46 protein-coding genes and 2 pseudogenes (1 of these 48 cut by a window edge) are annotated in these 56,947 nt (G+C 74.2%); 28 read left to right on the forward strand and 20 right to left on the reverse strand.

Annotated features, from left to right (window positions below; genetic code table 11):
• Positions 1-157: 157 nt before the first annotated feature.
• Positions 158-514 (reverse strand): iron-sulfur cluster assembly accessory protein, encoded by a 357-nt coding sequence (locus tag ACIA79_RS00005; protein ID WP_399425467.1) that lies wholly within the window; start codon positions 512-514, stop codon positions 158-160.
• Positions 515-807: 293 nt separating this feature from the next.
• On the opposite strand from ACIA79_RS00005, the gene nadA reads away from it, so the two are divergent.
• On the forward strand, positions 808-1,986 hold the full coding sequence (gene nadA / locus ACIA79_RS00010; RefSeq protein ID WP_399425470.1) for a quinolinate synthase NadA: 1,179 nt from the start codon (positions 808-810) through the stop codon (positions 1,984-1,986).
• Between the two features lie 125 nt (positions 1,987-2,111).
• Here nadA and ACIA79_RS00015 read toward each other — a convergent pair whose 3' ends face one another.
• The 5 genes from ACIA79_RS00015 to ACIA79_RS00035 form a co-directional block, all read right to left on the reverse strand.
• On the reverse strand, positions 2,112-5,219 hold the full coding sequence (locus ACIA79_RS00015) for an efflux RND transporter permease subunit (protein ID WP_399425472.1): 3,108 nt from the start codon (positions 5,217-5,219) through the stop codon (positions 2,112-2,114).
• A 130-nt stretch (positions 5,220-5,349) separates the two neighbouring features.
• Positions 5,350-6,027 carry a response regulator gene (locus ACIA79_RS00020; protein ID WP_399425474.1) on the reverse strand — a complete coding sequence of 226 codons (678 nt, stop codon included), beginning with the start codon at positions 6,025-6,027 and terminating at the stop codon, positions 5,350-5,352.
• Positions 6,024-7,325 carry a sensor histidine kinase gene (locus tag ACIA79_RS00025; protein WP_399425476.1) on the reverse strand — a complete coding sequence of 434 codons (1,302 nt, stop codon included), beginning with the start codon at positions 7,323-7,325 and terminating at the stop codon, positions 6,024-6,026. Before ACIA79_RS00025 ends, ACIA79_RS00020 begins: the two co-directional genes overlap by 4 nt.
• A gap of 69 nt (positions 7,326-7,394) precedes the next feature.
• The gene (locus ACIA79_RS00030; protein ID WP_399425477.1) at positions 7,395-7,673 is read right to left on the reverse strand and encodes a hypothetical protein; all 279 of its coding nucleotides are present in this window, start codon (positions 7,671-7,673) and stop codon (positions 7,395-7,397) included.
• A gap of 12 nt (positions 7,674-7,685) precedes the next feature.
• Entirely contained in the window at positions 7,686-8,477 is a 792-nt protein-coding gene (locus ACIA79_RS00035) for a PspA/IM30 family protein (RefSeq protein WP_399425478.1), read from the reverse strand.
• Between the two features lie 243 nt (positions 8,478-8,720).
• Here ACIA79_RS00035 and ACIA79_RS00040 point away from each other — a divergent pair, with 243 nt between their 5' ends.
• The 4 genes and pseudogenes from ACIA79_RS00040 to ACIA79_RS00055 all read left to right on the forward strand — a co-directional run bounded on the left by ACIA79_RS00040 (position 8,721) and on the right by ACIA79_RS00055 (position 13,101).
• Positions 8,721-9,317: a DUF3043 domain-containing protein gene (locus tag ACIA79_RS00040; protein ID WP_078887550.1), complete on the forward strand. Its 597-nt coding sequence runs from the start codon at positions 8,721-8,723 to the stop codon at positions 9,315-9,317.
• 59 nt (positions 9,318-9,376) lie between these two features.
• On the forward strand, positions 9,377-10,111 hold the full coding sequence (locus tag ACIA79_RS00045; RefSeq protein WP_399426246.1) for a class I SAM-dependent methyltransferase: 735 nt from the start codon (positions 9,377-9,379) through the stop codon (positions 10,109-10,111).
• Between the two features lie 47 nt (positions 10,112-10,158).
• Positions 10,159-11,977 (forward strand): annotated as a pseudogene (locus ACIA79_RS00050) (ABC transporter ATP-binding protein).
• Between the two features lie 50 nt (positions 11,978-12,027).
• Entirely contained in the window at positions 12,028-13,101 is a 1,074-nt protein-coding gene (locus ACIA79_RS00055; RefSeq protein ID WP_399425481.1) for a S1C family serine protease, read from the forward strand.
• A 93-nt stretch (positions 13,102-13,194) separates the two neighbouring features.
• Here ACIA79_RS00055 and ACIA79_RS00060 read toward each other — a convergent pair whose 3' ends face one another.
• Together ACIA79_RS00060 and ACIA79_RS00065 are read right to left on the reverse strand one after the other, a co-directional pair.
• Positions 13,195-14,181: an NAD-dependent epimerase/dehydratase family protein gene (locus ACIA79_RS00060; protein ID WP_399425482.1), complete on the reverse strand. Its 987-nt coding sequence runs from the start codon at positions 14,179-14,181 to the stop codon at positions 13,195-13,197.
• A 168-nt stretch (positions 14,182-14,349) separates the two neighbouring features.
• Positions 14,350-14,562 (reverse strand): hypothetical protein, encoded by a 213-nt coding sequence (locus ACIA79_RS00065; protein WP_399425484.1) that lies wholly within the window; start codon positions 14,560-14,562, stop codon positions 14,350-14,352.
• Positions 14,563-14,652: 90 nt separating this feature from the next.
• Here ACIA79_RS00065 and ACIA79_RS00070 point away from each other — a divergent pair, with 90 nt between their 5' ends.
• The 3 genes from ACIA79_RS00070 (at position 14,653) to ACIA79_RS00080 (ending at position 18,083) form a co-directional block, all read left to right on the forward strand.
• Positions 14,653-15,852, forward strand: coding sequence for a bifunctional adenosylcobinamide kinase/adenosylcobinamide-phosphate guanylyltransferase (locus ACIA79_RS00070; protein ID WP_399425486.1), 1,200 nt, complete (start codon positions 14,653-14,655; stop codon positions 15,850-15,852).
• Positions 15,853-15,935: 83 nt separating this feature from the next.
• Positions 15,936-17,036, forward strand: a complete 1,101-nt coding sequence (gene cobT / locus ACIA79_RS00075; protein WP_399426247.1) for a nicotinate-nucleotide--dimethylbenzimidazole phosphoribosyltransferase — start codon at positions 15,936-15,938, stop codon at positions 17,034-17,036.
• A 339-nt stretch (positions 17,037-17,375) separates the two neighbouring features.
• A complete protein-coding gene (locus tag ACIA79_RS00080; protein ID WP_399425488.1) occupies positions 17,376-18,083 on the forward strand; it encodes a hypothetical protein in 708 nt (235 codons plus the stop codon).
• On the opposite strand, the gene ACIA79_RS00085 is transcribed toward ACIA79_RS00080, so the two are convergent.
• Positions 17,998-18,774, reverse strand: a complete 777-nt coding sequence (locus ACIA79_RS00085; protein WP_399425490.1) for a hypothetical protein — start codon at positions 18,772-18,774, stop codon at positions 17,998-18,000. The two genes, ACIA79_RS00080 and ACIA79_RS00085, sit on opposite strands and share 86 nt — an antisense overlap.
• A 37-nt stretch (positions 18,775-18,811) precedes the next feature.
• On the opposite strand from ACIA79_RS00085, the gene ACIA79_RS00090 reads away from it, so the two are divergent.
• Positions 18,812-19,618 (forward strand): adenosylcobinamide-GDP ribazoletransferase, encoded by an 807-nt coding sequence (locus ACIA79_RS00090; RefSeq protein ID WP_399426248.1) that lies wholly within the window; start codon positions 18,812-18,814, stop codon positions 19,616-19,618.
• 37 nt (positions 19,619-19,655) lie between these two features.
• On the opposite strand, the gene ACIA79_RS00095 is transcribed toward ACIA79_RS00090, so the two are convergent.
• From ACIA79_RS00095 to ACIA79_RS00115, 5 genes are read right to left on the reverse strand one after another with little or no spacing between them, the layout of a single operon-like run.
• Entirely contained in the window at positions 19,656-20,447 is a 792-nt protein-coding gene (locus ACIA79_RS00095) for an endo alpha-1,4 polygalactosaminidase (protein ID WP_399425492.1), read from the reverse strand.
• Entirely contained in the window at positions 20,444-21,052 is a 609-nt protein-coding gene (locus ACIA79_RS00100) for a spherulation-specific family 4 protein (protein ID WP_399425493.1), read from the reverse strand. Before ACIA79_RS00100 ends, ACIA79_RS00095 begins: the two co-directional genes overlap by 4 nt.
• A gap of 42 nt (positions 21,053-21,094) precedes the next feature.
• The gene (locus ACIA79_RS00105; RefSeq protein WP_399425495.1) at positions 21,095-22,552 is read right to left on the reverse strand and encodes a hypothetical protein; all 1,458 of its coding nucleotides are present in this window, start codon (positions 22,550-22,552) and stop codon (positions 21,095-21,097) included.
• Entirely contained in the window at positions 22,553-24,091 is a 1,539-nt protein-coding gene (gene pelF / locus ACIA79_RS00110) for a GT4 family glycosyltransferase PelF (RefSeq protein ID WP_399425496.1), read from the reverse strand.
• A gap of 24 nt (positions 24,092-24,115) precedes the next feature.
• Positions 24,116-26,164: a hypothetical protein gene (locus ACIA79_RS00115; protein WP_399425498.1), complete on the reverse strand. Its 2,049-nt coding sequence runs from the start codon at positions 26,162-26,164 to the stop codon at positions 24,116-24,118.
• Between the two features lie 328 nt (positions 26,165-26,492).
• On the opposite strand from ACIA79_RS00115, the gene ACIA79_RS00120 reads away from it, so the two are divergent.
• The 6 genes from ACIA79_RS00120 to ACIA79_RS00145 all read left to right on the forward strand — a co-directional run bounded on the left by ACIA79_RS00120 (position 26,493) and on the right by ACIA79_RS00145 (position 36,423).
• Positions 26,493-28,028, forward strand: a complete 1,536-nt coding sequence (locus tag ACIA79_RS00120; RefSeq protein WP_399425500.1) for a leucyl aminopeptidase — start codon at positions 26,493-26,495, stop codon at positions 28,026-28,028.
• A gap of 313 nt (positions 28,029-28,341) precedes the next feature.
• Positions 28,342-29,730: a dihydrolipoyl dehydrogenase gene (gene lpdA, locus ACIA79_RS00125; protein WP_399425502.1), complete on the forward strand. Its 1,389-nt coding sequence runs from the start codon at positions 28,342-28,344 to the stop codon at positions 29,728-29,730.
• Between the two features lie 86 nt (positions 29,731-29,816).
• The gene (gene sucB / locus ACIA79_RS00130; RefSeq protein ID WP_399425504.1) at positions 29,817-31,664 is read left to right on the forward strand and encodes a 2-oxoglutarate dehydrogenase, E2 component, dihydrolipoamide succinyltransferase; all 1,848 of its coding nucleotides are present in this window, start codon (positions 29,817-29,819) and stop codon (positions 31,662-31,664) included.
• Between the two features lie 157 nt (positions 31,665-31,821).
• Positions 31,822-32,445 (forward strand): GntR family transcriptional regulator, encoded by a 624-nt coding sequence (locus ACIA79_RS00135; RefSeq protein ID WP_399425506.1) that lies wholly within the window; start codon positions 31,822-31,824, stop codon positions 32,443-32,445.
• A gap of 245 nt (positions 32,446-32,690) precedes the next feature.
• Entirely contained in the window at positions 32,691-35,381 is a 2,691-nt protein-coding gene (aceE, locus tag ACIA79_RS00140; protein ID WP_399425508.1) for a pyruvate dehydrogenase (acetyl-transferring), homodimeric type, read from the forward strand.
• A gap of 64 nt (positions 35,382-35,445) precedes the next feature.
• Positions 35,446-36,423, forward strand: coding sequence for a helix-turn-helix transcriptional regulator (locus ACIA79_RS00145; RefSeq protein WP_399425510.1), 978 nt, complete (start codon positions 35,446-35,448; stop codon positions 36,421-36,423).
• Here ACIA79_RS00145 and ACIA79_RS00150 read toward each other — a convergent pair.
• Positions 36,414-37,352, reverse strand: a complete 939-nt coding sequence (locus ACIA79_RS00150) for an SDR family oxidoreductase (protein WP_399425512.1) — start codon at positions 37,350-37,352, stop codon at positions 36,414-36,416. The genes ACIA79_RS00145 and ACIA79_RS00150 overlap by 10 nt on opposite strands.
• A 98-nt stretch (positions 37,353-37,450) precedes the next feature.
• Between ACIA79_RS00150 and ACIA79_RS00155 the strand changes: the two genes are divergently transcribed.
• The gene (locus ACIA79_RS00155; RefSeq protein WP_399426250.1) at positions 37,451-37,969 is read left to right on the forward strand and encodes a DUF4240 domain-containing protein; all 519 of its coding nucleotides are present in this window, start codon (positions 37,451-37,453) and stop codon (positions 37,967-37,969) included.
• Positions 37,970-38,081: 112 nt separating this feature from the next.
• On the opposite strand, the gene ACIA79_RS00160 is transcribed toward ACIA79_RS00155, so the two are convergent.
• Positions 38,082-38,846, reverse strand: coding sequence for an SDR family NAD(P)-dependent oxidoreductase (locus tag ACIA79_RS00160; RefSeq protein ID WP_399425514.1), 765 nt, complete (start codon positions 38,844-38,846; stop codon positions 38,082-38,084).
• A 77-nt stretch (positions 38,847-38,923) separates the two neighbouring features.
• Between ACIA79_RS00160 and ACIA79_RS00165 the strand changes: the two genes are divergently transcribed.
• The gene (locus ACIA79_RS00165; protein ID WP_399425515.1) at positions 38,924-39,553 is read left to right on the forward strand and encodes a TetR family transcriptional regulator; all 630 of its coding nucleotides are present in this window, start codon (positions 38,924-38,926) and stop codon (positions 39,551-39,553) included.
• Here the strand turns inward: ACIA79_RS00165 and ACIA79_RS00170 are convergent.
• A complete protein-coding gene (locus ACIA79_RS00170) occupies positions 39,540-40,049 on the reverse strand; it encodes a GNAT family N-acetyltransferase (protein ID WP_399425517.1) in 510 nt (169 codons plus the stop codon). The genes ACIA79_RS00165 and ACIA79_RS00170 overlap by 14 nt on opposite strands.
• 44 nt (positions 40,050-40,093) lie before the next feature.
• Between ACIA79_RS00170 and ACIA79_RS00175 the strand changes: the two genes are divergently transcribed.
• The 6 genes and pseudogenes from ACIA79_RS00175 to ACIA79_RS00200 all read left to right on the forward strand — a co-directional run bounded on the left by ACIA79_RS00175 (position 40,094) and on the right by ACIA79_RS00200 (position 48,165).
• Positions 40,094-40,996 (forward strand): TIGR01777 family oxidoreductase, encoded by a 903-nt coding sequence (locus tag ACIA79_RS00175; protein WP_399425519.1) that lies wholly within the window; start codon positions 40,094-40,096, stop codon positions 40,994-40,996.
• A 307-nt stretch (positions 40,997-41,303) separates the two neighbouring features.
• A pseudogene (locus tag ACIA79_RS00180) lies at positions 41,304-42,683 on the forward strand (NAD(P)/FAD-dependent oxidoreductase); the annotation flags it as partial.
• A gap of 76 nt (positions 42,684-42,759) precedes the next feature.
• Positions 42,760-43,902 carry a hypothetical protein gene (locus tag ACIA79_RS00185; protein WP_399425521.1) on the forward strand — a complete coding sequence of 381 codons (1,143 nt, stop codon included), beginning with the start codon at positions 42,760-42,762 and terminating at the stop codon, positions 43,900-43,902.
• Positions 43,899-44,615: a hypothetical protein gene (locus ACIA79_RS00190; RefSeq protein WP_399425522.1), complete on the forward strand. Its 717-nt coding sequence runs from the start codon at positions 43,899-43,901 to the stop codon at positions 44,613-44,615. The genes ACIA79_RS00185 and ACIA79_RS00190 overlap by 4 nt, the downstream gene beginning before the upstream one ends.
• A gap of 3 nt (positions 44,616-44,618) precedes the next feature.
• Positions 44,619-45,293: an RES family NAD+ phosphorylase gene (locus tag ACIA79_RS00195; RefSeq protein WP_399425525.1), complete on the forward strand. Its 675-nt coding sequence runs from the start codon at positions 44,619-44,621 to the stop codon at positions 45,291-45,293.
• 1 nt (position 45,294) lies between these two features.
• Positions 45,295-48,165: a CHAT domain-containing protein gene (locus ACIA79_RS00200; protein ID WP_399425527.1), complete on the forward strand. Its 2,871-nt coding sequence runs from the start codon at positions 45,295-45,297 to the stop codon at positions 48,163-48,165.
• Positions 48,166-48,250: 85 nt separating this feature from the next.
• On the opposite strand, the gene ACIA79_RS00205 is transcribed toward ACIA79_RS00200, so the two are convergent.
• Positions 48,251-50,128 carry a caspase family protein gene (locus ACIA79_RS00205; protein ID WP_399425529.1) on the reverse strand — a complete coding sequence of 626 codons (1,878 nt, stop codon included), beginning with the start codon at positions 50,126-50,128 and terminating at the stop codon, positions 48,251-48,253.
• A gap of 151 nt (positions 50,129-50,279) precedes the next feature.
• Between ACIA79_RS00205 and ACIA79_RS00210 the strand changes: the two genes are divergently transcribed.
• Positions 50,280-51,332 (forward strand): hypothetical protein, encoded by a 1,053-nt coding sequence (locus ACIA79_RS00210; protein ID WP_399425530.1) that lies wholly within the window; start codon positions 50,280-50,282, stop codon positions 51,330-51,332.
• A 78-nt stretch (positions 51,333-51,410) separates the two neighbouring features.
• On the opposite strand, the gene ACIA79_RS00215 is transcribed toward ACIA79_RS00210, so the two are convergent.
• Positions 51,411-52,880, reverse strand: a complete 1,470-nt coding sequence (locus tag ACIA79_RS00215) for a regulator (protein ID WP_399425532.1) — start codon at positions 52,878-52,880, stop codon at positions 51,411-51,413.
• 374 nt (positions 52,881-53,254) lie between these two features.
• Between ACIA79_RS00215 and lipB the strand changes: the two genes are divergently transcribed.
• The 4 genes from lipB to ACIA79_RS00235 all read left to right on the forward strand — a co-directional run bounded on the left by lipB (position 53,255) and on the right by ACIA79_RS00235 (position 56,413).
• Positions 53,255-54,073 carry a lipoyl(octanoyl) transferase LipB gene (gene lipB, locus ACIA79_RS00220; protein WP_399425534.1) on the forward strand — a complete coding sequence of 273 codons (819 nt, stop codon included), beginning with the start codon at positions 53,255-53,257 and terminating at the stop codon, positions 54,071-54,073.
• A gap of 122 nt (positions 54,074-54,195) precedes the next feature.
• Positions 54,196-55,149 carry a lipoyl synthase gene (gene lipA, locus ACIA79_RS00225; RefSeq protein ID WP_399425536.1) on the forward strand — a complete coding sequence of 318 codons (954 nt, stop codon included), beginning with the start codon at positions 54,196-54,198 and terminating at the stop codon, positions 55,147-55,149.
• A gap of 354 nt (positions 55,150-55,503) precedes the next feature.
• Entirely contained in the window at positions 55,504-55,698 is a 195-nt protein-coding gene (locus tag ACIA79_RS00230; RefSeq protein ID WP_399426251.1) for a hypothetical protein, read from the forward strand.
• 10 nt (positions 55,699-55,708) lie between these two features.
• Positions 55,709-56,413, forward strand: a complete 705-nt coding sequence (locus ACIA79_RS00235) for a DUF4191 domain-containing protein (protein WP_031069610.1) — start codon at positions 55,709-55,711, stop codon at positions 56,411-56,413.
• Between the two features lie 239 nt (positions 56,414-56,652).
• Here ACIA79_RS00235 and ACIA79_RS00240 read toward each other — a convergent pair whose 3' ends face one another.
• Positions 56,653-56,947: the 3' portion of an RDD family protein gene (locus ACIA79_RS00240; RefSeq protein WP_399425538.1), read on the reverse strand. The gene runs 173 nt beyond the window's last position; the window shows 295 of its 468 coding nt (coding positions 174-468); its start codon lies beyond the right edge, outside the window; it ends in the stop codon at positions 56,653-56,655.

The following is a 56,947-nucleotide window of genomic DNA, read 5'->3' on the forward strand; positions in this document are numbered from 1 at the left end:
GCCCGGGGGCCCGCCCCCTCGGGGGGGCCGCGGCCCCGGGGGGCCCGGGCGCCCCCCACCCCCCCCCCGCGCGGCCCCGCCCGGGGGCCCCGCCCCCGGGGGGGCCCGCCCCCCCCCGCCGCCTTCGTACGCGGAGGGCCTGCGCGCAGGCCGTGCGTCAGCTGAACGAGTCGCCGCAGGCGCAGGAGCCCGTGGCGTTCGGGTTGTCGATGGTGAAGCCCTGCTTCTCGATCGTGTCGACGAAGTCGATGGAGGCGCCGCCCAGGTACGGGGCGCTCATGCGGTCGGTGACCACCTTGACGCCGCCGAAGTCCTTGACGACGTCGCCGTCGAGGGAACGCTCGTCGAAGAAGAGCTGGTAACGCAGGCCGGAGCAGCCGCCGGGCTGAACGGCGACGCGCAGCGCCAGGTCGTCACGGCCTTCCTGGTCGAGCAGGGCCTTGACCTTGGCCGCCGCGGCGTCCGTCAGGAGGATGCCGTCGCTGACAGTGGTCTTCTCGTCCGATACGGACATCTGCTTCTCTCCCGGTGTGTACGGAGACTGCTTGCCGACGGGTGCAACCGGCGGGGCCGCGGATTCATTCCGGGCCGAGTGCTCGTCCTCTCCATGCTCGCACACCGGGTTCCGGGCAAGCGCCCGTCCGCGGAGGGGTGATGTGTCACATCGACGCTATGGACATCGTCAAAGTGACGTGAAGCGGTTATGATAGATAGCGTCATTTAGACGAAAAGGCTCTCCGGTGCAAGCCACCGGCTCCCCCCGGAGCGGCTTCGCCGCGCTTATCGAGAGAAGAAAGGGTGCGTGACGTGACCACCGCCCAGCCCCTGGATGTCCAGCCGACGCCGCTCGCCCTGCTGCTGCTCGGCCGCGAGGCCGACCCCAAGAGCGAGCGCGGCGTCGAGTGCCCCGGCGACCTGCCGTCGCCCTCCGACCCGGACCTGGTGGAGCGCGCCCGCGCGGCCAAGGAGAAGCTCGGGGACAAGGTCTTCGTGCTGGGGCACCACTACCAGCGCGACGAGGTCATCCAGTTCGCCGACGTCACCGGTGACTCCTTCAAGCTCGCCCGGGACGCGGCGGCGCGGCCGGAGGCCGAGTACATCGTCTTCTGCGGTGTGCACTTCATGGCCGAGTCGGCCGACATCCTGACCGGCGACGACCAGAAGGTCGTCCTGCCGGACCTGGCGGCCGGCTGCTCCATGGCCGACATGGCCACGGCCGAGCAGGTCGCCGAGTGCTGGGACGTGCTGACCGAGGCGGGCATCGCCGACCAGGTCGTCCCGGTCTCGTACATGAACTCCTCCGCCGACATCAAGGCCTTCACCGGCAAGCACGGCGGCACGATCTGCACCTCCTCCAACGCCAAGCGCGCCCTGGACTGGGCCTTCGAGCAGGGCGAGAAGGTGCTCTTCCTGCCGGACCAGCACCTCGGCCGCAACACCGCCGTGCGGGACATGGGCATGTCGCTGGACGACTGCGTCGTCTACAACCCGCACAAGCCGAACGGCGGCCTGACGGCGGACGAGCTGCGCGCCGCGAAGATGATCCTGTGGCGCGGCCACTGCTCGGTGCACGGCCGCTTCTCCCTGGACTCCGTGAACGACGTGCGGGAGCGCATCCCGGGCGTCAACGTGCTGGTGCACCCGGAGTGCAGGCACGAGGTCGTGGCCGCGGCGGACTACGTGGGGTCGACCGAGTACATCATCAAGACGCTGGAGGCGGCGCCGGCCGGGTCGAAGTGGGCCATCGGCACGGAGCTGAACCTGGTGCGTCGCCTGGCGAACCGTTTCGCCGACGAGGGCAAGGAGATCGTCTTCCTCGACAAGACGGTCTGCTTCTGCTCGACGATGAACCGCATCGACCTGCCGCACCTGGTGTGGGCGCTGGAGTCGCTCGCCGAGGGCAACCTGGTCAACCGCATCGAGGTCGACCGGGAGACGGAGAGCTTCGCGAAGCTGGCGCTGGAGCGGATGCTGGCGCTCCCGTAAGCATGCCGCCACTGTGTGAGGGGCGTCCCGCCGGTGCGGGGCGCCCCTTGCGCGTACCGGCCCCGACGGCCCCGGCCCGGCCCCGCGGGGTGCGGGGCCGGGCCGGGGTGGGGGGGCGGGGTGGGTCACGCGGGAGTGGGGGTGCGCTCCGGCGCGGGGGCGGGCGTTGTGTCGCGCCGGGCGGCGCGCTTGGCGCGGCGGCGCTCCTTGCGGAGCTCGACCATCGCGTAGAGCGTCGGCACCAGCAGCAGGGTGAGCAGGGTGGACGTCACCAGGCCGCCGATCACCACCACGGCGAGCGGCTGGGCGATGAAGCCGCCCTCGCCCGTGATGCCGAGGGCCATCGGGAGCAGCGCGAAGATCGTCGCGAGGGCCGTCATGAGGATGGGGCGCAAGCGGTGGCGGCCGCCCTCGATGACGGACTCGATGACGCCGAGGCCCTGGGCCCGGTACTGGTTGATCAGGTCGATCAGCACGATCGCGTTGGTGACCACGATGCCGATCAGCATCAGCATGCCGATGAGGGCCGGGACGCCCATGGCGGTGCCGGTCGCGATCAGCAGGCCGATGGCGCCGGTGGCCGCGAACGGGATGGAGACCAGCAGGATCAGCGGCTGGATCAGCGACTTGAAGGTCGCGACGAGGAGCATGAAGACGATCGCGATCGCCGCCAGCATGGCCAGGGCCAGGTTGGCGAAGGCCTCCTGCTGGTCCTCGGAGACGCCGCCGATGGTGGCCGTCGCCCCGTCGGGCAGGTCCAGCGCGTCGATCTTCGACTGGAGCTGGGTGCTGACCGCGCCCGTGTTGTCACCGGTCGGCTTCGCCGTGATCGTCGCGGCCCGCGAGCCGTCGATCCGGGTCATGGACACCGGGCCCGGGACCAGCGTGACCTCGGCGAGGTCGCCGAGCTTCGCCGGGCCCAGCGGCAGCGCCTCGAGCTGCGCGATCGTGCGTGCCGGGGAGGCCGAGGTGATGACGATGTCCCGCTCGGTGTCGTCCAGGATCGCCGTGCCGGCCGGGGTGCCGCGGACCGCCTGGGCGACCGCCATGCCGAGGGTGGCGTCGGTGAAGCCGGCGTCCGCGGCCTTGGCGTTGGCCTTGACGGAGACGCGCGGGACGGACTGCGACAGGTCGCTCTGGACGTCGGTGACGTCCTCGAGCCGGGCGACCTCGGTACGGACCTGGTCCGCCGCCTTGCGCAGGGTGGCGGCGTCGGCCGCCTTGACGACGACGCTGAGGTCCTGGTTGCCGAAGCCGTCACCGGCCGCGATGGTCGTCTCGCCGATGCCGTCGAGCCGGGCCAGCTCCGCGTCGATGCGGTCGCGGGTCTTCTCGTACGACGCCGAGTCGCTGAGGGTGACCTGGTACGACGCCTGGTTGGCGCCCGTGCCACCGCCGAACGCCGCCATGAAACCGGAGGACCCCACGGTGACCTGGTAATCCTTCACCTCGTCGAGGGAGGAGAGGACCTTCTCGATCCTGCGGGCGGAGGCGTCGGCCGCCTCCAGGCTGGTGCCGGGGGCGAGCTCCTGCTTGATGGAGAGCACCTCCTGCTCGCCCTGGTCGAAGAAGTTGGTCTTCAGCAGCGGCGCCATGCCGAAGGTGCCGATGAGCACGACGACCGCGATGGCCACGCTGGTGAGGCGGCGCCGGGTGGCGAAGCGCAGGACCGGCACGTACACGCGCTGCAGCCGGCTGCGGGACTCCTTCTCCTCCGCCTCGCGGCGCGCCCGCTCCGGGTCCTCAGGGGTGCCCTTGGGGGCGCGCAGGAACCAGAACGACAGGACCGGTACGACGGTGAGCGAGACGAGCAGCGAGGCGAGCAGCGCCGCGGTGACGGTGAGGCTGAAGGAGCCGAAGAGTTCGCCGACCATGCCGCCGACCAGGCCGATCGGCAGGAACACGGCGACGGTGGTGAGCGTGGAGGAGGTCACCGCGCCGGCGACCTCGCGCACGGCGGTGAGGATGGCAGCCTGGCGCTCCTCGCCGTAGCCGAGGTGGCGCTTGATGTTCTCCAGCACCACGATCGAGTCGTCGACGACCCGGCCGATCGCGATGGTCAGCGCGCCCAGCGTCAGCATGTTGAGGGAGAGGTCCCGTGTCCACAGGACGATCAGGGCGAGGACCACCGAGAGCGGGATGGAGACCGCCGTGACCAGGGTGGAGCGCACGGAGGCCAGGAACACCAGGATGACGAGCACGGCGAAGAGCAGGCCGAGCGCGCCCTCGGTGGTGAGGCCGGAGATCGACTTGGAGACCGCCGGGCCCTGGTCGCTGACCACGGTCAGCTCGGCGCCGGAGCCGAGGTCCTCGCGCAGCTCCGGGAGCTTGTCGCGGACGGCGTCGGAGATGGCGACGGCGCTGCCGTCGTTGTCCATCGTCGCCATGACGGCGAGGCTGGGCTTGCCGTTGGTGCGGGTGATGGAGACGCGGGCCGACTCCTCCTCCTTCACGGTGGCGACGTCCGCGAGGCGCACCGCCCCGCCCTTGCCCGACGGGATGCGCAGGTCCTGGATCCGGGACAGGGAGGTGAAGCCGCCGCCGACCTGGACCGTGCGGCTCTTGCCGTCCTCGGAGAAGGAGCCGGCCGGGACGGTCGCGCCGCCCGACTTCAGCGCCTCGGCCAGGGCCATGGTGTCCAGCCCGGCCTTCGCGAGAGCGGCGGTGTCCGGGGTGACCGAGACCTGGAGGTCCTGGACGCCGTCGATGGAGACCTGGCCGACCCCGTCGATGTCCTCCAGGGCGGGGACCACGGTCCGCTCCAGCTGGTCGGCCAGCGCCTGCGGGTCCTTGTCGGAGGTGGCGGCGAGGACGACGGTCGGTATGTCGTCGGTCGAGCCGGCCACGACCTGCGGGTCGACGTTCTCCGGCAGCTGCACCCGGGCCCGGTTGACGGCCTGCTGGACGTCGGCGACGAGCTGCTTGGTGGACTCGTCGCCGTAGTCGAACGTGGCCATGATCACGGCGTTGCCCTCGCTCGCCGTGGAGGTGATGCCCGTGATGCCGTCGACCGCCTTGATGGCCGATTCGAGCGGTTCGACGACCTGCTTCTCGACCACGTCGGGCGACGCGCCCTGGTAGGGCGCGAGGACGGACACCATCGGGAGTTCGATGGAGGGCAGCAGCTGCTGCTTGAGCTGCGGGATGGCGATCGCCCCGAAGACGATCGCCACGATGGACATCAGCCCGATCAGGGCCCGTTGCGCGAGGCTGAATCTGGACAGCCAGGACATGGGGTCTCTCTTCTGTGGCGGATCGGCAGGTCTTCATACGATCAGCCATCAGGAAGGGGGTATCCGTCGCCCCCAGGTCCCGTTTGCTTATTCGCGGCATACACCGAATGGAGTACACGCGGGTGCTCCGTCACTCCACCCTCGGTCGGACCAGTCCGGATTCGTACGCCGTGACGACCAGCTGCGCGCGGTCGCGGGCACCGAGCTTCGCCATGGCCCGGTTGACGTGGGTCTTGACGGTGAGGGGGCTGACCTCCAGGCGGTCGGCGATCTCGTCGTTGGAGTGGCCGCCGCCGACCAGCACCAGGACCTCCCGTTCGCGTACGGTCAGTGCGGCGATCCGGTCGGAGCGCTCCGAGGGGCCGGTGCCGTCCGGGGCCTGGGCGAGGAACCGGCCGATGAGGGCCTTGGTCGCCGCGGGCGAGAGCAGTGCTTCGCCGGCGGCCGCGACACGGATGGCGTCCAGCAGGTCGTCGGGTTCGGCGCCCTTGCCGAGGAAGCCGGAGGCACCGGCGCGCAGGGACTGGACGACGTACTCGTCCACCTCGAAGGTGGTGAGCATGACCACCCGGACCCCGGCGAGGTCGGGGTCCTCGCTGATCATGCGGGTGGCGGCCAGGCCGTCCGTGCCCGGCATCCGGATGTCCATCAGGACGACGTCCGCCCGCTGCGAGCGGGCCAGGGCCACCGCCTCGGCACCGTCCGCCGCCTCGCCGACCACCTCCATGTCGGGCTCCGAGTCCACCAGCACCTTGAACGCGCTGCGCAGCAGCGCCTGGTCGTCGGCGAGCAGCACCCTGATGGTCACGTGGCCTCCCCTGTCGGTGCGGTGAGGGGAAGTATCGCGTGGACGCGGAAGCCGCCGCCGTAGCGGGGGGCCGCGGTGAGGGAGCCGCCGAGGGCGGTGACGCGCTCGCGCATGCCGATCAGCCCGTGGCCCCCGTGTCCGCGGTCGGGGCCGCCGCCGCGGCCTTCGCCGTGACCGTCCCCTCGGCCGCCGCCGCGGTGGGCGCCGCCGTCCGGGGCGGGGGCGGGTGCGCCGTCGTCGAGGACCGTGACCTCGACGGTGCGGCCCACCCGGACCACGCTCACCTCGGCCCTCGCGTCCGGGCCCGCGTGCTTGCGGACGTTCGTCAGCGCCTCCTGGATGATCCGGTACGCGGCGAGGTCGACGGCCGCGGGGAGCGTCGTGCCCCCGTCGGTGCGGGCCAGCTCCACCGGGAGGCCCGCGTGGCGGAAGGTGGCGAGCAGGTCGTCCAGGACGGCCAGTCCGGGGGCGGGTTCCGTGGGCGCCTCCGGGTCGCCGGACTGGCGCAGCAGACCGACGGTGGCCCGGAGCTCGTCGAGGGCGGAGCGGCTCGCTTCCCGGACGTGGGCGAGCGCCTCCTTGGCCTGGTCGGGGCGCTTGTCCATGACGTGGGCGGCGACCCCGGCCTGCACGTTGACCAGGGCGATGTGGTGCGCGACCACGTCGTGCAGGTCGCGCGCGATGCGCAGCCGCTCCTCGGCGACCCGGCGGCGGGCCTCCTCCTCGCGGGTCCGCTCGGCGCGTTCGGCGCGCTCGCGGATGGCGTCGACGAAGGCGCGGCGGCTGCGCACGGCGTCCCCGGCCGCCGCGGCCATGCCGGTCCAGGCGAAGACGCCCAGGTTCTCCTGGCTGTACCAGGGCGCGGCGCCCAGCAGCATGGCGGCGCCGGTGAGGACCGTCATCGTCAGCAGTCCGACCCGCCAGGTGGTGGGCCGGTCGGTGCGCGAGGCCACGGTGTACAGCGCGATCACGGCGCTCATGGCGACGGGCGCGGCCGGGTCGCCCTCGGCGTACTCGACGACCCCCGCCGCGCCGGTGAGCAGCAGGACCGGCAGGGGCCTGCGGCGCCGCCAGACCAGCACGGCGGCGCCGGTGAGCATGAGCAGCACGCTGCGCGCGTCGGGGGTGCGCTCGCCGAAGGAGGGGCCGTGGCGATGCCCGTGCGGATCGACGAACGAGCCGACGACCATGCAGACGAGGACGGCGAGGGCGAGGGCGCCGTCGAACGCGAGCGGGTGCTCGCGCAGCCAGCGCCGCCCCCGCCCCACCCGGTTTCCGAGAGAGGTCACGCCACGCAACGCTACGGGCTCGGCCCGCCCCCGGGGCGCCGACCCCCGAGGGGCGGCCGGCGGCGCCGGACGCCGGTGTCAGCCCGGGAAGAGGCCGTCGTCGGAGAGGAACGAGCGGACCTCTTCGAGGGTCGCGTCGGGGGACGGCAGGATCAGCTCGGACGGTTCGAGGGAGTCGTCGGCCAGCGGCTCGCCGAGTTGGCGGACCGTTTCCAGCAGGGCGTGGAGCGTGCGGCGGAAGCCCTCCCCGTCGCCGTTCTCCATCTCGGCGAGCAGCTCGTCGTCGAGCTTGTTCAGTTCGGCGAAGTGGCTGTCCGCCAGCTCCACCTGGCCCTCCCCCATGATCCTCACGATCATGACGACCCGTCCTTACTGCTTGTCGAACTTCGGGTGGGAGGACTGCTGCTGGGCCTGGTCCTGCGGGGCACCGCCCTCGATGGCCTGCTGGGGGGTGGTGCCCCCGGCCAGCTCCGCCTTCATGCGCTGGAGCTCCAGCTCGACGTCCGTACCGCCCGACAGGCGGTCCAGCTCGGCCTGGATGTCGTCCTTCTGCAGCCCCGATTGGTCGTCGAGGGCGCCGGAGGCGAGCAGCTCGTCGATCGCGCCCGCCCGCGCCTGGAGCTGGGCGGTCTTGTCCTCGGCCCGCTGGATGGCGACGCCGACGTCGCTCATCTCCTCCGAGATGCCGGAGAAGGACTCGGCGATCCGGGTCTGCGCCTGGGCGGCGGTGTAGGTGGCCTTGATGGTCTCCTTCTTCGTCCGGAAGGCGTCCACCTTGGCCTGGAGCCGTTGCGCTGCCAGCGTCAGCTTCTCCTCCTCGCCCTGGAGGGTCTGGTGCTGCGTCTCCAGGTCCGAGACCTGCTGCTGGAGCGCGGCCTTGCGGGACAGCGCCTCCCTGGCCAGGTCCTCGCGGCCGAGGGCGAGCGCCTTGCGGCCCTGGTCCTCCAGCTTGGCCGACTGGCTCTGGAGCTGGTTCAGCTGGAGCTCCAGGCGCTTGCGCGAGGTCGCCACGTCGGCGACGCCGCGGCGCACCTTCTGCAGCAGTTCCAGCTGCTTCTGGTACGAGTAATCGAGGGTCTCGCGCGGATCCTCGGCCCGGTCGAGGGCCTTGTTCGCCTTCGCGCGGAAGATCATCCCCATACGCTTCATGACACCGCTCATGGGCTTCGCGCGCCCCCTTCGTGACGGACTCAACTCCAGCACTCCAACAGAACCCACAGTACGGGCCCTGCATCCATTACCGCACTGTTCGAGCGGTGATGCGCTCATCCCCAAGGACGACTGCGTACGGCCGTGATCCGGCGCAAGGAGTAGGGGCCCGTGTCCCGTGAGGACGCAGGCTGTTGCCGGATCGTTCCCCGCGGGGGTGGGGTCCATGCCGGGTACCCCGTACCCTTGGGCTTTGTGTTCCGTAGCCGTTCGAAGGAAGAGAAGGCCCCCACCGACAAGGTGACGGCGGACCTCTCCAAGCAGCCCCGCGACCCTCAGGCCCCCAAGGGCCGACCTACCCCGAAGCGGAGTGAGGCCCAGACGCAGCGCCGCCGCGCCCAGAGTGTGCCGCTCGACCGCAAGGAGGCCATGCGCCGCCAGCGCGAGGCCCGCCGCGCGGACCTGGCCAAGCAGCGCGAGGCGCTGGCGAGCGGTGACGAGCGCTTCCTGCCCGTCCGTGACAAGGGGCCGGTGCGCCGCTTCGTCCGCGACTTCATCGACTCGCGGTTCTGCATCGCCGAGTTCTTCCTGCCGATGGCCGTGGTCATCCTGGTGCTGTCCATGGTCCGGGTCGCGCAGCTGCAGAACATCGCCCTGCTGCTGTGGCTCGGTGTGATCGCGATGATCGTGGTCGACTCGATCGGCATCTGGATCCGGCTCAAGAAGCAGCTGAACGAGCGCTTCCCGAACGAGCCGAAGCGCGGCGCCGTGGCGTACGGCCTGATGCGCTCGCTGCAGATGCGCCGACTGCGGCTGCCGAAGCCGCAGGTCAAGCGCGGAGAGCGGCCCTGAGCACGCAGGTCTCCGGTTTCGGAGGCGCATCGGGGGTATGGCTCGACGGGCTCGGCGGACTGCGCAACACCGTGCGCCAGGAGCTCGTCGCCCGCCAGCTGGACGAGCAGATAGCCGCCCGCTACCCCGTGGGGCAGCGGCTGCGGGTCCTCGACGTCGGCATGGGCCAGGGCACGCAGGCGCTGCGCCTGGCCAGGGCCGGGCACACCGTGACCGGCCTGGAGTCCGACCCCGAGATGCTGAAGGTGGCGCGGGAGTCGCTGGCGACCGAGCCCGCCGGCATCCGGGAGCGGGTGCGGCTGATCGAGGGTGACGGCCGGGAGACCGGCGTGCACTTCCTGCCGGGCAGCTTCGACGTGGTGCTGTGCCACGGCGTGCTGATGTACGTGGAGGAGCCGGACGCCATGCTGGCGGGGCTCGCCCGCATGCTGGCGCCGGGCGGGCTGCTGTCGCTGCTGGTGCGCAACGCGGACGCGCTGGCGATGCGGCCGGGGCTGGCCGGGGACTGGTCGGGGGCGCTGGCGGCGTTCGAGTCCGACGCGTACGTCAACCGGCTCGGGCTCCAGGTGCGGGCCGACCGGCTGGAGGACCTGACGGCGACGCTGGCGGGGATCGCCGCGCCGTTGCAGGCCTGGTACGGGGTGCGGGTCTTCACCGACCTCGTACCGAACGAGGAGGGGCTGCCCGCGGCCGAGGAGCTGGAGCGGCTCCTGGCGGCGGAGGACCGCGCCGCGCGCACCGAGCCGTACCGGCGGGTGGCGGCGCTGCTGCACCTGTGCGGGGTACGCGGCTGATCCACTCAGGTGGCGGCGGGGGTTGGCGCGTCCTTGCCGACGTGAGCATGGAGCAGAACCCCGGGACGCCCGGGACACGTGCAGGGGCCGGGATCCCCGCGAGCCGTGACCCCGGGCCGCGGAAGCCGGGGACCGAGGATTACGGAACCCGCGGCTCCGGGGCACTGGGCCCGGGGGACACCCCGAAGCTGCCCGCCCGCGAGACCTGGCGGGCCCTGTACCGGCACTTCCGGCCGCACCGCTGGACCGTCGCGCTCGGCGGTCTGCTCGCCCTCGTCGGTGCCGCGACCGGCATCGCCCAGCCGCTGGCGGCCAAGGCCCTGGTGGAGCGGCTCGGGCAGGAGGAGCCGGTCACCGCCGTCCTGCTGGCGCTGACCGCGCTGGTGGTGCTCGGCACGGCGATCGAGGCGGTCGGCGCGTACGTCCTGGAACGCACCGCCGAGTCCGTGGTGCTCGCCGCGCGCCGCACCCTGATCGGGCGGCTGTTGCGGCTGCGGCTGCCGGAGGTGGAGCGAACCCGGCCGGACCGACTCGATCGTCTCGGCGGCGGTGGGCGGCCTCGGGTTCCTCGCCACGATCGTGATGATGGCGGTGATGGACCTCGTGCTGCTCGGCGTCACCGTGGGCGTGATCGTGGTGATCGGCAGTTCCTTCGCCCTGGTCATGCCGAAGATCTCGCAGGCGACGAAGCGCTCCCAGGAGGCGGTCGGCGAGATCTCCGCCCGGCTGGAGCGCGCCTTCGGCGCGTTCCGTACGGTCAAGGCGTCGGGCGCCGAGGAGCGGGAGGCCGCGGTCGTCGACGAGGCCGCGACGGACGCGTGGCGGCACGGGCTGACGTCGGCGAAGTGGCAGTCGGTCGCCTGGTCGTCGGTCGGGCTGGCCGTGCAGGTGTCCTTCCTGGCGGTGCTGGGCGTCGGCGGCGCGCGGGTCGCGTCGGGGGAGATCTCGGTGGCCACGCTCGTGGCCTTCCTGCTGTACCTCTTCCACCTGATCGACCCGGTGACGAAGCTGGTGGAAGCGGCGACCCAGTACCAGGTGGGGGCGGCCGCCATCGCCCGGATCGAGGAGGCGGAACGGCTGGAGACCGAGCCGGTGTCCCCCGCCCCGTCCCCGGCCGCCGCCGGCCCCGCGTCCGTCGTCTTCGAGGACGTGGCCTTCCGGTACCGCGAGGGCCTCCCGTACGTCCACCACGGCGTCTCCTTCGAGGTGCCGGGCGCCGGGATGACGGCGTTCGTCGGGCCGTCCGGCGCGGGCAAGACGACGGTGTTCGGGCTGATCGAGCGGTTCTCCGAAGCGACCGGCGGCCGGATCCTCGTGGACGGCAGGGACGTACGGGACTGGCCCCTGGCGGAGCTGCGGGCGGCCATCGGGTACGTCGAGCAGGACGCGCCGGTCCTGGCGGGCACGCTGCGCGAGAACCTGGTCTTCGCCGCACCGGACGCCACGGAGGAGCAGATCCGCGAGGTGCTGGTGCGGGCGCGGCTGGACGGCCTGGTGGAACGGCTGCCGGACGGCCTGGACACGGTGGTGGGGCACCGCGGCTCCAAGCTGTCGGGCGGTGAGCGCCAGCGCGTCGCGATCGCCCGGGCGCTGCTGCGCGGGCCCCGGCTGCTGCTGCTGGACGAGGCGACCTCCCAGCTCGACGCGGTCAACGAGCTGGCGCTGCGGGACGTGGTGGCGGAGGTGGCGCGCGAGGTGACGGTGCTGGTGGTGGCGCACCGGCTGTCGACGGTGACGCTCGCCGACCGGATCGTGGTGATGGAGGCGGGGCGGGTGCGCGCGGTCGGCACCCACGCCGAGCTGGTGGCCGCGGATCCGCTGTACGGGGAGCTGGCGGCGACGCAGTTCCTCGCGTCCACCCCCTGATCGGATGCGCTGCGCGGGCCGCGGCGGGGCCGGCGGAGGACACTCGCGGCATGAGTGCTGCCGTACGCGTGCTGGTGCCGCTCCCGGTGATCACCGCCGTCGCCCTGGCCGGCGGCTGCACGGCCCGCCCGCCGGCCGCGGCCCCGCCCGCGTCGCCGGCCGTGTCGCCAGCGGCGACCCCTGCCGGGGCGCCGCGGGCGGCGCAGGAGCTGGAGGCGGACTACCGCAGGGTGATCAGGGACGTCCTGCCGTCGGTCGTCCAGATCGAGGCGGGCCCGGCCCTCGGCTCCGGTGTCGTCTGGGACGACCGGGGCCACATCGTGACCAACGCCCATGTCGTCGGCGAACAGCGGTCGTTCCGGGTCACCGTCGCGACGGGCGGGGACGAGCTGGGCGCCCGGCTCGTCTCCAGCTACCCCGAGCAGGACCTCGCCGTCATCAAGCTGGACACCCCGCCGCCGCGGCTGAAGCCGGCGCGGTTCGGCGACTCGTCCGCGGTCGAGGTGGGTCAGATCGTGCTGGCGATGGGCTCGCCGCTCGGGCTGTCCGGCAGCGTCACCCAGGGCATCGTGTCGGCGACCGGCCGCACGGTGAGCGAACCCGGCGCGGACGGCGGGACGGGCGCGACGATCGGCAACATGGTGCAGACGTCGGCGGCCATCAACCCCGGCAACAGCGGGGGAGCACTGGTCGACCTGGACGGCGAGGTCATCGGCATCCCCACGCTGGCCGCGGCCGACCCGGGGATGGGGGGCAGCGCGGCGCCCGGCATCGGTTTCGCGATCCCCGCCTCGATGGTGCGTACGATCGCGGACCAGATCGTCCGCACCGGCCGGGTCACGGACTCGGGCCGGGCGGCCCTCGACATCGCCGGCCGCACCGTCCTGGACGACCGGTACCGGCCGGCGGGCGTGGCGGTCGTCGAGGCCGCGGAGGGCGGGGCGGCGGCGCGGGCGGGGCTGCGGACCGGCGACATCATCACCCGGATCGGTGACACGGACATCTCCACGATCACCTCCTTGCTCGAGGTGCTGGCTGCGGCGAAGCCCGGCGACCGGGTGCCGGTGACGTACGTGCGGGACGGACGGGAGACCACGGTCACGGTCACGCTGGGCGAGATCTGACCGGGGGGCCGGGACTCCGCCGGACCCGCCGCGCCCGGGCGGCCCGGCACCGGCGACCGCGGCCCTCCCCTGTGGGGCCGCGGTCGCCGGAGGTCACGCGAGGGCGTCGATGAGCTCCCGCTCGCGCCGTGCGCCCAGGCCGGCGCGGCGGGGCCGGTCCAGGCCCTGCTCGCGCTCCCAGCGCAGGGTGTCGGCGAGCATCCGCTCCCGGGGCCGGTGCCGCAGGCCCGCGGCGCGCGCCGCGGAGCCGTCCCGCGCCGACCAGCCCAGCAGGTCCGGGTCGGCCACCCACATCGGCAGGGAGTCCTCCCCCATGTACTGGGCCACGCCCTGCGCGAGCAGCCACGCGGGGTCGGCGGTGACCACCGGGCCGGTGTGCCCGCCGACGGCCCGCGACAGCTCCGTCCACTCGCCGAACGGAACGGCCGGGCCCACGGCGTCGTACGTCCCGGTGACCCCCTTCCCGGCGGCGTCGAGCAGCCAGGCCGCCAGGTCCCGCACGTCGATCGCCTGGGTCGGCAGGCCGGGCGTGCCGGGGACCAGCATCGGCCCGTGCGGGTCGCGTGCGGCGCGGGCCACCCAGTAGCCGGAGCGGCCGCTGTGATCGCCGGGGCCGCCGATGAGACCGGCACGGGCGGTCAGGAGGCGGCCGCCCACGACCGCCGCGGACGCCTGCTCGCAGGCCACCTTCGCCTCGCCGTAGAGCGAGCGGTCGGCCTCCGCGCGGCCGGTCGGGGCGAGGAGGGCGGCGGACTCGTCCGCGCCGGGCTCCGCGTGGGAGGCGTAGGCGCTGATGGAGGAGACGTACGTCCAGTGCGCGGCCCGCCCGCCGAGGGCGTCCAGCGCGCCGCGGACGAAACCCGGCTGCCACGACACCTCGACGACCGCGTCCCACTCCCGGTCGAGCAGCGGCGCGTACGCCGCGGGGTCGCGCCGGTCGGCGGCCACCAGTCTCGCCCCGGCCGCGACCGCGCCGCTCTCGCCGCGCGCCAGACACGTCACCCGGTGGCCGCGTGCGACCGCCTGGCGCGACAGCTCGCGGCCCACCCAGGCCGTTCCGCCCAGAATCAGGATCTCCATCCCGCCACCCAAGCACCACAAGCGGCCGGTCCGGGCACGGATTAGCCGACAGCAGACGGATGAGCCACGGCCGGCGACCGCGGCGGACGGTCCGCGTGCCCGGGGGCAGGCGCGAGGCCCCGCCCCGGCGCGACCGGGGCGGGGCCTCGGTGGGCGAAGCGCCGGGCGCTACCCGGCGGCGGCCTCGTGCAGGCTCATGGGGCCGTAGATCTCGGTGCCGTCCTCGTAGAGGCGGACCTGGTCCACGCCCTCCTCCAGGAGGTCCTTCCAGGTCTCACCGATCCAGGACTCGGCGTCGCCCTGCGTGGTGAATTCCTCCGGCGGGGACGCCGGCCGGGCCTCCGTGCCGTCGGACTTCTCGAATCGCCACGTCCATGCCATGTGCGCCTCCCGGGTTCACCAGGTGATCGGTTTCCTGCCCGCAGCGTAGCCGGGCGCGCAGCCCGTGCGGGGACGCGGGAGGATCTCCCCGTGGAACTGACTCTGCTCGGCACCGGTGCCCCCGACGGGCTGCCCCGCCCCGACTGCCCCTGCGCCCGGTGCGCCGCCGCCCGCGGCGGCGCCGTGCGTGCCGCGACCGCTCTGCTCGTGGACGGGGCGCTGCTGCTGGACCTCACGCCGGGGGCCGCGCTGGCCGCCGCGCGGGCGGGGCGGTCCCTCACCGGTGTGCGGCAGGTGCTGCTGACGCACCCGCACGACGGGCCGGCCGTGGAGCTGCCCGCCGGGCTGCCGGCGGCCGGGCGGGTGCCGGACGGGAGGGAACTGACGCTGATCAGCGGGCACCGGGTGCGCGCGGTGGCCATGGACGCGCCGGGCACGGGGTACGAGGTGACCTCCCCGGAGGGCCTGCGCCTGCTCTACCTGCCGCCGGGCGGCGGCCCCGCCGGGGTCACCGAGGCGAGGCGGCCGTACGACATGGTCCTCGGCGACGTGCTCGGACGGCCGGACGCGGTGGCACGGCTGCGGGGCGCCGGCCGCATCGGCGCGGCGACCGACGTCGTCGCCGTGCACCTCGACCACGACGTACCGCCCGGCGCCGAGCTGGACCGGCGGCTGGCCGCCGCCGGGGCGCGGGCGGTGCCGGACGGCACGACCCTCGTGGTCGGCGAGTACCACGACGTCCCCGACGTGCCGCGCCGGACCCTCGTGACCGGCGGGGCCCGGTCCGGCAAGTCCCTGGAGGCCGAGCGGCGCCTGGAGACCTGCCCCGAGGTGGTGTACGTCGCCACCGGCGGCAGCCGGGACGGCGACGCGGAATGGGCGGCCCGGGTGTCCGCCCACCGCGACCGGCGGCCCGGGTCGTGGCGTACCGAGGAGACGTGCGAGCTGGTCCCGCTGCTGCGGCAGGACGGGCCGCCGCTGCTGATCGACTGCCTGTCGCTGTGGCTGACGGACGCCATGGACCGCGTCGGCGCCTGGGACGACGACGTCTGGGCGAAGCGGGGGGAGCGCGAGCTGCGGGACCGGGTGGCCGAGCTGGTGGCCGCGGTCCGCGCCACGCGCCGCACGGTCGTGGCCGTGACGAACGAGGCGGGGTCCGGGGTGGTGCCCGCCACGGCCTCCGGACGGCGGTTCCGCGACGAGCTGGGGCGGCTCAACGCGGCCTTCGCGGACGAGTGCGAGCACGTCCTGCTGGTGGTCGCGGGCCAGGCCCTGGTGCTGCGGGGCTGACCGCCCGTCCGGGGCCGCGGCCGGTCTCCCCGGCGCCCGGCGCCGCCCGGCCGGCGGACGGTACTGTTCGGCGAATGAGCAGGATGGATCTCGACGACTTCTCCGAACTGATCGAGCGCCCCGACAGCGGTACGCGGCGGGACGCCGAGGAACGCCGGGAGCGCCTCGTCGTCCCGCCCGGGGCGCTCGGCCGCCTCGACGAGCTGGGCGAGTGGCTGTCGGCCGCGCAGGGCGCCGTCCCGGTGCGGCCGGTCGAGCAGCCGCGCGTGGTGCTGTTCGCCGGGGACCACGGGGTGGCCTCGCTGGGCGTCTCGGGCCGCCCGGCGGGGGGTGCCCACGCGCTCGTACGGGCCGTGCTGGACGGCACCAGCCCCGTCGCCGTACTGGCCCGCCGGATGGACGTCCCGGTGCGGGTCGTCGACGCCGGCCTGGACTGCGACCCGGAGCTGCTGCCCGCGGAGGTCGTGCGCCACCGGGTGCGGCGCGGCAGCGGCCGCATCGACGTCGAGGACGCCCTGACGCCGGAGGAGGCCGAGCGGGCGGTACGCCTCGGCATCGCCCTCGCCGACGAGGAGGCGGACTCGGGGACCGACCTGGTGGTGCTGGGCGACCTGAGCGTGGGCGGCACGACGCCCGCGAGCACGCTGATCGCCGCGCTGTGCGGCACCGACGCCTCGGTCGTGACCGGCCGCGGCGGCGCCGGGATCGACGACCTCGCGTGGATGCGCAAGTGCGCGGCCGTCCGTGACGCACTGCGCCGCGCCCGCCCCGTGCTCGGCGACCAGCTGGAGCTGCTGGCGGCGGTCGGCGGGGCGGACCTGGCGGCGATGACCGGGTTCCTGCTGCAGAGCGCGGTGCGGCGGATGCCGGTGATCCTGGACGGCGTGGTGTCGGCGGCGTGCGCGCTGGTCGCGCAGCGGGCCGCGTTCCGCGCGCCGGACTGGTGGCTGGCGGGGCAGGTGACCGGCGAGCCCGCGCAGGCGAAGGCGCTGGACCGGATGGCGCTCAACCCCCTGCTCGACCACGGCGTCACGGTCGGGGAGGGAACCGGGGCGCTGCTCGCGCTGCCCCTGGTCCGGGCGGCCGCGGCGCTCGCGGCGGAACTGCCGGAGAGGGAGCCGGAGGCCGGGCCCGAGGGGTCCGGGGAGCGCCGGGAGGAGCCGGAGGCCGGGCCGGGGGCCTGACCGGCCGGCGTGCCCGAGGTGCCCCGGAGGGGGCCGGCAACCGGGCCGCGGGCCCGACCGGGGCCTGACCGGCCGGCGCGCCGCTGCGCGCGGCAGCCGCGGTGCCGGCTCGCTGCCGGCGGGCACCGGCCGGTCGGGGACCGCGCCGCCCCGCAGGGGACCACACGGGGAGACACGGCCACCGGACGGGAGCCGGTGTCCCCGGGCGCACCGGCCACCGGACGGGCCGCCGCCCCGCACCGGGGGAGATCCGGATCACTCCGCCACGGGTCAACTTCACGATGGTCGTCACGGTCTTCGAACGTGCTCGAATGCCGTACCGACCGATCGGGAGCCCGCATGTCCGTCCGCCGCGAGTGGGGGCCGCTTCTCGCGGCGGTACGCACGGGGCTCACCGACCGGGGGTGGCGCGCCGTCGCCATGACCCTCGGTGCCGTCACGCTCACCGCGCTGTTCCAGCTCGTGCAGAACCAGCCCTGGGGCTACCAGCCCGTGCAGGACATCGGGTCGGTGCGCGCGCAGGACCCGCTGTGGCAGGCGCTGCTGCGCACCCCGCTGTCCTTGTTCGTCCCCGCACTCGACCTGCCCGTCTGGGGCGCCCTGGCGCAGATCCTGCTGGTGTTCGGCATCGCCGAGATCTGCCTCGGCCGCCGGCTCACCCTGCTGGTCGCGTACGCCGCGACGCTGGCCGGGACGATGTACGCGCGCCTCGGCATCGCGCTCGGCCCCGGCAGCGCGCTGGGGCTGCCCGCGTCCGACGCACGGGTCGTCGACACCGGCCCGTCGGCGGCGGTGGTCGGGCTGGCGGTCGTCGTCTGCTGGCGTCACCGCGCCTGGCTGACCGGCTCCCTGGTGGTCGTGGCGATGGTGGTCGAGGTGCTGGTGAAGAACAACCTCGCGGGCAAGGAGCACCTGGCGGCGATCGCCGCGGTGCTGGTGGCGTGCGCGGTGGGGGAAGCGCTCAGCGCTTCTCGTCGCGGGAGGAGCGCCGCAGGTGCCGGCCGCGGTCCGGAGCCCCGGCGATCAGGTCCTGGAAGCGGTGCCTGACCCGGTTCCAGCGGCGGTCGTGGTGGTAGGCGCGCAGCCCGGCCCTGGCGCGGGCGCGGGGCCGGCGGCCGTAGAAGCGGCGGGCCCACAGGGAGCCCGGGCGGGCCAGCCGCAGGGCGCCGAAGATCGCGACGGGGAGCAGGAACAGGCCGATGACGGCCATGCGGAACTTGCCCTTGAACAGCGCGACCAGCACGAAGAGGAAGTTCAGCGCGAAATTGGCGAGCAGGCTCGCGCGGCTCTGCCGCTCCGCCGGGCTGACCTCGTCGACGCCGAGCGGTGAGAACCCGAGCAGGACGAGGAGGAGCAGCGCGGTCGTGAGGACCACGACCTCCACGCTCTGGCGGCCCTGCTCGCTCCAGTAGACGTCGTCGAGGTGGAGGATCAGCGCGAACTCGTCCAGGACCAGGCCCGCGCCCATGCCGAGCACCACCGCGCAGACGATGGTCGCCGCGCCGTGCCGTCCGACGGCGACCGCGCCGAAGCCGCCGATCAGGGTGAGGACGACACCCGGCACCACGTGGTGGATGTGCATCCCTCCGGGGGTGACGTTGCGGAAGGGCCCCTTGCCGGCCCGGATCAGCCGGGTGACCGTCCGGGTGATGAGGAACGTCAGGACGAAGGAGGCCAGAGCGACGAGCAGCGGGAGCTTCCCCGGTTCGATGATGTTGCGGTAAAACCAGTGACCCATCCCACTCGCTCCAGGATCGTGCCTTCTAGCGACTACCCTGCGCGCGGTGACCCTTTCCCGCACCCGTACGACCGTCGACGGCATACGGTTCGCCTTCGGCACCCTGACCGTGCTGCCCGCCCGCGTGACCCGCTGGGACCGCGAGGCCGCCCGCGCCGGAATGCTCTGCGCCCCGCTGGCCGGGCTGGTGGTGGGGGTCTGCGCGGCGGCGGCCGGCGGACTGGTGCTGCTGCTGGGCGGCGGGCCGCTGCTCGCCGCCGTCGCCTCGGCGGCCGTCCCGGCCGTGCTGACCCGGGGCCTGCACCTCGACGGGCTCGCGGACACGGCGGACGGCCTGGGCAGCGGCAAGCCCGCCGAGGACGCGCTGCGCATCATGAAGCAGTCGGACATCGGGCCGTTCGGGGTCATCACTCTGCTGTTCGTGCTGCTCGCCCAGGTCGCCGCGGGCCGCGAGCTGTACGCGCAGGGCTGGACCGAGGGCGCGGCCGGCGCGGTCCTCGCGGGGACGGTGGCCCGGCTCGCGCTCACCCTCGCGTCCCGCGCCTCGGTCCCGGCGGCCCGGCCGGAGGGCCTGGGGGCGGTGGTCGCGGGGACGGTCCCGGCACGGGCGGCCCTCGGCGCGGGCGTGCTGGTGGGAGCGGGGTGCGCGGCGGGCGGGCTGCTCGGCGCGGGGCCGTACGGCGCCGTCCTGGGCGTGCTGGCGGCGGTGGCGGCCGCCGGGGCGGCGGAGCTGCTGCTGCGGCGCTGTGTACGGCGCTTCGGCGGGGTGACCGGCGATGTGTTCGGGGCGGTGGCCGAGACGGCCGCGACCGTGGCCCTGGTCGTGCTGACCTTCGGGCGGTGAGGTTGCCGGCCGTCCCCGGCGTGCCGGTGGTGCCGGGTCAGCAGGGGTCGCGCCAGACCCCCAGCTCGTAGCGCTTCCTCATCGAGCTCATCCGCAGCCGCTCGGCCTCGGGGCAGAAGTCGCGCTTGCGCAGCTCGTACTCCACGTGGAAGACCGCCTTGCCGGCCCGGACGAACGGGCTGAGCCGCTCGCACTCGCCGTACTCGGCGCACTGCTCGTTGACGGCGAAGTCGAAGTCGCCGAGGAGTTCGGGGATCTGGTCCAGGTCGTTCTTCAGGCCGACGGCGAGGCCGCGCTCGTGGGCGAGGCGGGCGATCAGCCGGTTCCAGCGGAGCTGGTCGGCGGCGGTGAGGGGGAAGCCGGTGTCGTTGGCGTAGCCGTCCATGTTGTCGGGCTCCACCGCGTCGAAGCCCTTGTCCCGGCACATGTCGAGGCGGGCGGCCATCAGCGGCTCCAGGACGTCGGTGCGGCGGATGTCGAGCCAGCGCTCGCCCTCCCAGCCGTTGCCGCGCCCGAGGACCTCCCTGGGGAACTTCCCGGCGTCGGGGCGCCAGTCCTCGTGGGCGCCGGTGGACAGGTAGCAGATCACCTTGCGGCCGCGCCGGTGCAGGTCGGCAACGGTTCCGGCGCTGTGGTCGAAGCCGTCGATGTCGTACACGGGCACGTCGACGGCCGGGTCGAGGCGGCCGCTGAGCTGCCACTGCCACTCCTGGCCGGGCGCGGGCTGCCAGCGGCCCGTGCGGGGGGCGGGCGCGTCGTCGGACGGGCTCATGCAGCCGGCCAGGAGCAGCAGCAGCGCCGCCGCGACGAGCGGGGCGCGGCGGCTCATGTGCGCTCCAGGGGGTGCGGCAGCGTGCCCCAGGGGTGCGCGCCGCCGCCGGGGACGGCGCAGCGCACGCGGGTGGTGACGCGGGCGTCGGGCGGGGCCGCGTAGACCAGGTGGCAGTAGTGGTCGGCGACGGGCAGGTCGAGGGCGCGGTAGGTGTCCCAGGGCCCCTCGAACGTGACCAGCAGATCGGCCAGCTGGGTGTACGCGGGGTGGGGGTGCGCCCCGTGGTTGAGGACGAGGGTGGCGGCCCCGGCCGCGCGGGCGGCCACGCCCAGCCGGCGGTAGTGCTCGACGAAGTGCGGCTCGGTGGGGACCTGGTCGAGGAACGCGCCGTCGGCGCCGTACCAGTCGCGGTGGCGGACCAGGTCCTTCAGGACGTCGGCGTGCGGGCGCCGGCCGTAGTCGGTGTCGGTGTAGCCGAGGACGCACACCCCGGCCGCGCGCAGCCGGTCGGCGACGGTCACGAAGGCGGGGTCGGGGGCGTCGCCGGCGCCGCTGGCGGGGTTGAGCACCACCCCGTACAGCAGCGGCGCGGCGGCGATGAGCGCGTCCCATTCGGCGGGCCGGAGGGCGGGGTGCTCGTAGTACGGCACCAGGAGGTCCACGGGCGTTCCTTTTCGTGCGGGTCGTGACGCGTGCGGGGGTGCTCAGTGGCGGTGGCTGGTCGCCCGTCCGAGCAGTATCCAGCCCAGTACGGCGAGCACCGCGGCCGCGGCCCCGGCGACGCCCGCGCCGACCAGCCGGGGGTCCCCGGTGCCGGTGGCCAGGGCCACCGACTGGACGCCGGTGGCGGCCGCGCACACCAGGGCCGCGCTGAGCACCGCTCCGAAGGACTGCAGCAGCAGGGCCGCCCACAGCACCACGCCGATCAGCAGCAGGGACACCAGGCGCACCCCGCCGAGGCCGGGCGCCCCGGGCCACAGCGCGGTCCCGGCGGCGGCCAGGACCAGCAGCACCGTCAGGTACGCGGTGAGGCAGAGCGCCAGCGTGGCGGCGGTGCCGCGGCGGAAGTCGCGGGCGCTGGTGCTGGCCCGCAGCCCGGCGAGGCTCTCGCTGCGGAACCGGTGCAGCAGCCACTCGGCGGGCCCCATGGACAGCGTCAGCGCCACCGCCGAGGGCGCGGCCACCGCGGCGCCCGGCCCGTCGGCGAGGACGTCGCCGGCCGCCGCGTACAGCACGAGCCCGCCGGTGCCGAGCCCGAACAGCCCGTACGGCAGGGACGCGGCGAGTCCCGGCGCGGCGCGCCCCGGCATGCCCGGTGCGGCGGCGGGGAGCAGGACGCGCAGGGCGAGGGCGACGGACATGCCGAGGGGGACGACCAGCAGGGCGGTGCGCACCGCGAGGGGCAGGTCGAGCCAGAAGGCGAGCGGGGCGCCCGCCGCGAGCGGCAGCAGCGCGCACAGCAGCGCCTTCTCGCGGTGCAGGACCAGCAGGACGGTCGCGGCCGCCAGGTACAGGGCCTGTCCGGCGGCGAAGGCGGCGGCGCGCCACTCCCCCGGGCCGGCCGCGGCGACGGCGACGGCCGCGCCGGTCAGGGCACCGGCGGGGGCGCCGGTGAGCAGGGCGCGGGCGGCGGCCCGCCGGTCGCCCAGGCCGAGCCAGGAGTAGGCGCGGTGGGACAGGGCCTGGTTCCAGACCCAGCCGGTGACCGCGCCGGCGAGCAGCGGGACGGTGCCGGCCGGCAGGCCGAGCGCGCCGGGCGGCCCCGCCAGGAAGGGCGCGCCCACGACGTACGCGAGGCCGGGCAGGGCGAAGACCAGGCCGCGCAGCAGGCACCCGGCGAGGCCGGTGTGCCAGCGGTCGGTGGGCGGGCCCTCCGGTTCGGGGTAGCGCCGGTCCACGCGCGCGTAGAGGTCCTCGGCGAGGGCGAAGGAGTCCTCCCGGCCGTAGGTGAGCCGTATGTGGTCGTCCGTCATGCCGTCGGACTCGAGGATGGCGGCTATCTCGTCGGGGTGGACGGCGGCCGCTATCACGTCTTCGAGGCGGTGGGTGAGTTCGTCGATCGGGTCGGCGGCGGCCCAGCCGGGGCGCGGGCGGGGAAGGGCTGGCAGGGTGTCGGTGGCGGTGCCGGAGGGGGGCGGGGTGAGCCAGAGGGAGCCGCTCATTCACATCGTCCGATCGAGCTCGCGGAACCTGGGGGTCCCGCCGGCGAAACCGGCGGGGAGGTCGGCGATCCGCAGTTGCAGGGTCCAGTCGTCGCTGTCGAGGGGCTCGGGTTCGGGCAGCCCGGCCAGCTCCAAATAGATGCGGCGGAACCCGTCGACGGAGCGGCGCAGGGTGAACCGGTCCACGACCCGCTGCCGGGCCCGCCGGCCCAGCTCGGCGCGCCGCTCGCCGTCGCGCAGCAGCGCGACGACCGCCTCGGCCATCACGGCGGGTTCCCGCGGCGGCACCACGAGGCCCGTGTCGCCGACCGCTTCCCGTACCCCGCCCACGTCGGTGGAGACGGTGGCCCGGCCGCAGGACATGGCTTCGATGAGGGAGAAGGGGAAGCCTTCGCTGATGGAGGAGAGCATGACGAGCGTGCCCGCCGCGTAGGCGCTCGCCACGTCGGATATCCGGCCCTCGTAGGTGATGCCGTCGGTGACGCCCCGCTCGGCGGCGAGCTTCTCCAGCCGGGTGCGGTAGTCCTCGTTGCCGGCGGGGACGGGACCGAACAGTCGCAGCCGCAGTGCGGGCACTTCGGCGCGGGCGATGGCGTACGCCCGGATCAGCGTCTCCAGGTCCTTGATGGGGTCGATGCGGCCGCACCAGCTGAGGGTGGGCACATCGGGCTCGGGTCCGGCGAGCGGGAAGGCGTGCGGGTCGACGCCGTTGTAGACGGTGCGGATGCGGGCGGAGGGCGCCCCGCCGCGCTCCTCCCACCGCCGGTTGTACTGGTTGCACGGGGTGATGAGGTCGGCCTGGCGGTAGCCGAGGGAGTTGAGCTCGCGGTAGAAGCCGAGCATCAGGGCCTTGACGGGCCAGCGCTGCGCTGCGGAGCGGTAGCCGAGGTAGCGCTCGCGCAGGTAGATGCCGTGCTCGGTGAGGAGGAACGGTACGCCGTCGAAGCGCTGGGCGGCGAGGGCGGGCAGGGTGGCGAGGCCGCTGGAGACGGCGTGGGCGACGCTGTCGGCGGGGATGCGGGCGGCGAGCGGCCGCAGCGCGTGTTCGAGGAGGTCCGTGGCCGTCAGGGCGTCGTGGACGGTGGGGCGGGCCGCGGCGGTCCGGAGGTGGGGCATGGTCCATATCCACATCAGGGACCGCAGCGCCGATTCGGAGCGCAGGGCGGCCGACAGCCGTCCGCGGCGGGCGGTCTCGGCGAGGCCGTAGAGGCTCTCGCCGAAGTCGCAGCCGGCGGACGGGTCGAGTATCGACAGCAGGAAGCGCTCGTAGGTGTCGGTGAAGCGGCGCTTCTCCCGGCCGATCAGCGGCCGCCCGCGCCCGGGCGCCGGGCCCCACAGGGGGAAGGCGGTGTGCCGGCGGACGTTGGGCGGCAGCTCCCAGGTGACCGGTTCGCGGCCGCTGCCGGTGAGGGCGAGGATCTGGAAGTCCACCTGGGGCATGCCCCGCACGAGCTGGTCGCACCAGGTGGAGACGCCGCCGTGGACGTGCGGGTAGGTGCCTTCGGTGAGCATGGTGACATGGCGGCCTGTGGTCGGCATCGGTTCCCCCCGGAAGTGAGCTGGTCAGGCGGTCGGCAGGGTGAGCGTGATCGCCGACTGGAGGAGCTCGGGAGCGGTCCAGGCGGAGCGTGCCCCCGCGTACGGGGTGCCGAAGGCGGTGGAGCCGAGCAGTTGCTGCTTGCGGGTCCCCTCGGGCGCGGTGACCGGGGCGCTCACGCCGGCCGGTGCCTTGACGGTGACGGTGCTGCCGATGCGGTACGCGGTGACCCGGCCGGCCGCGAGGGCCTGGTCCCAGGCGGCACGGCGGGTCAGCTCCGTACCGGTGTCGCGCTGGCGGGGGTTGACGAGCGGGGTGTTGTCGGCGAACAGGGCCCGGTAGTCGGCGAGGACCTTGTCGAGGACGGGGTAGAGGAGCCGGTCCTCCGCGAGGTTGGACTGGTGGACGTAGTGGGGCCGTGGGTCGTTGGCGACGACGTGCCCGAGGGCGATGCGGGCCTCCTGGGGGACGATGTACTCGGCGTAGCCCGTGCGCACGTCCAGGGGCTCGTCGAGGCAGGTGGAGGCGGGGTTGGTGGCGCAGACGCCGCTGCCGCCGTCCTCCGCGGAGGTGTAGATCCAGTTGTACTCGTCGGTCATCTCCTCGGCCGTGCCGACGTTGTAGTACACGTTCATCGGGTGCCGGGGCACGGTCTTCGCGGCGCCCACGGCCCGCTGCTGCGGCTCGCGGGAGTTGTCGCTCGCGAGCCACTTCACGCCGGTGTCGGCGAGGGCTCCGGCGAGGTTGGGGTTGTCGGCGGGCTGCTGCGGCAGGGTCCTGAGGCCGGAGTGCTCGCCGGTGACGAGTTCGGTGCGGTCGACGGCGATGCCCTTGTTCACGGCCCAGGTGTGGTTGTCGCGGATCTGGGCGGCGATCTCGGCGCGGCTCATCCAGCGGATGTTCCCCGACGCGTCCTTGGCGCAGCTCCACGGGACGGTGGAGGTGTCCTGGACGCAGCCGAGGAACGGGTGCGTATAGGTGTGGTTGATCCAGCGGTACTGGGCGCGGTCGGCGACGAGCTGGGCGGTGAGCGGGTCGCTGCCGCCGTTCTCGCTCTTCCACTCCTCGCCGGAGCCGGCGTTGTAGACCATGTCGAGGGTGAAGCCGCTGGCGCGCTGCCACTGGGCGGCGTACTGCGCGTCCGCGGCGGTCATGCGGATGGGCGCGGTGCCTTCGCCGTCGCCGCCGACGCAGTCGAAGTCGCCGGGGGTGCAGTTGCGTGCGGTGTCCCAGCGGGCGTCGGGCGCGAAGACGTCGTCGACGTGGACGGAGAACCAGTTGCGGCTCTGCCCCAGGTGCACGCCCTGGGTGAGCCACTCCACCATGCCTCTGGCCAGCGCCCGGAACTGCCGCTGGTACTGGTTGTAGGCGAAGGTGACGACCAGTTCGCGGCGTCCGTCGTGGGCGTACTCGCCGATGAGGCTGGCCCGGCCGCCGCCGTCGACGGGCATGTCGAGGTAGCTGGTGTAGCCGGCGCGGGGCCGCCCGGCGTAGCCGTAACTCTCGGAGATGTCGGGGTCGTTGTCCTCGAACACGACCGGCCCGTCGAGGTAGCGGAAGGGGCCCGCCCTGCCGGCGGCGGTGACGGCGGTGCCGACGCCGTCGAGCACCCCGGAGCGCCCGCCGTCACTCGTGTAGTCGAGCCCGACGCCGGGGTGGGCCCAGGTGTAGGCGTCGATCTGCGGGATGGCGTACGTCCGTTCGTACGAGGCGAGGGCGGATCGTTCCGCCTCGGTCAGCGCCGCGGGTGCCTCGTCGGGGAGGACGACGCCCTGGTACTTGGCGCGCGGGCGTCCGGTCGCCTCGTCGCGGGCCTCGGACAGGAACGCGGCGTCGATGACGGGCCGTCCGGGGTCGTCCAGGCGGACCGTGCGGTACGGCGTGCCGGAACCTTTCAGTTCGGAGGTGATGGCCCCGACGGCGCCGCCGCCGTCGTCCACGACGAGGACCGTGAGGTCGATGCGCGGCGCGGGCTCGGCGGCGGCGGCACCGGCCGCCGGGACGGCGCCGGCGACCAGCAGTGCGGCGAGCAGTGCGCCGGTGACTCGTCCGGCCCGGAATGCGGGTACGTGCATGTTCTTTCCCCCCTCGCGGGAACCCCCGGACACGCGTGGGGGCGTCCGGAGGATCTGTGGAGATGATGCAAAGGGCCGGATCGCTGCCCAGCGTGATTCAGCCGAGTGTGACGGAGCTCTCATCCGTTTGGATGGCAAACCCTGCAAGGACGCCACGGATGAGTGAATTGCGGGCGCCCTGAGGGAAACAGGGGCGTGAGCGTAGGCTCGTTCCCGGCGATTCTCCGGCCGAATTACGATGCGACGGGCAGGGTCGGCCCACCCCTCGACCGCAGCCTCGACCGCGCAGGCCGCCTCAGAACTCAAACGGAAGCGAGATTTCACCACCGTGACTGCTCTCACTCTCAGCACCGCCGGCGCGGCGACACTGCGCGCCGACGCTCTCGTCGTCGGCGTCGCCAAGAGCCCGAAGGGCGGCAAGGGGCTCGTCGTCGCGCCGGGCGCCGAGGCCGTCGACAAGGCGTTCGGCGGAAAGCTCGCCACCGTCCTGGAGACCCTGGGCGCCTCCGGCGCCGAGGGAGAGGTGACCAAGGTGCCGGCGCCGTCCGGCCTGAAGGCGCCCGTCGTGCTCGCCGTCGGTCTCGGCCAAGCACCGGAGAAGGACGACGCCTACGCCGCCGAGACGCTGCGGCGCGCCGCGGGGTGCGCCGCCCGCGCGCTGTCCGGCACCCGCAAGGCCGCGTTCGCCCTGCCGGTCGAGGCCGTCGAGGACGCGGAGGCGATCGCGGAGGGCGCACTGCTCGGCGCGTACGCCTTCACCGCGTACCGGTCCGCCGGGAACGGCACGGCGGCCAAGGACGCGAAGGGGCCGCTCGGCGAGGTGGCGCTGCTCGGCGGGAAGCCGCGCGACAAGGCGTACAAGGCGGCGGCGGAGCGTGCGGCCGCGCTGGCCGAGGAGATCAACCGCGCCCGCGACCTGGTCAACACCCCGCCGAACGACCTCTACCCCGAGTCCTTCGCCGCCATCGCCACCGCGGCCGGCAAGGAGCACGGCCTCAAGGTTCAGGTGCTCGACGAGAAGGCGCTCGTCAAGGGCGGGTACGGCGGCATCCTCGGCGTCGGCCAGGGCTCCACGCACGGTCCGCGCCTGGTGAAGCTGGCCTACACGCACCCGAAGGCCGAGAAGACCCTGGCCCTGGTCGGCAAGGGCATCACGTACGACTCGGGCGGCATCTCCCTGAAGCCGGCCGGCCACAACGAGACGATGAAGTGCGACATGGCGGGCGCCGCCGCGGTGTTCGCCGCGGTGATCTCGGCCGCTCGCCTCGGCCTGGAGGTCAACGTCACGGCCTGGCTGGCGCTGGCCGAGAACATGCCGTCCGGCTCGGCCCTCCGCCCGGGTGATGTGCTGCGCATGTACAGCGGCAAGACGGTGGAGGTGCTGAACACCGACGCCGAGGGCCGCCTGGTGCTGGCCGACGCCCTGACCCGCGCGTCGGAGGAGAACCCGGACGCGATCGTCGACGTGGCGACGCTCACCGGCGCGATGGTGCTGGCGCTGGGCAACCGCACCTTCGGGATCATGGCGAACGACGACGCCTTCCGCACCGCGGTCCACGAGATCGCGGAGGAGGTCGGCGAGGCGTCCTGGCCTATGCCGCTCCCGGCGGACCTGCGCAAGGGCATGGACTCGCCCACCGCCGACATCGCCAACATGGGCGAGCGGATGGGCGGCGGCCTGGTGGCCGGCCTGTTCCTGAAGGAGTTCATCGGCGAGGGCATCACCTGGGCGCACCTGGACATCGCGGGCCCGGGCTTCAACGAGAGCGGCCCCTACGGCTACACCCCGAAGGGCGGCACGGGCTCGGCCGTCCGCACCCTGGTCCGGCTCGCGGAGCGCACGGCGGCGGGCGACCTGGGCTAGGGAGTGCTGTACGGATCAGGCCGCGCCGCGAGCCCGGCAGGATCCGGAGGAACCGTGGGACCGGGCCCGGGGGAGGACCCCGCAAGCCCGAGGTGCGGCGGTCCCGGACGGCGAGTCCGGGGCCGCCGCCCTGCCGTCTCACACCACGGGCCCGGCGTCTCCTGTTCCGGCAACAAGTGCGAAGATGGGTTCTCGGCAGGACAGGGCCCCCACCACAGGGCCGAAATAAAAGCGGCCGAACACCAGCCGACCGGCCGGTCGTCCCCCGAGGAAGGGGACCCGGCGACCGGCGCACATGCATGGAGGACGTGACGTGGCGAACGACGCCAGCACCGTTTTCGACCTAGTGATCCTCGGCGGTGGCAGTGGCGGTTACGCCGCGGCCCTGCGGGGTGCGCAGCTGGGCCTGGACGTCGCACTGATCGAGAAGAACAAGCTCGGCGGCACCTGCCTGCACAACGGATGCATCCCCACCAAGGCCCTGCTCCACGCCGGTGAGATCGCCGACCAGGCCCGCGAGGCCGAGCAGTTCGGCGTGCTGACCTCCTTCGAGGGCATCGACATCAAGGCCGTCCACAAGTACAAGGACGACGTGATCGCCGGCCTGTACAAGGGCCTGCAGGGCCTGGTCGCCTCCCGCAAGGTGACCTACATCGAGGGTGAGGGCCGGCTGTCCTCCCCCACCTCGGTCGATGTGAACGGCCGGCGGGTCGAGGGCCGCCACGTCCTCCTCGCCACCGGTTCCGTACCGAAGTCGCTGCCGGGCCTGGAGATCGACGGCAACCGCATCATCTCCTCGGACCACGCGCTGACCCTGGACCGCGTCCCGCAGTCCGCGATCATCCTGGGCGGCGGCGTCATCGGCGTCGAGTTCGCCTCGGCGTGGAAGTCCTTCGGCACCGACGTGACCATCATCGAGGGCCTGAAGCACCTCGTCCCGGTCGAGGACGAGAACAGCTCGAAGCTTCTTGAGCGCGCCTTCCGCAAGCGCGGCATCAAGTTCAACCTCGGCACCTTCTTCCAGAGCGCCGAGTACACCGACAACGGCGTCAAGGTCACCCTCGCGGACGGCAAGACCTTCGAGGCCGAGGTGCTGCTCGTCGCCATCGGCCGCGGCCCGGTCTCGGCCGGCCTCGGGTACGAGGAGCAGGGCGTCGCGATGGACCGGGGCTACGTCCTGGTCGACGAGTACATGCGGACGAACGTGCCGACGATCTCGGCGGTCGGCGACCTCGTCCCGACCCTCCAGCTCGCGCACGTCGGCTTCGCCGAGGGCATCCTGGTGGCGGAGCGTCTGGCCGGTCTCAAGCCCGTCCCGATCGACTACGACGGCGTGCCGCGGGTGACGTACTGCCACCCCGAGGTCGCCTCCGTGGGCATCACCGAGGCCAAGGCCAAGGAGGTCTACGGCGCGGACAAGGTCGTCGCTCTGAAGTACAACCTCGCGGGCAACGGCAAGAGCAAGATCCTCAAGACCGCGGGCGAGATCAAGCTCGTGCAGGTCAAGGACGGTGCCGTGGTCGGCGTCCACATGGTCGGTGACCGTATGGGCGAGCAGGTCGGCGAAGCGCAGCTGATCTACAACTGGGAGGCGCTGCCGGCCGAGGTCGCCCAGCTGATCCACGCCCACCCGACGCAGAACGAGGCGCTCGGCGAGGCGCACCTGGCGCTGGCGGGCAAGCCCCTCCACTCCCACGACTGACGCGCTCCCCGGGGCCGGCCGGCCCCGGGAGGCCCAGTCCGGGCGCGACGACCACTTACCGCAATTCGTTAGGAGCAACTGAAACCATGTCGGTTTCCGTAACCCTGCCGGCGCTCGGCGAGAGCGTCACCGAGGGCACTGTCACCCGCTGGCTGAAGGCCGAGGGCGAGCGCGTCGAGGCCGACGAGCCGCTGCTCGAGGTGTCGACCGACAAGGTCGACACGGAGATCCCGGCCCCGGCTTCCGGTGTGCTGTCCTCCATCAAGGTCGCCGAGGACGAGACCGTAGAGGTCGGTGCCGAGCTGGCCATCATCGACGACGGCAGCGGCGCGCCGGCCGAGGCTCCGGCTCCGGCCGCCGCCGAGGCCCCCGCGCCCGCCGCCGAGGCTCCCGCGGCTCCGGCCCCGGCCGCCGAGGCCCCCGCCCCGGCTCCCGCCGCCGAGGCCCCCGCCCCGGCTCCCGCGGCCGAGGCTCCGGCCGGTGGCGCCGAGGGCACCGACGTCGTCCTGCCCGCGCTGGGCGAATCGGTCACCGAGGGCACCGTGACGCGCTGGCTGAAGCAGGTCGGCGACTCCGTCGAGGCCGACGAGCCGCTGCTGGAGGTCTCCACGGACAAGGTCGACACCGAGATCCCCGCCCCGGCCGCCGGTGTGCTGCTGGAGATCGTCGTGGGCGAGGACGAGACCGCCGAGGTCGGCGCCAAGCTGGCCGTCATCGGCGCCCCGGGCGCGGCTCCGGCCGCCGCTCCGGCCCCCGCTGCTCCGGCTCCCGCCGCGGAGGCCCCGGCCGCCCCGGCCCCTGCCCCGGCCGCCCCGGCTCCGGCTCCCGCCGCCCCGGCTCCTGCCCCGGCCGCCCCGGCCCCTGCCCCGGCCGCTCCGGCTCCTGCCCCGGCCGCCCCGGCCCCGGCTCCCGCCGCCGAGGCCCCGGCCCCGGCCGCTCCGGCCCCTGCCCCGGCCGCCCCGGCCCCGGCTGCCGCTCCCGCCGCCCCCGCACAGCCGGCGGACGAGGGCGCCTACGTGACCCCGCTCGTCCGCAAGCTCGCCGCCGAGAACGGCGTCGACCTGTCGGCCGTCAAGGGCACCGGTGTCGGCGGCCGCATCCGCAAGCAGGACGTCCTGGCCGCCGCCGAGGCCGCCAAGGCCGCGGCCGCCCCGGCTCCGGCCGCCCCGGTCGCCGCCGCCCCGAAGGCGCCGTCGCTGGAGGCGTCCCCGCTGCGCGGCCAGACGGTCAAGATGACCCGCATGCGCAAGGTCATCGGCGACAACATGATGAAGGCGCTGCACTCGCAGGCCCAGCTGACCTCGGTCGTCGAGGTCGACATCACCAAGCTGATGAAGCTGCGCAACCGCGCGAAGGACGCGTTCGCCGCCCGCGAGGGCGTCAAGCTCTCCCCGATGCCGTTCTTCGTGAAGGCGGCCGCCCAGGCGCTGAAGGCCCACCCGGTCATCAACGCCCGGATCAACGAGGACGAGGGCACGATCACGTACTTCGACTCGGAGAACATCGGCATCGCCGTGGACTCCGAGAAGGGCCTGATGACCCCGGTCATCAAGAACGCCGGCGACCTGAACATCGCGGGCATCTCCAAGGCCACCGCCGAGCTCGCGGGCAAGGTCCGCGGCAACAAGATCACCCCGGACGAGCTGTCCGGCGCCACCTTCACGATCAGCAACACCGGCTCGCGCGGTGCGCTGTTCGACACGGTCATCGTGCCGCCGAACCAGGTCGCCATCCTGGGCATCGGCGCCACCGTCAAGCGCCCGGTGGTCGTCGACCACCCGGACCTCGGCGAGACCATCGCGGTGCGCGACATGACCTACCTGTCGCTCTCCTACGACCACCGCCTGGTGGACGGCGCCGACGCGGCCCGCTACCTGACGGCCGTCAAGGCGATCCTGGAGGCCGGCGAGTTCGAGGTCGACCTCGGCCTGTAGTCCTCCCGTATCAGCGGCGCCCCCGGTCCGGAGCTCTCCGGCCGGGGGCGCCGTCGTGGGTGACCCGGAGTGACGGGTGTCTCGCACGCGGGGCAGCCGTACCGGCTGACCGGGCGGAATAATGGCGGACGACCGCCGCAGCAGCGAAGGAGCCCCCATGACCCCGCCCGTCGTCCACTCGCTGCGCGAGCAGATCCGCGAGCACATCGTGGAGGGCATCGTCAGCGGTCGCTGGAAGCCGGGCGAGCGGATCGTGGAGCGGCGCATCGCCACCGAGCTCCAGGTGAGCCAGACACCCGTGCGCGAGGCGCTGCGCGAACTGGAGAGCCTGCGGCTCATCGAGTCGGCGCCGAACAAGGGCGTACGCGTACGCAACCTGACGGCGGCCGACCTGGAGGAGAGCTACCCCGTGCGAGCCGGGCTGGAGCAGATCGCCGCGGAGCTCGCGGCCGACCGGCTCGGCGAGGACTGCTCGGCCCTGGAACCCCATGTCGCGGCGCTCTACGAGGCGGACGCGCGGGCCGACGGGACGGCGCAGGTGCGGCACACGGTGGCCTTCCACCGGGAGCTGGTGCGCGCCGCCCGCAACGGTGTGCTGCTGCACACCTGGGAGGGCCTCGGCATCGAGGTCTTCACCGCCCTGTCCATCCGCTGGCTCGGCACCGTGCAGAAGTCGTACGCCGAGGAGCACGACGAGCTCGTCCAGGCCTTCCGCCGCCGCGACCCCCGGATCGGCGTCCTGGTGAAGCAGCACGTCCTGGGCTGCGCTCCGCGCGCCTGAGACCGCTCATCGGGCGGGGCGAGCGCTCAAAGTGGTGGGTCACCTGCGAAAACAAGGCACCGGGTGCCCGAAAACGTGGCACCGAATGCCGACTTTGGGCTTTGGGTAAAGATTTTTCGCCCAACGCTTTGATCGATCATCGATCACAGTCGTACAGTCGTCCGCGGACTTCAACAGAGGTTCTCTCGCCCTGTCCTGCCAAGACCAAGGGCTCCACACCCCTTCGACTCCGGAAGGCGGCGACTATGACCGACCCCACCCGCATCCAGCCGAGCGAGCTCGACCAGCTGCCGGACCGCGACCCCGAGGAGACCGCCGAGTGGCAGGCGTCCCTCGACGCCGTCGCCCGGGCCGCCGGGCCGCACCGCGCCGCGTACCTGATGCGTCGCACCCTGGAGCGCGCCGAGGGCGCCGGTCTCGCGCTGCCGAAGCTGCTCGAAACCGACTACGTCAACACCATCCCGACCGGCGCCGAGGCCGCGTACGGCTTCGACGGCGACGAGGAGCTGGAAGCCCGCATCACGGCCTGGAACCGCTGGAACGCGGCCGCCATGGTGAGCCGGGGCTCCAAGTACGGCGTGGGCGGCCACATCGCCACCTTCGCCTCCGCCGCCTGGCTCTACGAGACGGGCTTCAACCACTTCTTCCGGGGCAAGGAGCAGGACGGCTCCGGCGACCAGCTCTACATCCAGGGCCACGCGTCGCCCGGCATCTACGCCCGCGCGTTCCTCGACGGCCGGCTCACCGAGCAGCACCTGGACAACTTCCGCCAGGAGGCCGGTGGCAACGGCCTGCCGTCGTACCCGCACCCGCGCCGCCTGCCCTGGCTGTGGGAGTTCCCGACCGTGTCGATGGGCCTCGGTCCGCTCTCCGCGATCTACCAGGCGCGCTTCAACCACTACCTGACCAACCGCGGGATCAAGGACGTCTCCGGCTCGCACGTGTGGGCGTTCCTCGGTGACGGCGAGATGGACGAGCCCGAGTCGACGGCCGCCCTCGCGCTCGCCGCCCGTGAGGGTCTGGACAACCTCACCTTCGTCATCAACTGCAACCTGCAGCGCCTCGACGGCCCGGTGCGCGCCAACTTCAAGATCGTGCAGGAGCTGGAGGCGCAGTTCCGCGGCGCCGGCTGGAACGTCGTGAAGTCGCTGTGGGGCACCGCCTGGGACGAGCTTTTCCAGCTCGACACCACCGGCGCGCTCGTCCGCCGGCTGCGCGAGGTACCGGACGCGCAGATCCAGACCTACCAGACGCGCGACGCGGCCTACATCCGCGAGGACTTCTTCGGCAAGGACCCGGCGCTCGTCGAGATGGCCCGGCTGCTGTCCGACGACAAGATCATCGAGTGCTTCCACCACTCCCGCGGCGGTCACGAGTCGCGCAAGGTGTACGCCGCGTACAAGGCGGCCCTGGCGCACAAGGGCGCGCCGACCGTGATCCTCGCCCAGACCGTCAAGGGCTTCACCCTCGGCAAGGGCTTCGAGTCCAAGAACGCCAACCACCAGATGAAGAAGCTCTCGGTGGAGGAGTTCAAGGACATGCGGGACCTGCTGGGCCTGCCGATCCCGGACTCCGCCTTCGTCGACGGCCAGGTGCCCTACGGCCACCCCGGCGCCGACTCCCCCGAGGTCCGCTACCTCCAGGAGCGCCGCGCGGCCCTCGGCGGCCCCGCCCCGGCCCGGCGCGTCCAGCCCGTGGCGCCGCTGCCGGCCCCGGCCGAGAAGGCGTTCACCGCGTTCGACAAGGGCTCCGGCAGCCAGTCGGTCGCCACGACCATGGCGTTCGTGCGGCTGATGAAGGACCTGATCCGCGACAAGGAGACCGGCAAGCGCTGGGTTCCGATCGTCCCGGACGAGGCCCGTACCTTCGGCATGGAGTCGCTGTTCCCGTCGCTCGGCATCTACTCGCCGAAGGGGCAGACGTACGAGCCGGTCGACCGCGACCAGCTGATGTACTACCGCGAGGCCACGAACGGCCAGATCCTCAACGAGGGCATCACCGAGGCCGGCTCGATGGCCGACTTCATCGCCGCGTCGACCGCGTACTCCACGCACGGCGAGCCGATGATCCCCTTCTACATCTTCTACTCGATGTTCGGCTGGCAGCGGACGGCCGACCAGATGTGGCAGCTCGGCGACCAGCTCGGCCGCGGCTTCCTCATCGGTGCCACGGCCGGCCGCACCACCCTGACCGGTGAGGGCCTCCAGCACGCCGACGGCCACTCCCCCGTCATCGCGGCGACGAACCCCGCGGCGCTGACGTACGACCCGGCGTTCGCGTACGAGGTCGCGGTGATCGTCAAGGAGGGTCTGCGCCGGATGTACGGCGAGACCGCGCCGGGCGAGGACCAGAACGTCTTCTACTACCTGACCGTCTACAACGAGCCGATGCCGCAGCCCGCCAAGCCGGAGGGCGTGGACGAGGGCATCATCAAGGGCCTGTACCGCTTCAAGGAGGGCACGCCCGTCACGGCCGACGCGCCGCGCATCCAGCTGCTGTCGTCGGGTACGGCGATCCACTGGGCCCTGGAGGCCCAGGAGCTGCTGGCCGCCGAGTGGGGCGTCACCGCCGACGTGTGGTCCGCGACGTCGTGGTCGGAGCTGCGGCGCGACGCGCTGGAGGCCGACGCGGCCCTGCTGCGCGGCGAGGAGCGGGTGCCGTACGTCCGCCAGGCGCTGGCCGACGCCCAGGGCCCGGTGCTGGCGGTGAGCGACTACATGCGCCAGGTGCCGGACCAGATCGCGCAGTGGGTCGAGCAGGACTACAGCTCGCTCGGCGCGGACGGCTTCGGCCTGTCGGACACCCGTGAGGCGGCGCGCCGCCACTTCGGTGTGGACGCCCCGTCGATCGTGGTCGCCGCCCTGGCGCAGCTCGCCAAGCGCGGTGAGGTCGCGGCCTCGCTGGTGAAGGACGCCCGCGAGCGCTACGGCCTGTAGGACCGACGACGGGAGTCCCCCCGCGCCCCACCGGGCGCGGGGGGACTCCTGCATGATGTGGGGCATGCGCGCTGCCCGGCTGATCAAGATGGTGCTCCTGCTCCAGTCCCGGCCGTCCATGACCGCCGCCGAGCTGGCGCGGGAACTGGAGGTGTCGGAGCGCACCATCACGCGGGACGCCCTCGCCCTGTCCGAGGCGGGGGTCCCGGTGTACGCGGACCGGGGGCGCGCGGGCGGCTACCGGCTGATCGGCGGTTACCGGACGCGGCTGACGGGCCTCGCCCGCAGCGAGGCGGAGGCGCTGTTTCTGTCGGGGGTACCGGGGGCGCTGCGCGAGATGGGCCTGGACGACGCGGCGTCGGCGGCCCGGCTGAAGGTGTCGGCGGCGCTGGTGCCGTCGCTGCGGGACGCGCCGGTGGCGGCGGCCCAGCGCTTCCACCTGGACGCGCCGGGCTGGTACCAGGAGCCGGAGACCCCGGAGCTGCTGCCCGCCATCGCGGAGGCGGTGTGGGACGACCGGCTGGTCTCCGTCCGCTACCGCCGTGACGACACCGAGGTGGAGCGGGAGCTGGCGCCCTACGGGCTCGTGCTCAAGGCGGGCGTCTGGTACCTGTGCGCCCGCGCCGGGGAGTCGTTCCGGGTGTACCGGGTGGACCGCTTCACCGCCGTGGCGCTGGGGGACGACCGGTACGTCCGGGACGAGGACTTCGACCTGCCGGGGTTCTGGGAGGAGCGGGCGGCCGAGTTCGCCCGCTCGATCCTGCGGGCCGAGGCCGTGGTGCGGCTGACGGAGGCGGGGGCGCGCGGACTGCGGTACGTGACGGACCGGGCCGCCGCCCAGGAGGCCCTGGAGGCGGCCGGTCCGCCGGACGCGGAGGGCCGGGTGACGGTCACCCTGCCGGTGGAGTCCGAGGAGGTGGCGTACGGCCAGCTCCTGCAGCTCGGCCCGGAGGCCGAAGTGCTGGCGCCGGCCTCACTGCGCGCGCTGTTCGCGCGGGCGGCGGACCGGATGTGCCGCCTCTACGGTTCCGGTCAGCGGTAGTCCTCGACCGGTGCGTCCTTGCCGCCGTGGACGACCTCGATGAAGTACGCCCAGCCGTCCGGCCGGGAGCCGTCGGTGTCGGTGAAGCCGTACACCTTGGCGAGCTGGCCGCTGGACAGCGACTGCCCGTTCCACCGCGCCCGGTCGGGGTCGGCGGCGAGCGCGGCGACCGCCCGGCCGACGTACGCGGGTGATTCGGCGACGGCGAAGTGCGGCTCCTTCGCGAGGGCGTCTCGCCAGTTCTCCTCCGTGACGCCGTAGATGTCGAGCATCATCTCGGAGCGGAGGTATCCGGGGCTCAGCGCCACCGCCGTGCCGCCCACCTCCTTGAGGTCCTCGCCGAGGGCGAAGGCCATGCGCAGGGGCGCGTTCTTCGCCAGGTCGAAGTAGAAGTTCTCGCGGAAGCGCCGGTTGTACTCGGTGGTGCCGTCCGTCATCTCGACGACCAGTCCGCCCGGGTTCCGGATGAGGAGAGGCAGGGCGCAGCTGCTGGTGATGACGTGGCTGCGGACGCCGAGCTCCAGCATCCGCAGGCCCTGGTCCAGGTCCGTCTCCCACATCTTCTTGCCCCAGGGGATGAGGTGGTCGCCGCCCCAGAGGCTGTTGACGAGGATGTCGAGCCGACCGTGCTCCTCGTCGATGCGGGCGACCAGGGCCCGGACCTGCTCGGGTACGAGGTGGTCGGCCGGGACGGCGATGCCCCGGCCGCCCGCGGCGGTGACCAGCTCGGCGGTCTCCTCGATGGTCTCGGCCGGCCGGCCGACTTCGCTGACGCGGGTCCGGGTGGTGCGGCCGGTGGCGTACACGGTGGCCCCCGCGGCACCGAGTTCGACGGCGATGGCGCGGCCCGCGCCGCGGGTGGCGCCCGCGACGAGGGCGATCTTCCCGGTGAGCGGCTTGAGGGGCTCGTCATGGTTCTGCTTCGTCATACGACGACGGTGGCACCCAAAGGCGACATCCTCTGTCCCATTTCATTTCGGTTGCTCCGCGTGCGGCGTCCGCCGTGAGCCAGGATGCTGGTCCCGTGATGGACGAAACGGAGTTCTGGGAGATCATCGACACGACCCGCGAGGCCGCCGAGGGCGATCCGGAGGACCACGCCGAGCTGCTCGTGGAGCGGCTGTTGCAGCTCGACCCCGACTCCGTACTGGACTTCGCCCGGCACTTCGAGGCCCGTTACCAGCGTGCCTACACCTGGGACCTGTGGGGCGCGGCCGCCGTGCTGCTGGGCGGCGCGAGCGATGACGCGTTCGACTACTTCCGCTGCTGGCTGATCGGCCAGGGCCGGGAGGTGTTCGAGGGCGCGGTGCACGACCCGGACTCGCTGGCGGAGCTGCTGGGCGACTTCGACGAGGAGATCGACGGCGACGGCGAGGAGCTGGGGTACGCGGCGGACGAGGCGTACGAGCAGCTCACCGGGACGGTCGCGCCGGACCTGGGCATTCCGCCGCAGGCGCCGGAGCCGGAGGGCACGCCGTTCGACTTCGACGACGACGCGGCGCTGGAGGAGAGGTTCCCCCGGCTCTGGGACCGCTTCGGCGTGTGACGGCACCGTGCGGCGCGGCGGCCGCGGTCCGGATGGCGGGCGCCGCGCGGAAGCGGGTGCCATGCAGCGGGGGTGCCGTGCAGCCGGAGCGCCGCGCGGAAGCGGGTGTTGGTCAGAAGTGGGTGCCGCCGTCGATGCGTATCTCGGTGCCGGTGATGAACGCGCCGTCCTCGGAGCCGAGCATGGCGACGACCCCGGCGACGGTCTCGGGTGCGGCGAAGCCCTGGCCGATGGCCGGGATGAGCTTGGTGAAGAGGCTCATGTCGGCGTCCTGCGGCAGGCCGGGACCCTTGCCGGTGGTCATGCCGGAGGCGATGGAGCCGGGGGCCACGCAGACCGCGCGCAGGCCCTGCTTGCTGTACTCGCTCGCGATGGTGTGGGTCAGCGCCCGGATGCCGCCCTTGGACGCCGCGTACGCCGCCATGTAGGGGTGCGCGAAGCTCGCGGAGGTCGAGGAGAAGTTCACGACGACGGGCCGGTCGCCGTCGAGGAGGGCGGGCAGGGCCTCGCGGATCATCAGGAACGTGCCGGTCAGGTTGACCGCGAGGACCCTGTTGAAGAGGTCGAGGCTCGTGCGGTGGGTGTGCTCGGAGCGCAGGATCCCGGCGGCGTTGACCAGGACGTCGAGTCCGCCGAGCGTCTCCACCGCACCGGCCGTACCGGCGGCCGCGGAGGCTTCGTCGGCGACGTCGAGGAGGGTGGCGGTGAGGCGCGCCGCGTCCGCCCCGGCCCGGGCGTGTGTCTCCGCCAGCCCTGCCGCGTCGACATCGGCGGCGACGACCCGGCCGCCCTCGGCGAGGATCCGCAGGGCGGTGGCGCGGCCGATGCCGGAGCCGGCGCCGGTGATCAGGACGCGGCGGTTCTCATAGCGCTGCATGGCGACACGCTACGCCGAGGTGGCACGTTTTGCCACCATGTCAACGACCTGGTGTCCCGGGCGTACGCTGGGCCGCGATGAGCACCGAGCCCGCGCTGACGCTGACCGAGCGCCGCAAGGCGGCGACGCAGCTGGACATCGCCCGTGCCGCGGCGGAGCTCTTCGCCGAGCGCGGCCCGGACGGCACGACGGCCGAGGAGATCGCCCACCGGGCGGGGGTCGCGCTGCGCACCTTCTACCGGTACTTCCGCAACAAGCAGGACGCCGTCGCCCCGCTCCTCGCGGGCGGCGCGGACCGCTGGCGCGCGCGCCTCGCGGCGACCGAGCCCGGCACCGTCCCCCTGGCCGAGGCACTGGAGCGGTCCGTCGCCGAGGCCCTGTCCGTCCCGGACGCGACGGCCGCGGAGGGCCTGCGGTGGACCCGCGGGCTGCTGCGCGCGGCGGACGGCGACCCGGCGCTGCGGGCCGTCTGGTACCGGGCCAACCAGGAGTCCGAGGAGCGGCTGCGGCCGGTGCTCGCGGCGCTCGCGGGTGAGGGCGCCGATCCGCTGGAGGTGCGGCTCGCCGCGGCCGCGGCGACGGACGCGATCCGGGTGGCGCTGGAGGCGTGGGCCCCGACCGAGGCACCGCCCGGCGAGGTCGCCGCGCTCGCGGTGCGGTGCCTGCGCGAGCTGACCGGCGGGGTACGGCTGTTCAGTCGCCGGTGAGCAGGCTGCGCCCCATCAGGACGTCGTCGACGTACCGCCCCTGCAGGAAGAACTCGCCCGGCAGCACGCCCTCGACCACGAACCCCTCGGACGCGTACAGGGCGCGTGCGGGCGCGTTGTGTCCCAGCACCCGCAGCGTCAGGCGGGTGGCGCCCTGGCGGCGCGCCTCGTCGCACGCGGCGCGCAGCAGCGCCCGCCCGACACCGCGGCCGCGCGCCCACTCGGCGACGGCGAGGCCCTGGATCTGCCGCACGTGGGTGTTGCAGGCGAGCCGGGTCGGCGGAACGATCCGCACGTAACCGGCGAGACGGCCGTCCTCCGCCTGCGCCACCAGGAAGTCCGGCGGGCGGTGGGTGGAGTCGAAGAAGGGGTCGAAGGGCGGCTGCGGCCGCGGTGCGACCGCGTGCAGCGGCGACCAGGTGTCCCGGTCGAGCTCGCCGAGCGGCTCCTCGTCGCCCGGCAGCGCGATCCGGATGCTTATGGTGGGGTCGGTCATGAACGCTACTGTGCCATGAGGTGCCACCGGGGCAGGATGGACCCATGCGCCGTACCGACACCGCCCGTATCGCCCTCACCGGTTCCTCCGGTCTCATCGGCTCCGCCCTCACCCGCTCGCTGCGGGCGGACGGGCACGAGGTCGTCCGCCTGGTGCGGCGTCCCGCGCGGGCCGGGGACGAGGTGGAGTGGGACCCCAAGCGGCGGTACGTCGACGTGGCCGGCCTGGTCGGCTGCGACGCCGTCGTCCACCTCGCGGGCGCGGGCGTCGGCGAGCGCCGCTGGAACGAGGCGTACAAGAAGGAGATCCGCGACAGCCGGGTGCTCGGCACGGCGGCGATCGCGGAGGCCGTCGCCTCCCTGGACACCCCGCCGAAGGTGCTGCTGTGCGGGACGGCGCTCGGCTACTACGGGGACACCGGCACGCGCGCGGTGGACGAGACGGCGCCCGCCGGGGAGGGCTTCCTGCCGTCGGTGTGCGTGGAGTGGGAGGACGCCGCGGCCGCCGCCCACGAGGCGGGCATCCGCGTGGCCTACGCCCGCACCGGGCTGGTCGTGGCCCGGGAGGGCGGCGCGTGGGGCCGTCTGTTCCCGCTCTTCCGCGCGGGCCTGGGCGGACGGCTCGGCTCCGGGCGGCAGTACTGGAGCTACATCTCCCTGCACGACGAGATCGCCGCCCTGCGCCACATCCTCGACACGCCGTCGCTCTCCGGACCGGTGAACCTGACCGCGCCCGAGCCGGTCACCAACCGCGAGGTCACCGCCGCGATGGCGCGCGTCCTGCGCCGCCCGGCGTTCCTGCACGTCCCCTCCCCCGCCCTGCGGATCGTTCTCGGCGACTTCGCCGAGGACGTCCTGGGCAGTCAGCGGGTCCTGCCGGCCCGCCTGCTGGAGTCCGGGTTCCGGTTCGCCTTCCCGACGATCGACCGGGCGATCGCGGCGGCGTGACCCGGGGGCCGGGGCCCGCGCGGCGGGATCCGGTCGCCTCCCTCGCCGAGCGCGCGCGGAGGGTTCCGGCCCGTCGGGAGGCCACCGGCCGCCCGTACGCCCCGGGGCGGGGCGACCACCGGGAGCCGGTGGCCGTGGCGTGAACCGTCGGGTGCGCAAGAGGTCGCACGCCCGTGCGACCCCTCCATGCACCGGTGACCCCCCGCACGCGCGACTGACCGGTACGACGGGGCGCTCCTACGCTCGGGCTCGAACGCGGCATTCCGTCGCCCACCAGAGGGCATGAGCCCCCCACGCACCGAACCGCCACCCCGGGGAGGGACACGTGCTCAGTACCGCACAGCACGCGGACGTCGTCATCGTAGGAGCAGGGCTCGCGGGACTGTCCGCGGCCCACCAGCTGGCCAGTGCCGGGCTGACGGTCAGCGTCCTGGAGGCCGCCCCGCGGGTCGGCGGCAGAATGGGCACCGAGCACCTCGACGGGTTCCGGCTGGACCGGATCGGTCAGCTGCTCAGCACCGCGTACCCCGAACTGCGCCGCGCGCCGGGCCTCGACGCCGCCGCGCTGCGGACGTTCCGGCCCGGGGTCATGGTGCACAGCGAAGGCCGGCTGCACCGGATGGCGTCGGTCCGCCCGGCCGAGGCGGGCGACGCGGCCCGCGCCCCGTACGCGGCGCTCAGCCGGGCGCGCGCCCTCGCCCACGCGCCCCGGACGCTGGACCAGGCCCGCCTGGGCGCCGCGCTGGGGCGGCTGGCGAGCACCCCGGCCACGCGGCTGCTGGCCCGTCCGGAGCGGTCCGCCGCGGAGGCACCGGGCGCGGGGGCGGCGGGGCGCGGTCTGCCGCCCCGTACGGTCAACCGGTTCCTCCGGCCCCTGCTTTCGGCGCTGCTGGGCGATCCGGACCTGACGGCCACCTCCAGCCGGGCGGCCGACCTCGCGCTGCGCGGTTTCGCGCGGGGCCGGCTGTGCGTGCCGGCGGGCGGCGCGTCGGCGCTCCCGGAGCGGCTGGCGGCCGCGCTTCCGCCCGGCACGGTGAAGACCGGCGTCCACGTCAAGGACGTGTCGATCAACCGGGTCGTCACGGCCGAGCACGGCGAACTGGCCTGCCGCGCCCTGGTCGTGGCCACCGGCGCGCGGGCCGCCGCGGAACTCCTGCCCGGACTGCGCGTACCGGACTTCCACCCGGTGACGGTGTTGCACCACACGGCGCCCGCGCCGCCGCCGGCCGATGCCGCGCTGCTGCTCGACGCCGACCGCACCGGCCCCGTCGCGTACACCGCCGTGATGAGCGCGGTGGACCCGGCCCGGGCGCCGGAGGGCCGCGTCCTGGTCACCTCCACGGTGCTCGGGACGCCGCCGGAGGGCCTGGAGCCGCTGGTGCGGCGGCAGTTGGCGGGCCTGTACGGCACGGGCACGGCGGACTGGGAGCTGCTGGCCGTCCACCACGACCCGGAGGCCGTCCCGGCGATGCCCCCGCCGCACGACCTGCGCCGGCCGGTGCGGCTGCTGGCCGGGCTGTACGTCTGCGGCGACCACCGGGACACCAGCACCGCGCAGGGCGCCCTGTACTCGGGGCGCCGGGCCGCCCGCGCGGTGCTGCGGGACCTGGGGGTCCCGGACCGGCGACCCGGGGACGACCGGATGCCGACCGCGGAGGGACCCGAGGGGCGCCGCGCGGCCGCGTAGCGTGGGCCCGGGGGCCGCGTCGAGCGGTTGTCCACAGGGCTTGTGACGCAGGTCACCCGGCCACGATCATGGATGTATGTCCCTCGGAGCACAGCCCTTTGACGTGGCGTCGGTTCTGCGGGAGGTGAAGATGGTCCGCCTGGAAGGCGTGGTGCGGATCCGCGATCTCGACCTCCCGCTGCTGCGGCGGGCCGCCGTGGCGGTCCCCGGCGCCGTGACCGACGCATGGCCGGTCGAGGTGGAGAACCTGCTGCGCGCGGCGGTGTCCCGGCTGGGCGGGGGCGATCTCCAGGAAGCCGCGGAGCGCACGCTGGGCCTGGCCCCGGGGATGCGCGACCGGGCGGCGGCCGACCGGCGCAGGCTCGCGGCCGAGGTGTACCGGCTGAGTGTGGAGCGCTTCCGCAAGAGCCAGGAGGAGATGGTCCTGGGCCAGATCGCCGAGCAGGTGTGCTGGCTCGCGGGCACCGCCCCCGGGACCCGGACCGCCGCGGCCCCCGGGGTCGCGCTGTTGCCGCCGCACCTGCAGCACCGGGCGCTGCGGGTGCCGCGGGCCGGGCGGCCCCGGACGGTCGTCCTGCACGTCCACCCGGTGGAGCTGGTCCGGGACGTGGACGTGGTCGTCTCGCCGACCAATACGCATCTGGCGTTACCCGAGCCGTACAAGGCGTCCGTGTCGGCGGCGCTGCGGCGGGCGGGGGCCGTGCGGGACGCGGCGGGCGACGTGATCGCGGACCCGGTGCACGACGCGCTGGCCCAGTGGCGCGCGGAGCACGGCGTGGCGCGCCGCCCGGCCCTGCCGGGGACGGTGGCGCCGACCGCGCCGGGCGCCCTGGCCGAGCAGGGGGTGCGGCGCATCTACCACGCCGCGGTGACGGTCCCCCGCCCCGGGACGAACGACTACGACGTCACCCCTCAGGACGTGGCCCGCACGGCGGCGCGCGCACTGGCGCTGATGTCGCTGGAGCGGGACGGCTTCACCCCTCCCCTGCGATCGGTCTGCTTCCCGCTGCTGGGCGCCGGCCGCGGCGGGCTGGCGCCGGGGACGAGCGTGAGCGCCCTGTGGTCGGCACTGGCCGCGGACGCCGACCCGGAGCGGGAGCTGCATCTGATCGTACGAAGACCGCTGGTCGCGGATCTGGTGGTCGAGGTGCTCGGGGCCGAGCCGCTCCCCGGGGACGCCGAGGGTGCGGCGGAAGGGCGTGGGTGCGGGTGCGGGTGAACGGGAACCCCTTCGTGATGCTGGCCGCCTTCGCGGCCGACTGGCCCCGGCTGTCCCGGCTGCTCGACCCGGGGGCGCGGCGCGCGCTGGGCGGTCTGCTCGCCGGATTGCGCGCGGCCGGGCCCGGCGACGCCGACCGTGCCGACCGGGCCGTACGCACGGTCCTGGAGGCGCTGCCGGAGGACGTGGCGGCCCGGCTGCGCCGCCACGGGGACGGCGGGCGGTTCACGGGCACCGCGTCGCCCGCCACGCTGTACCAGGGCTGGAGCGCGGCCGACCTGTGTCTGCTCGTGGTGGACGGCAACCCCATGGTGGGGCCGGTGCTGGGGCCCGTCCGGGACCGGTTGCTGAGCGCCCCGTCCGTGCCGTGGACCGGTGCCGGGGCGGCCGATCCGCACCTGATCGTGCTGTCGGCCCCGGACGGCGACCGGCGGATGCCGGCCTTCCAGTTCGAGGCCGGGACCATGCCGTGGGCGGTGGTGCTGGAGGTCAACACGGTCCTGCGGGCCGGCGCGGACCCGTGGGGCGCGGCCGACTGGTGGCTGTCCGGCCACACGTGGTGGCACGGCACGCCGCCGGCGGGGCTGCTGGGGCGGGACCGGGACGGCGAACTGCTGGCCGCGGCCCGGGCGCTGGCCGGCGCCGACGGCCCGGACGGTACGGATGACCCCGACGGCCCCGACGGTCCCTACGGCCCGGACGGGGGGTGGTAGGGCATGCCCAAGTACCCGCCTCCGGACGCCCTGCCCGGGACGCCGACGAGGGTCACGCTGCCGGCGGGCACGGCCGTGTACCGCGTGCACGCCACGCACCGGGCCGCGGCGGCCTTCAACCCGCACCCCGCGCGCGCGTTCTACGACGGCGGCCGGTTCGACAGCACGCCCGGCGATCGCTACGGCTTCCTGTACGTGGGCTTCGGCGTGGGCGCGGCGCTCGGCGAGGTGCTGCTGCGCTCGGTGCCGTTCGGCGGGGACGGCGGGGTCCGCCTGCTGCCCCGGGTCGCCTTCGAGCGGCGCAGTCTGTCCTTCCTGCGGCTGGCCGTCGACGTGGAGGTGGTGTCGCTGATGTCGGGCGCGGACCTGGCGGCGGTCGGGCAGGACACCTGGCTGGTGCACGCGGAGAGCGCGGACTACCCGCAGACACGGGACTGGGGCCACTTCATCCGGCAGTGGACGAAACCCTGGGCGCAGGGGTTCGTGTGGCCGTCCAAGCGGGAGCCCGCGGACCGGGTGGCGGTTCTCTTCGAGGACCGGTGCCACGTACCGCCGCTGGAGCCCACGGGAGCGCCGCCGGTCGACTTCGGCACGCCGGAGGGCGAGTGCTGGCTGAACGGGGCACTGGCGCCCTACCTGGCACAGGCCGCGCCGCGAGCGGCCGGGGCGGGGGTCTGACGTGGCGGTGAGGCCCTACGACCTGGACGCGCTGCTGTCCGAACTGCAGAAGATCGGCCCCCTGACGAGCGGCGAGGAGCTCGCGCGGGTGAACGCGCTGGTCTGCGACCGGCTGGGCCGTACCACCTCGGCCGAGGCGTTCGAGCGCCTGTACACCGACTGGCGGGCGCTGCCGCGCGGATCGGTGGAGTCGGGCCTGCGCGCGGGCCAGATCCTCATGCTCCTGACGGTCCTGCAGTTCGGCCTGCCGTCCGCCACGACGCGGCGGCGGGACGAGCTGCTCGCGGAGGCGCGCGCCCACGGGCCGCGGGACGAGCGCTGGCAGGCCGCCGTCGCGGGCCTCGCCGGCCAGACCGTCCTCAACCAGGCCACCGCCGGCGCCGCCGATCTCGAACAGGCCCTGGCCCGGGTGGAGGAGGCGCGCGCCCAGCTGCCCCCGGGCAGTCCGGAACGCGACGTGTACGACCTGACCCACGCCCATCTGCGGGTGCTGCTCGCCCAGTACGGCGGCGGCGAGGACGAGTTCGACTCGGCCCTGGACGACCTGGGCCGGCTGGTCGACACGCCGGCACTCGACGGCATGCGGCGCCTGGAGATGGCAGGCCAGCTCGCCGCGTTCCGGACGCGCCAGGCCGTGCGCCGCGACGACGAGGCCGGTCTCGCGGCGCTGATCCCCGAGCTGGAGTCCGTGCTCGCCCGGCTGCCGTCCGACCACATGGACCGGGTCACGTTCGAGACGTACCTCGACGCGGCTCGGGGCAGCCTGGCGGTGCTGCGGGGCCGGCGTACCGGGGTCGTCGACGACAGCGGCCTGACGGACGCGCCGCCGCTGGAGGAGGTGCGCCGGCGGCTCGCGCTCCTGCCGCCCGGCGCCCGGGCCGACAAGCTCGGGGAGGCGGCGATCGGCCGGGCCGTCCGGGGGCTGCTCACCCGCTCCCCCGACCGGGCCCGGGAGGCCGTGGAACTGCTGGCGGAGGCGCTGGACCTGATCGAGCCGGACGACGAGCGGTGGATCCGCTACGCGTGCGTCCTCGGCAATTGCCACTGCGCCGTGGCGGGGCTGACGGGCACGCCGCAGCAGCGCCGCGACCACCTGGACCAGGGCGTCTCCTGGCTGGTGCACGCGCGGCGGCTCGCCGGGGGCCCCGAGTACGCGCTGTGGGGCGCCCTGGGGATGTCGCTGGCGACGGCGTACCGCATCCGGGGCGACGTGCAGCCGCCGGGCACGCGGGCGGCGCGGCTCAACCACGACCGGTCGCGGAGCGTCGGGCTGGACGCGCTGCGCGCCGCCGCCTGGAGCGTCCTGCTCCAGTCGGGTACGGCGCACGCCGCGGAGACGGGGCGGCGCGCCGGGGAGTACGCCCTGGACGTGGCCCGCTGGTGCCTGGCCGACGGTGCGGTCGACGACGCCGTGCGGGCCCTGGACGCCGGGCGCGGACTCGTGCTGCACGCGGCCACGGTCGCGACCACCGTGCCCGGCATGCTCACCGCACTCGGCCGGTCCGACCTCGCCGACGAGTGGCGCGCGGCCGGCTCGCCCGCCCCCGAGCTGGGCGAGGACGCGGCGCTGACCGGCGGTCCCGTGCTGTCGGGGCCGTCCAGCCGGCTGCGGCGGCGTGTGCTGGAGGCGCTCGCGGCCTCCCCGCAGCGGCGGCGGCTGTTGGAGGTGCCGACCCCCGCGGAGATCGGCACGGCGCTGCGGGCCGTGTCCGCGACGGCGCTGGTCTATCTGCTGCCCGGCGGTGAGGACCCGCTCCACGACCGGCGGCTGCCCGGCACCGCCCTCATGGTGCGCACCGACGGATCGGTCCGTGCGCTGCCGCTGCCCGGACTGGCCGGGGACGCCGAGCCGTTGACGCGGTACCGGGCCGTGGGGGCGCCCGGTCGTGACGCGGGCGGCCCGCCCGCCGCTCCCCCGGCCCCGGGACCGGGACCGCGGCCGGGCGCCGCCGGTGCGGCCCGTGCCGCGCTGGAGCGGCTGTGCGACTGGGCGGGGCAGGCGGTGATGGAGCCGCTGCTCGGGGAGGTCCCGCGGGGCTTCGGCACGGCCCCGGCCCTCGTCCTGGTGCCCATGGCCGAGCTCGGCATGGTGCCGTGGCACGCGGCACGCGTTCCCGTACGGCACCGCCTGCGGACGCGCCCCGGGTACGCCTGCGAGCAGGCCCGGATCTCGTACGTGCCGTCCGCCCGGCTGCTGTGCGAGGTGGCCGACCGGCCGGAGGCGGGAGCCGGCGCGGGGCGGCAGGCCCTCGTGGTCGGCAACCCGACCCGCGACCTGCACCACGCGGGCGAGGAGGCCGAGGCGATCCACCGCACCTTCCACCCCGGCGGCGAGCTTCTCGGCCCCGGCACCGCCACACCGGCTGCGGTGACCGGCTGGCTGCGCCGCCAGCACGGCGGCCTGCTGCACCTCGCGTGCCACGGGGTGGTCCGCCAGGGCGGGCGGCACAGTGCCTACCTCGCCCTGTCGGGCGGGCAGCTGGCGGCGGAGGAGCTGACGGAGGGCGCGGACCGCTACCGGGACCTGGACCTGGTCGTCCTGGCGGCCTGCCGTACGAACGTGTCGGGTCGCGGCTACGACGAGGCGTACAGCCTGGCGACGGCGTTCCTGGTGGCGGGCGCCCGCTCGGTGGTGGGGTCGTTGTGGCCGGTGCCGGACGAGGCCACGTCCCTGCTGATGTACATGACGCACCACTACATGAGCCGTGACGGCCTGCCACCCGGCCAGGCGCTGCGCAGCGCCCAGCTGTGGATGCTGGACGACCGGCGCCAGGCCCCGCCCGGGATGCCCCCGCGGCTGGCCGAGCGGGTACCGCTGGTCCGGAGCGACGACCTGACCGGATGGGCCGGCTTCACCCACCTGGGCCACTGAGGCGGTGGTTTTTCGGCGGCGGGGCGCCGCCGGTGGGGCCCCATCGGCCCGTGCGGCGGCGCCGGTGCGGGGCCCCGCCGTGCGGCTACGGGACCACCGTGCGCAGGCCGATCATGGCGGTGCCCCACCGGCCCACCGCGTGCGCCGGGCCGCCCGCGTCGCGGCTGCCGCGCGGTGGGGCCAGCCGCAGCAGACCGCCGTTCGCCGCCGCGGTCACGCCGCGCGCCGCCCCCGGTGCGGCCGCGGACCAGGGCGGCAGCCGGAAGGGCGCGGTGTTCAGCTCGTTCTCCGCGACGATCGCCTTCAGCCAGTCGCGGGTGGACGCGCCGCGCACCACGGCCCGCCCCGGCGGCAGGCGCAGCCACACGGGCTCCCCGTGCCGGGCGAGCCCCGCGCGCCCGGGGCCGACGAAGTCCCCCTCGTACAGGCTCGGCGACACTCCGTAACTGTCCGTCAGGTCGAGCAGCACGCACCAGAGTTCCAGCGGCGAGTCGTTGTGGATGCGGACCCGCACCTGGGGTTCCCGGAGGTCGCCGGTGTACGCGCAGACCGTCTCGCCGGTGGCGGTGCGCCCGACCGTGCCGACGAGCGGCTCGGCGGTGACGCGGACGAGCGACGACAGCCACGGGTCGGGGTTGGCGAGGTCCCGGATGTGGTGCCAGCGGGTGATGTGGGTGAGACAGTCGGCGAGGCGGCCGGCGTCGGCGGGCGTCCGCAGGGGCAGCGGTGCGAGGGGGTGCCCGTCGCCGCCGGAAACCCGGGCCCAGCCGTCGCCGCCGGCCTCGACGCGCAGCGGCAGCCCGCCCCCGCCCTCGGCGAGCAGCGGCGCCCCGGCGAGCGCCTCCGACACCATCCGTACGGTGCCGGGCGGGCCGAGCACCGTCACGGCGGCGGGCGGGAAGGCCAGTGCGGACGGGGTCACCGGGTGCACCCGTTCCCGCTCGGCGGGCAGCGGTCGCCAGTCGACGGGCTCCACCAGGGCGGACTCCGGGCGTACGGCGGTGACGGCGACCCGGCGCCCGTCCTCGCCGAGGAGCGTGAACTCGGCGCCGGCGGCCCGCAGTCCGTGGGCGTACCCGCAGTCGACCTCCCAGCCCGACGCGGTGTACCGGAGCAGGAACGGCGAGCCGGGGACTGTGTCGCCGTGCAGGAAGCTCCGGTCGTGCGGACCGCGCAGCCCGGGGTGCTGGAAGGGATGGAGGCCGCGCACCCGCTCCTCGGTGAGGGCGTGGAGCGGGCCGTACGCGGCCGTGGGCCCGAGCCGGTGCAGGGCGTGGAGCAGCGCGTGGCTGAAGTAGCCGCGGACGCGCCCGTCGAGCTCGGCCTCGTGGGCGCGCTCCTGCGGCCGGCAGGCGGCGAGCAGCACGTGCCGCCGCGGCTCGGGCCCGTCCGGCGCGCCGCCGTCCCGCGAGCCGCCGGAACCGCCGGAGCGGTCCGCGCTCGCCGCGGCGCCCTCCGGGTGGCCGCTCGTGCGCCACCACGGGCGCCACTCCAGGCCGCGCGCCGTGACTCCGGCGGGGGTGCCGCGGGTGGCGCCGCCCGCGTGGCAGCAGTCGAGCACGGCGACGACGTGGACGCCGCGCCCGGCGATCGCGTCGAGCAGGGCGCCGAGTTCGGTGTCCTGCAGGAGAGGCCGGCCGCCGGCGTCGAGGCTGTCGTGGCAGACGAGGGCCTGGCACATGCCGGTCGCCTCACGGGGATCGTCGGTCGGGCGCTCGCTGCCATGGCCGCTGAACCACAGCAGCGCGGTGTCGCCGGGGCCGCCCTGCCCGAGGTGCTCCTCGACGCCCCGCACCACCGCGGCCCGGGTCGCCTGCGCGTCGTGCAGCGTCCGCACGTCGGTGGCCGGACCGCCGTGCCGCCGCAGCCAGTCCTCCGCTTCCCGTACGTCGTTGACACAGCCGCGCAACGGCGCGCCCGGGTAGTCGTCGATGCCCACGAACAGGGCGTACACGGTGCGCATACCGCGATCCTGTCAGGCCGTGCGGGGCGGCGGCAGGGCGTTTCCCGGGCGGTTGCCGGGCACCTGCCCGGATCCCCGTGTGCGGGCGGGCGTTTGGCAGTTGACTGTCCTGGACGAGTCATCAGCGCGCGGGTGCGGGAGGGATGTCGGCGTGACGATCGGGGGGCAGGGTCCCTACGGGCCGCCGTGGCCACCACCGGGGAACCCGTACGGGCCGGCCGGCCCCTACCCGCCGCACGGCCCCCCGCCGCACGGCGGCCGTCCGCCCTCCGGCCCCTTCCCGCCGTACGGCCGCGCGCCGCACCACCCCCACCCGTACGGGCCGTACGGGCCGCCTTCGCCGCGCCCGTCGCTGTGGCGGCGGTTCCGCGAGGAAGAGTGGCCGACGCTCAGGGAACTGCTGGGGATCATCCGCCGCATCCCCGGCTGCATCTGGGGGCTGGTGCTGTGCTGCGGCTGGCCCTTCCTGGTCCTGCTGCTCACCTACCCCCTGGCCCGCTCGGCCCGCCGCGCGTCCCTGCGGGTCTTCCCGGTGGACCGGGCCCGCCGCCTGCTCGATCCGGACCTGGTGCTCCTGCAGAAGGTCCGTGCGGGGCTCGCGCTCGCCGCGTCCTTCGCCATCCTGGCGGTGTGGGGCACGTCCGAGGACTGGGCGGACGCGCAGGACCAGTTCACGCTGCGGCTGATGACCACGCCGTGGCTCCTGCTGCTCACCGCGCCCCTGGTGCTGGCGGTGCTCTTCCGCTTCGCGCCGCCGGCCGCGCGGCCGGGCATGTGGTCCCGGCTGCGCCCGGCGCGGCGTGCGGTGCTCTGCTACTTCGGCGCCTTCACGGCCGTACCGGCCCTGCTGCTGGCGATGTTCGCCCTCTACCGGGAGTTCCCGGGCAGCGTGCCCGTCGGTCTCCTGGTGGTCGCGCTGCTGGCACCGGTGCTGTGGCTGGTGTTCTTCGTGGTGCTCTCGTCCCCGACGGCGGTGCGCACGGCGTTCCACACGACACAGGTGCACGCCGCGCTGCCGGCCCTGCTCACCGGCGTCCTGGTGTGGGAGTTCGCGGCCCTGAACCTGGCCATCGCCGAGTTGCCGCCGGGGCCGCCGCTGGTTCAGGTCGGCGCCCTGCTCGGCGGCCCCGCGTCGGTGACGGCCCTGGCCTGGTGGGAGATCAGGCGCCTGCGCACCCGGTTCGGCGTGTCCCTGCGCGGCTGAACCGGCCCCCGACGCCGGCCGGGGCCCGGCCGGTGCCGGGACGCCGCCACGTATCGGAGCGCCGGTGGGTGGCCGGCGTCAGAGCCCGATGGCGCCGACCCGGTCGCGGTAGTTCCGCACCGCCGCCGCGTCCTTGTACGGCTCCAGGCGGCGCTCGAAGTCGCGTACGTACTCGACGGCACGGGCCGAGCGGATCTCCGACGCCTGCTGGGCGGCCTCCGCCCCCAGCGCGCAGGCCTGGTCGAGCTCGCCGAGGCCCAGGCGGGCGGAGGCCAGGACGATGCGGCAGAAGAGGCGGCTGCGGGCGAAGGCGGGCGCGCGGAGCTGGAGCGCGCGCTCCGCGTGCTGGACGGCGACCCGGTACTGGTGGAGGTCGCGGTGGCAGTGCGCGGCGTCGTCGGCGAGTTCCGCCTCGTCGAAGAACCGGGCCCAGTAGGGCACGTCGTCGCCCGGCCGGGCCCCGTCCAGCGCCCGCTCCGCCCGGACGAGCGCGGCGGTGCTCGCCCGGACCTCGCCGAGCAGGGCGTGTCCGCGCGCCTCGACGGAGTGGAGCAGGGCCTGGACGACGGGCGGCGCGGCGGAGCCCACGCCCTGCTGGGCGACGCGCGCGAGCTGCACGGCTTCCCGCCCGTGACCGAGGTGGACGGCCTGACGGCTCATGGTGATCAGTACGTACGAGCCGTACGCGCGGTCGCCGGCGGCCTGCGAGAGCCGCAGCGCCTGGACGAAGTACCGCTGGGCGAGTCCGTGCGCGGCGATGTCGTACGACGTCCACCCGGCCAGCCGGGTGAGGTCGGCGGTCGCGGCGAACAGCCGGCGGCCCACGGTCTCGCCGTAGACGCCGCGCAGCATGGGCTCGGCCTCGTGCTCCAGGTAGCGGACGAGGGCCTGGCGGGCGTGGCCGCCGCCGTAGGCGTGGTCGAGGGTGCGGAAGAGCTCTCCGACGGAGCGCAGGGCGGCGATGTCGCCGCCGGTGACGCGCTGGCCGGGGGCGCGGTCGGTGCTCCGGTCGGTGCGCTCGGTGGCGCGCTGGCGGGGGACGGTGCCCCGGCCCTGGGCGGGGACGCGGACCTCCGCGGGCTGCGGGGGCTCGCCGCGCCCCACGCGCTCGTCGGCGCAGCCGATCAGCCAGTCCCGGCTGGGCACGACCAGTCCGGCCGGCGTGAAGGCGATCTTGCGCAGTTCGGCGTGGCTGCCGGAGTCCTTGCGCCACAGGCCGCTGACGATGTCGATCGCTTCCTCGGGGGAGGCCGCGAACTCCAGCCCGGCGTACACGGGCGCGCAGGCGTCGAGGCCGAGGTCCTGGGCGGACAGGCGCCGCCCCAGGCGCCGGGTGAAGACCTCGGCGATCAGGGCGGGTGTGGTGCCGCGCGGCTGCTGCCCGCGCAGCCAGCGGGTGACCGAGGTCTTGTCGTAACGCAGGTCGAGGCCGTGCTCCAGACCGAGCTGGTCGACGCGTCTGGCCAGGCCCGCGTTGGAGAATCCGGCCTCGGCGATGAGGGCGGCGAGCTGGCGGTTGGGGGTGCGCTGCGGGGGGCGATCCGTCATCAGGTGTGCGGTCTCCTGCCTTGCCTTCCGGGTACCTTCCGGATGCTTCCGGGCCGGGGTGCAGACCCCCTTGGAACGGCGCGAATTTAACTGTCGCCGACGCCCGGACCGCCACGTTCGCCCCACATTCATCCGATCGTGTGAGGATTGGGGCCTGCGCTGACGGAGCAGGCCGTTGACGTTCCGCGCACGCCCCGGCACAGCTCGCGGCCGCACCGGGAGCGACGGTTTCCGGACCGCGCCACAGCCTGCCCGGGCCCGACCCCGGGCGGGATCGCGGCCGGATCGGGCCCCGCCCGCCCTGCCCGACCGCCACGGCCCGCGCCGCCGTACAGTGGCCGAGGCGCGATTCGCACACAAGAGGGAGGCGTGCCGTGAGTGAGCTCCGATTCGTCCGTCTGGGATTCGGCGAGGAAGCCGTCGAATACCGGAAGGCGTGGGACAAGCAGCGTGAGATCCACGCCGCTCGCTTCGCGGACGAGATCCCGGACACCTGCCTGCTGCTGGAGCACCCGCCCGTCTACACGGCCGGGCGGCGGACCGCGGAGAGCGAGCGCCCGCTGGACGGGACGCCGGTCGTGGACGTGGACCGGGGCGGCAAGATCACCTGGCACGGCCCGGGCCAGCTCGTCGGCTACCCGATCCTGAAGCTGCCGCGCCCGGTGGACGTGGTGGCGCACGTGCGCCGCCTCGAGGAGGCGCTGATCCGCACCGCGGCGGAGTTCGGCGTGGAGACGACCCGGGTCGAGGGCCGCAGCGGTGTGTGGGTGCTCGGCGACCCGGTGGAGGAGCGCCCCTCGCTGGGCGGCCTGTCGCTGGACTTCGACCCCCGGTTGCAGGACGACGAGTTCGACCCGCGCCTCAACGGCCCGGAGTACGCCCCCTCCAACGCCGGCCAGCGCCGGGAGGACCGCAAGCTGGCGGCGATCGGCATCCGGGTGGCCAAGGGCGTCACGATGCACGGTTTCGCCCTGAACGTGAACCCGGACAACACCTGGTTCGACCGGATCGTCCCGTGCGGCATCCGCGACGCCGGTGTGACCTCGCTGGCACAGGAGCTGGGCCGGGACCTGACGATCGCCGACGTGCTGCCGGTGGCGGAGAAGCACCTGCGGGACGTGCTGGAGAACGCGGAGCCGCAGCCGCGGGTGATCGACGGGGCCGGCGCCCCCGGCGAGGCGGCCGTCGCCTAGCGCGGGGAATGCCACGCTGTGGCCACAGGTTGGCCAAGCGTCACGACAGCCGCCGACAAGGCCGCATTTTTATGGGGCGTACCCTGGTGTTCGCCGAGGAATCGAAGCCGTAGGAGCCAGCCGTGTCCGCAGTCACTCCCGACGGACGCAAGATGCTGCGCCTGGAGGTCCGGAACAGCCAGACCCCCATCGAGCGCAAGCCCGAGTGGATCAAGACCCGGGCGAAGATGGGCCCCGAGTACAACCAGCTCCAGAAGCTGGTGAAGAGCGAGGGACTGCACACGGTCTGCCAGGAGGCGGGCTGTCCGAACATCTTCGAGTGCTGGGAGGACCGCGAGGCCACCTTCCTCATCGGCGGTGACCAGTGCACCCGGCGGTGCGACTTCTGCCAGATCGACACGGGCAAGCCGCAGGCGCTGGACCGGGACGAGCCGCGCCGCGTGGGCGAGTCGGTCGTCGCGATGGACCTGAACTACGCCACCATCACCGGCGTCGCGCGCGACGACCTGGAGGACGGCGGCGCCTGGCTGTACGCGGAGACCGTGCGCCAGATCCACGCGCAGACGGCCGGCCGGCCCGCCGGCCGCACCAAGGTCGAGCTGCTGATCCCCGACTTCAACGCCGAGCCCGACCAGCTGGCCGAGGTCTTCTCCGCCCGCCCCGAGGTGCTGGCGCACAACGTCGAGACCGTGCCCCGGATCTTCAAGCGGATCCGCCCCGGCTTCCGCTACGAGCGCTCGCTGAAGGTGATCACCGAGGCCCGCGCGGCCGGCCTGGTCACCAAGTCGAACCTGATCCTCGGCATGGGTGAGACCCGCGAGGAGGTCAGCGAGGCACTGCAGGACCTGTACGACGCGGGCTGCGAGCTGATCACGATCACCCAGTACCTGCGGCCGTCGGTGCGCCACCACCCCGTGGAGCGGTGGGTGAAGCCGCACGAGTTCGTGGAGCTGAAGGAGGAGGCCGAGGAGATCGGCTTCTCCGGCGTCATGTCCGGCCCGCTGGTCCGTTCGTCGTACCGGGCCGGCCGCCTCTTCCAGCAGGCCATGGACCGCCGGGGCGAGACGGTCGCCTGACGGCCGCGGCGGGGCGACCGCCGTGTGAACCCGAGCACAAGTCATTACCGGCCAGTAACGTCCGGTTGGACGCAGCCCGTACGGTCCCCGCAGGTGGGGGACGGTGCGGGCCGCGCCCGTTCACCGGGCCGTGTCCCCGGCGCCTGCTTGAACGTTTCATCGGTGTTTGACCGCTCGGTCATGCCTTGGTAACACCAATCTGTGATGCTGTTCGTACGCAGTGCACACGCGCTTGCGTTCCGCTCCCGACGAACCCGCTCCGAGGGGGGACCCACCACCATGGCTCACCAGGTACGTGAGGCACACGAGGTACGCGATCTGCGCGAGGTGCGTGCACTGCGCACACCCCGCGAGGTGCATGCCCACGCGTTCCCCTCCGTCACCGACGCCCTGCGCACCCTGGAGGCGCTGCTGCTGGGCGCGGGCCAGCGCACCGCCCGCCGCAACGCCTGGACGTCCGTCCTGGAGGACCGCGCCCGGGCCAGGGACCGGGTCGAGGCCCAGCACGTACTGGAGGCCGTGTCGGGCCGCACTTCCTCGGCCACGTAAACTTCACAGCATGGCGAGGAAGGCAAACTCAGACGGCGCTGACGCCGCTGCGAACCCCGGGCGACTGAAGCAGATCGCCCTGACGTACAAGATGACCCGAAAGGCCGACCCGAAGGTCGGTCTTGTCGTCGCGGGCGTGGGGATCGTCGTCTTCGGCGTCCTCCTCGCGATCGGCTTCCTGATCGGCCACCCGGTATACCTGGGCATCCTCGGTTTCCTGCTGGCCTTCCTCGCGATGGCGATCGTCTTCGGGCGCCGCGCCGAGCGGGCGGCCTTCGGGCAGATGGAGGGCCAGCCGGGCGCGGCCGCCGCCGTCCTGCAGAACGTGGGACGCGGCTGGACGACCACCCCCGCGGTGGCGATGAACCGCAACCAGGACGTGGTGCACCGCGCTGTCGGCAAGGCCGGCATCGTCCTGGTGGCGGAGGGCAACCCGAACCGGGTGAAGTCGCTGCTGGCGGCCGAGAAGAAGCGGATGGCCCGCGTCGTCGACGTACCGGTGCACGACATCGTCGTGGGGACCGGCGAGGGCCAGGTGCCGCTGAAGAAGCTGCGCGTGACCCTGCTGAAGCTGCCCCGCGTCCTCTCGGGCCCGCAGGTGACGCAGGCGAACGACCGGCTGCGTGCGCTGGGCGACCTGATGAGCAACATGCCGCTGCCGAAGGGGCCGATGCCGAAGGGCATGCGGATGCCGCGCGGCGGCCGGATGCGCTAGGGCCCCCCGGAGGTACGCGTCCAGGCACACAGGAAGAGGGGCGCTCCGCGATGGCGGAGCGCCCCTCTTCCTGTGTGCCGTCCCGTGCGTCTTCCGCGTGCCGGCCCGTGCGCGCTCCGGAGGCCGTCCCGTGCGCGGCGGCGCTCCGGCCGGAGGCGCGGGCCCACCCCCGCCGGTCGCCCGAGCGGGGGGTCTCCGTACCCTGGCCCTGCTCCGGTGGTGCCGGGGCGGGGCGGGTATCAGATGCGGACCTGGACGGCCCGGGCGAGGCGGTCGTGCAGCCCGCGGCCGTCGCGGTCCCAGACGAGCGCGGGGATGGCCAGGCACAGCAGCGCGCTGCGGACGACCACCCGGACGATGCCGAGCCGCTCGCCGTCGACCGAGATGACGCGCAGCCCGAAGATCCGCTTGCCGGGAGTGCTGCCGACCGTACCGACGGTGAGTACGCTCAGTACGAGCAGCACGACCACGGCCCAGTTGCCGGCCGCGGTCTGGTCACCTCGCGCGATCAGGCCGTATGCGATCACCACGCAG

It is taken from the genome of Streptomyces sp. NPDC051310 (genome assembly GCF_044455245.1).
GTDB lineage: Bacteria > Actinomycetota > Actinomycetes > Streptomycetales > Streptomycetaceae > Streptomyces.

Excerpts from the sequence above, each read along its gene's own strand:
- ACIA79_RS00105 (WP_399425495.1), bottom strand. The coding sequence starts at position 22,552 with ATGAGCGGCTCCCTCTGGCTCACCCCGCCCCCCTCCGGCACCGCCACC.
- ACIA79_RS00215 (WP_399425532.1), bottom strand. The coding sequence starts at position 52,880 with ATGACGGATCGCCCCCCGCAGCGCACCCCCAACCGCCAGCTCGCCGCC.
- ACIA79_RS00085 (WP_399425490.1), bottom strand. The coding sequence starts at position 18,774 with ATGGGTCACTGGTTTTACCGCAACATCATCGAACCGGGGAAGCTCCCG.
- ACIA79_RS00095 (WP_399425492.1), bottom strand. The coding sequence starts at position 20,447 with ATGAGCCGCCGCGCCCCGCTCGTCGCGGCGGCGCTGCTGCTGCTCCTG.
- aceE (WP_399425508.1), top strand. The coding sequence starts at position 32,691 with ATGACCGACCCCACCCGCATCCAGCCGAGCGAGCTCGACCAGCTGCCG.
- sucB (WP_399425504.1), top strand. The coding sequence starts at position 29,817 with ATGTCGGTTTCCGTAACCCTGCCGGCGCTCGGCGAGAGCGTCACCGAG.
- ACIA79_RS00015 (WP_399425472.1), bottom strand. The coding sequence starts at position 5,219 with ATGTCCTGGCTGTCCAGATTCAGCCTCGCGCAACGGGCCCTGATCGGG.
- ACIA79_RS00135 (WP_399425506.1), top strand. The coding sequence starts at position 31,822 with ATGACCCCGCCCGTCGTCCACTCGCTGCGCGAGCAGATCCGCGAGCAC.
- ACIA79_RS00235 (WP_031069610.1), top strand. The coding sequence starts at position 55,709 with ATGGCGAGGAAGGCAAACTCAGACGGCGCTGACGCCGCTGCGAACCCC.
- ACIA79_RS00145 (WP_399425510.1), top strand. The coding sequence starts at position 35,446 with ATGCGCGCTGCCCGGCTGATCAAGATGGTGCTCCTGCTCCAGTCCCGG.
- ACIA79_RS00030 (WP_399425477.1), bottom strand. The coding sequence starts at position 7,673 with ATGATCGTGAGGATCATGGGGGAGGGCCAGGTGGAGCTGGCGGACAGC.
- ACIA79_RS00185 (WP_399425521.1), top strand. The coding sequence starts at position 42,760 with ATGTCCCTCGGAGCACAGCCCTTTGACGTGGCGTCGGTTCTGCGGGAG.
- ACIA79_RS00150 (WP_399425512.1), bottom strand. The coding sequence starts at position 37,352 with ATGACGAAGCAGAACCATGACGAGCCCCTCAAGCCGCTCACCGGGAAG.
- ACIA79_RS00055 (WP_399425481.1), top strand. The coding sequence starts at position 12,028 with ATGAGTGCTGCCGTACGCGTGCTGGTGCCGCTCCCGGTGATCACCGCC.
- ACIA79_RS00195 (WP_399425525.1), top strand. The coding sequence starts at position 44,619 with ATGCCCAAGTACCCGCCTCCGGACGCCCTGCCCGGGACGCCGACGAGG.
- cobT (WP_399426247.1), top strand. The coding sequence starts at position 15,936 with ATGGATCTCGACGACTTCTCCGAACTGATCGAGCGCCCCGACAGCGGT.
- ACIA79_RS00205 (WP_399425529.1), bottom strand. The coding sequence starts at position 50,128 with ATGCGCACCGTGTACGCCCTGTTCGTGGGCATCGACGACTACCCGGGC.
- ACIA79_RS00060 (WP_399425482.1), bottom strand. The coding sequence starts at position 14,181 with ATGGAGATCCTGATTCTGGGCGGAACGGCCTGGGTGGGCCGCGAGCTG.
- ACIA79_RS00080 (WP_399425488.1), top strand. The coding sequence starts at position 17,376 with ATGTCCGTCCGCCGCGAGTGGGGGCCGCTTCTCGCGGCGGTACGCACG.
- ACIA79_RS00005 (WP_399425467.1), bottom strand. The coding sequence starts at position 514 with ATGTCCGTATCGGACGAGAAGACCACTGTCAGCGACGGCATCCTCCTG.
- ACIA79_RS00165 (WP_399425515.1), top strand. The coding sequence starts at position 38,924 with ATGAGCACCGAGCCCGCGCTGACGCTGACCGAGCGCCGCAAGGCGGCG.
- ACIA79_RS00035 (WP_399425478.1), bottom strand. The coding sequence starts at position 8,477 with ATGAGCGGTGTCATGAAGCGTATGGGGATGATCTTCCGCGCGAAGGCG.
- ACIA79_RS00160 (WP_399425514.1), bottom strand. The coding sequence starts at position 38,846 with ATGCAGCGCTATGAGAACCGCCGCGTCCTGATCACCGGCGCCGGCTCC.
- ACIA79_RS00065 (WP_399425484.1), bottom strand. The coding sequence starts at position 14,562 with ATGGCATGGACGTGGCGATTCGAGAAGTCCGACGGCACGGAGGCCCGG.
- pelF (WP_399425496.1), bottom strand. The coding sequence starts at position 24,091 with ATGCCGACCACAGGCCGCCATGTCACCATGCTCACCGAAGGCACCTAC.
- ACIA79_RS00175 (WP_399425519.1), top strand. The coding sequence starts at position 40,094 with ATGCGCCGTACCGACACCGCCCGTATCGCCCTCACCGGTTCCTCCGGT.
- ACIA79_RS00155 (WP_399426250.1), top strand. The coding sequence starts at position 37,451 with ATGGACGAAACGGAGTTCTGGGAGATCATCGACACGACCCGCGAGGCC.
- ACIA79_RS00170 (WP_399425517.1), bottom strand. The coding sequence starts at position 40,049 with ATGACCGACCCCACCATAAGCATCCGGATCGCGCTGCCGGGCGACGAG.
- ACIA79_RS00115 (WP_399425498.1), bottom strand. The coding sequence starts at position 26,164 with ATGCACGTACCCGCATTCCGGGCCGGACGAGTCACCGGCGCACTGCTC.